The organism is Sphingopyxis sp. JAI128 (assembly GCF_014207235.1).
Lineage (GTDB): Bacteria > Pseudomonadota > Alphaproteobacteria > Sphingomonadales > Sphingomonadaceae > Sphingopyxis.
This window is the reverse complement of the sequence record NZ_JACHDA010000003.1, coordinates 394520-449275: the sequence shown is the minus strand read 5'-3', so window position 1 is coordinate 449275 and position 54756 is coordinate 394520. Positions and strand designations below refer to the sequence as shown.

The 54756-nt window shown below is 65.6% G+C and carries 56 protein-coding genes and 3 tRNA genes (2 of these 59 only partly in view); 25 read left to right on the top strand and 34 right to left on the bottom strand.

From position 1 onward, the window contains the following. On the top strand, nucleotides 1–177 hold the end of the coding sequence (locus HDC35_RS09580) for a YybH family protein (protein WP_409437940.1). 309 nt of this gene lie to the left of the window's left edge; the window shows 177 of its 486 coding nt (coding positions 310–486); the start codon falls outside the window, past its left edge; it ends in the stop codon at nucleotides 175–177. Nucleotides 178–183: 6 nt separating this feature from the next. Here the strand turns inward: HDC35_RS09580 and HDC35_RS09575 are convergent, their stop codons facing one another. The 7 genes from HDC35_RS09575 to HDC35_RS09550 all read right to left on the bottom strand — a co-directional run bounded on the left by HDC35_RS09575 (nucleotide 184) and on the right by HDC35_RS09550 (nucleotide 7663). Further along, nucleotides 184–1281 carry an alpha/beta fold hydrolase gene (locus HDC35_RS09575; protein ID WP_184646058.1) on the bottom strand — a complete coding sequence of 366 codons (1098 nt, stop codon included), beginning with the start codon at nucleotides 1279–1281 and terminating at the stop codon, nucleotides 184–186. Between the two features lie 128 nt (nucleotides 1282–1409). Beyond that, nucleotides 1410–1484, bottom strand: a tRNA-Glu gene (locus HDC35_RS09570). Nucleotides 1485–1534: 50 nt separating this feature from the next. After that, nucleotides 1535–1610 (bottom strand) — tRNA-Glu (locus HDC35_RS09565). 114 nt (nucleotides 1611–1724) lie between these two features. Next, on the bottom strand, nucleotides 1725–3491 hold the full coding sequence (recJ, locus tag HDC35_RS09560) for a single-stranded-DNA-specific exonuclease RecJ (protein WP_184646056.1): 1767 nt from the start codon (nucleotides 3489–3491) through the stop codon (nucleotides 1725–1727). After that, nucleotides 3488–5011, bottom strand: a complete 1524-nt coding sequence (locus HDC35_RS09555; RefSeq protein WP_260397639.1) for a PH domain-containing protein — start codon at nucleotides 5009–5011, stop codon at nucleotides 3488–3490. The genes recJ and HDC35_RS09555 overlap by 4 nt, the downstream gene beginning before the upstream one ends. After that, a complete protein-coding gene (locus HDC35_RS19650) occupies nucleotides 5008–5541 on the bottom strand; it encodes a PH domain-containing protein (protein WP_260397638.1) in 534 nt (177 codons plus the stop codon). The genes HDC35_RS09555 and HDC35_RS19650 overlap by 4 nt, the downstream gene beginning before the upstream one ends. Nucleotides 5542–5683: 142 nt before the next feature. After that, nucleotides 5684–7663: an alkyl/aryl-sulfatase gene (locus HDC35_RS09550; RefSeq protein ID WP_260397637.1), complete on the bottom strand. Its 1980-nt coding sequence runs from the start codon at nucleotides 7661–7663 to the stop codon at nucleotides 5684–5686. A 97-nt stretch (nucleotides 7664–7760) separates the two neighbouring features. On the opposite strand from HDC35_RS09550, the gene HDC35_RS09545 reads away from it, so the two are divergent. Next, nucleotides 7761–8249: a flavodoxin family protein gene (locus tag HDC35_RS09545; protein ID WP_184646055.1), complete on the top strand. Its 489-nt coding sequence runs from the start codon at nucleotides 7761–7763 to the stop codon at nucleotides 8247–8249. A 311-nt stretch (nucleotides 8250–8560) separates the two neighbouring features. Here HDC35_RS09545 and glpX read toward each other — a convergent pair whose 3' ends face one another. After that, complete coding sequence (gene glpX, locus HDC35_RS09540; protein ID WP_184646052.1) at nucleotides 8561–9529, bottom strand: class II fructose-bisphosphatase; 969 nt, start codon at nucleotides 9527–9529, stop codon at nucleotides 8561–8563. Nucleotides 9530–9664: 135 nt separating this feature from the next. On the opposite strand from glpX, the gene HDC35_RS09535 reads away from it, so the two are divergent. Continuing rightward, a complete protein-coding gene (locus tag HDC35_RS09535; RefSeq protein WP_311770745.1) occupies nucleotides 9665–10057 on the top strand; it encodes a hypothetical protein in 393 nt (130 codons plus the stop codon). Here HDC35_RS09535 and HDC35_RS09530 read toward each other — a convergent pair. The 3 genes from HDC35_RS09530 to HDC35_RS09520 form a co-directional block, all read right to left on the bottom strand. Next, nucleotides 10054–10434, bottom strand: coding sequence for a hypothetical protein (locus HDC35_RS09530; protein ID WP_184646048.1), 381 nt, complete (start codon nucleotides 10432–10434; stop codon nucleotides 10054–10056). The genes HDC35_RS09535 and HDC35_RS09530 overlap by 4 nt on opposite strands. A gap of 131 nt (nucleotides 10435–10565) precedes the next feature. Beyond that, the gene (locus tag HDC35_RS09525; protein WP_184646046.1) at nucleotides 10566–11897 is read right to left on the bottom strand and encodes a homoserine dehydrogenase; all 1332 of its coding nucleotides are present in this window, start codon (nucleotides 11895–11897) and stop codon (nucleotides 10566–10568) included. A gap of 151 nt (nucleotides 11898–12048) precedes the next feature. Further along, a complete protein-coding gene (locus tag HDC35_RS09520) occupies nucleotides 12049–12855 on the bottom strand; it encodes a hypothetical protein (protein ID WP_260397636.1) in 807 nt (268 codons plus the stop codon). Nucleotides 12856–13197: 342 nt separating this feature from the next. Between HDC35_RS09520 and HDC35_RS09515 the strand changes: the two genes are divergently transcribed. From HDC35_RS09515 to HDC35_RS09500, 4 genes are all read left to right on the top strand, one after another. Continuing rightward, on the top strand, nucleotides 13198–13854 hold the full coding sequence (locus HDC35_RS09515; RefSeq protein ID WP_184646042.1) for an energy transducer TonB: 657 nt from the start codon (nucleotides 13198–13200) through the stop codon (nucleotides 13852–13854). A 58-nt stretch (nucleotides 13855–13912) separates the two neighbouring features. Further along, nucleotides 13913–14728, top strand: a complete 816-nt coding sequence (locus HDC35_RS09510; RefSeq protein WP_409437939.1) for a MotA/TolQ/ExbB proton channel family protein — start codon at nucleotides 13913–13915, stop codon at nucleotides 14726–14728. Between the two features lie 125 nt (nucleotides 14729–14853). Beyond that, on the top strand, nucleotides 14854–15375 hold the full coding sequence (locus HDC35_RS09505; protein ID WP_184646040.1) for a biopolymer transporter ExbD: 522 nt from the start codon (nucleotides 14854–14856) through the stop codon (nucleotides 15373–15375). Nucleotides 15376–15407: 32 nt separating this feature from the next. Then, nucleotides 15408–15833: a biopolymer transporter ExbD gene (locus HDC35_RS09500; protein ID WP_058805108.1), complete on the top strand. Its 426-nt coding sequence runs from the start codon at nucleotides 15408–15410 to the stop codon at nucleotides 15831–15833. Nucleotides 15834–15973: 140 nt separating this feature from the next. Here the strand turns inward: HDC35_RS09500 and HDC35_RS09495 are convergent, their stop codons facing one another. After that, nucleotides 15974–16621 (bottom strand): 2-hydroxychromene-2-carboxylate isomerase, encoded by a 648-nt coding sequence (locus HDC35_RS09495; RefSeq protein WP_184646038.1) that lies wholly within the window; start codon nucleotides 16619–16621, stop codon nucleotides 15974–15976. A gap of 126 nt (nucleotides 16622–16747) precedes the next feature. Here HDC35_RS09495 and HDC35_RS09490 point away from each other — a divergent pair, with 126 nt between their 5' ends. From HDC35_RS09490 to HDC35_RS09480, 3 genes are read left to right on the top strand one after another with little or no spacing between them, the layout of a single operon-like run. After that, nucleotides 16748–17188: a MarR family winged helix-turn-helix transcriptional regulator gene (locus HDC35_RS09490; RefSeq protein WP_184646036.1), complete on the top strand. Its 441-nt coding sequence runs from the start codon at nucleotides 16748–16750 to the stop codon at nucleotides 17186–17188. After that, nucleotides 17188–18288 carry an HlyD family secretion protein gene (locus HDC35_RS09485; RefSeq protein ID WP_184646034.1) on the top strand — a complete coding sequence of 367 codons (1101 nt, stop codon included), beginning with the start codon at nucleotides 17188–17190 and terminating at the stop codon, nucleotides 18286–18288. The genes HDC35_RS09490 and HDC35_RS09485 overlap by 1 nt, the downstream gene beginning before the upstream one ends. A gap of 7 nt (nucleotides 18289–18295) precedes the next feature. Next, nucleotides 18296–19885 (top strand): MDR family MFS transporter, encoded by a 1590-nt coding sequence (locus HDC35_RS09480; RefSeq protein WP_184646032.1) that lies wholly within the window; start codon nucleotides 18296–18298, stop codon nucleotides 19883–19885. Between the two features lie 33 nt (nucleotides 19886–19918). Here the strand turns inward: HDC35_RS09480 and HDC35_RS09475 are convergent, their stop codons facing one another. Then, on the bottom strand, nucleotides 19919–20242 hold the full coding sequence (locus HDC35_RS09475; protein ID WP_184646030.1) for a helix-turn-helix transcriptional regulator: 324 nt from the start codon (nucleotides 20240–20242) through the stop codon (nucleotides 19919–19921). A gap of 47 nt (nucleotides 20243–20289) precedes the next feature. Between HDC35_RS09475 and HDC35_RS09470 the strand changes: the two genes are divergently transcribed. Beyond that, nucleotides 20290–20772 (top strand): SRPBCC family protein, encoded by a 483-nt coding sequence (locus HDC35_RS09470; RefSeq protein WP_184646028.1) that lies wholly within the window; start codon nucleotides 20290–20292, stop codon nucleotides 20770–20772. Nucleotides 20773–20778: 6 nt separating this feature from the next. Here HDC35_RS09470 and HDC35_RS09465 read toward each other — a convergent pair whose 3' ends face one another. Further along, nucleotides 20779–21216, bottom strand: coding sequence for a helix-turn-helix domain-containing protein (locus tag HDC35_RS09465; RefSeq protein WP_221438190.1), 438 nt, complete (start codon nucleotides 21214–21216; stop codon nucleotides 20779–20781). 73 nt (nucleotides 21217–21289) lie between these two features. On the opposite strand from HDC35_RS09465, the gene HDC35_RS09460 reads away from it, so the two are divergent. After that, nucleotides 21290–22093, top strand: coding sequence for an SDR family oxidoreductase (locus tag HDC35_RS09460; RefSeq protein WP_184646026.1), 804 nt, complete (start codon nucleotides 21290–21292; stop codon nucleotides 22091–22093). Between the two features lie 48 nt (nucleotides 22094–22141). Here the strand turns inward: HDC35_RS09460 and HDC35_RS09455 are convergent, their stop codons facing one another. The 4 genes from HDC35_RS09455 to HDC35_RS09440 all read right to left on the bottom strand — a co-directional run bounded on the left by HDC35_RS09455 (nucleotide 22142) and on the right by HDC35_RS09440 (nucleotide 25804). Continuing rightward, nucleotides 22142–22903 (bottom strand): SDR family NAD(P)-dependent oxidoreductase, encoded by a 762-nt coding sequence (locus HDC35_RS09455; RefSeq protein ID WP_184646024.1) that lies wholly within the window; start codon nucleotides 22901–22903, stop codon nucleotides 22142–22144. Continuing rightward, a complete protein-coding gene (locus HDC35_RS09450; protein ID WP_184646022.1) occupies nucleotides 22900–24387 on the bottom strand; it encodes an AMP nucleosidase in 1488 nt (495 codons plus the stop codon). The genes HDC35_RS09455 and HDC35_RS09450 overlap by 4 nt, the downstream gene beginning before the upstream one ends. 107 nt (nucleotides 24388–24494) lie before the next feature. Then, on the bottom strand, nucleotides 24495–24977 hold the full coding sequence (locus HDC35_RS09445; protein ID WP_184646020.1) for a peroxiredoxin: 483 nt from the start codon (nucleotides 24975–24977) through the stop codon (nucleotides 24495–24497). Nucleotides 24978–25168: 191 nt separating this feature from the next. After that, entirely contained in the window at nucleotides 25169–25804 is a 636-nt protein-coding gene (locus tag HDC35_RS09440; RefSeq protein WP_184646018.1) for a glutathione S-transferase family protein, read from the bottom strand. A 103-nt stretch (nucleotides 25805–25907) separates the two neighbouring features. On the opposite strand from HDC35_RS09440, the gene HDC35_RS09435 reads away from it, so the two are divergent. Further along, nucleotides 25908–26669, top strand: a complete 762-nt coding sequence (locus HDC35_RS09435; RefSeq protein WP_184646016.1) for a molybdopterin-binding protein — start codon at nucleotides 25908–25910, stop codon at nucleotides 26667–26669. On the opposite strand, the gene HDC35_RS09430 is transcribed toward HDC35_RS09435, so the two are convergent. After that, the gene (locus HDC35_RS09430; RefSeq protein ID WP_184646014.1) at nucleotides 26642–27877 is read right to left on the bottom strand and encodes an MFS transporter; all 1236 of its coding nucleotides are present in this window, start codon (nucleotides 27875–27877) and stop codon (nucleotides 26642–26644) included. The two genes, HDC35_RS09435 and HDC35_RS09430, sit on opposite strands and share 28 nt — an antisense overlap. Before the next feature lie 60 nt (nucleotides 27878–27937). On the opposite strand from HDC35_RS09430, the gene HDC35_RS09425 reads away from it, so the two are divergent. Then, nucleotides 27938–28723 (top strand): transglutaminase family protein, encoded by a 786-nt coding sequence (locus HDC35_RS09425; RefSeq protein WP_184646012.1) that lies wholly within the window; start codon nucleotides 27938–27940, stop codon nucleotides 28721–28723. Between the two features lie 61 nt (nucleotides 28724–28784). Here the strand turns inward: HDC35_RS09425 and HDC35_RS09420 are convergent. Next, nucleotides 28785–28859: transfer RNA gene (locus HDC35_RS09420), tRNA-Gly, on the bottom strand. Between the two features lie 192 nt (nucleotides 28860–29051). On the opposite strand from HDC35_RS09420, the gene HDC35_RS09415 reads away from it, so the two are divergent. After that, a complete protein-coding gene (locus HDC35_RS09415; RefSeq protein WP_184646010.1) occupies nucleotides 29052–29963 on the top strand; it encodes a tetratricopeptide repeat protein in 912 nt (303 codons plus the stop codon). Continuing rightward, nucleotides 29963–30613, top strand: a complete 651-nt coding sequence (locus tag HDC35_RS09410; RefSeq protein ID WP_184646008.1) for an LON peptidase substrate-binding domain-containing protein — start codon at nucleotides 29963–29965, stop codon at nucleotides 30611–30613. The genes HDC35_RS09415 and HDC35_RS09410 overlap by 1 nt, the downstream gene beginning before the upstream one ends. Nucleotides 30614–30617: 4 nt before the next feature. Here the strand turns inward: HDC35_RS09410 and HDC35_RS09405 are convergent, their stop codons facing one another. Both HDC35_RS09405 and HDC35_RS09400 read right to left on the bottom strand, forming a co-directional pair. After that, nucleotides 30618–31316, bottom strand: a complete 699-nt coding sequence (locus HDC35_RS09405; RefSeq protein ID WP_184646006.1) for a sigma factor — start codon at nucleotides 31314–31316, stop codon at nucleotides 30618–30620. Nucleotides 31317–31410: 94 nt separating this feature from the next. Then, complete coding sequence (locus HDC35_RS09400) at nucleotides 31411–32652, bottom strand: FAD-dependent monooxygenase (RefSeq protein ID WP_184646004.1); 1242 nt, start codon at nucleotides 32650–32652, stop codon at nucleotides 31411–31413. A gap of 124 nt (nucleotides 32653–32776) precedes the next feature. Here HDC35_RS09400 and HDC35_RS09395 point away from each other — a divergent pair, with 124 nt between their 5' ends. The 4 genes from HDC35_RS09395 to ribA all read left to right on the top strand — a co-directional run bounded on the left by HDC35_RS09395 (nucleotide 32777) and on the right by ribA (nucleotide 38077). Further along, nucleotides 32777–35092, top strand: a complete 2316-nt coding sequence (locus tag HDC35_RS09395; protein WP_184646002.1) for a DNA translocase FtsK 4TM domain-containing protein — start codon at nucleotides 32777–32779, stop codon at nucleotides 35090–35092. 112 nt (nucleotides 35093–35204) lie between these two features. Then, entirely contained in the window at nucleotides 35205–35858 is a 654-nt protein-coding gene (locus HDC35_RS09390) for an outer membrane lipoprotein carrier protein LolA (protein ID WP_184646000.1), read from the top strand. Between the two features lie 372 nt (nucleotides 35859–36230). Then, nucleotides 36231–37025, top strand: coding sequence for an exodeoxyribonuclease III (locus tag HDC35_RS09385; protein ID WP_184645998.1), 795 nt, complete (start codon nucleotides 36231–36233; stop codon nucleotides 37023–37025). Next, the gene (ribA, locus tag HDC35_RS09380) at nucleotides 37022–38077 is read left to right on the top strand and encodes a GTP cyclohydrolase II (RefSeq protein WP_184645996.1); all 1056 of its coding nucleotides are present in this window, start codon (nucleotides 37022–37024) and stop codon (nucleotides 38075–38077) included. The genes HDC35_RS09385 and ribA overlap by 4 nt, the downstream gene beginning before the upstream one ends. A 138-nt stretch (nucleotides 38078–38215) precedes the next feature. Here the strand turns inward: ribA and HDC35_RS09375 are convergent, their stop codons facing one another. Genes HDC35_RS09375 through HDC35_RS09365 form a run of 3 tightly spaced genes read right to left on the bottom strand, consistent with a single transcriptional unit; the run spans nucleotide 38216 to nucleotide 40720 of the window. Next, complete coding sequence (locus HDC35_RS09375) at nucleotides 38216–39022, bottom strand: LytTR family DNA-binding domain-containing protein (RefSeq protein WP_184645994.1); 807 nt, start codon at nucleotides 39020–39022, stop codon at nucleotides 38216–38218. Then, complete coding sequence (locus HDC35_RS09370) at nucleotides 39019–40143, bottom strand: sensor histidine kinase (RefSeq protein WP_184645992.1); 1125 nt, start codon at nucleotides 40141–40143, stop codon at nucleotides 39019–39021. The genes HDC35_RS09375 and HDC35_RS09370 overlap by 4 nt, the downstream gene beginning before the upstream one ends. A gap of 55 nt (nucleotides 40144–40198) precedes the next feature. Then, on the bottom strand, nucleotides 40199–40720 hold the full coding sequence (locus HDC35_RS09365; protein WP_184645990.1) for a helix-turn-helix domain-containing protein: 522 nt from the start codon (nucleotides 40718–40720) through the stop codon (nucleotides 40199–40201). A 125-nt stretch (nucleotides 40721–40845) separates the two neighbouring features. Here HDC35_RS09365 and HDC35_RS09360 point away from each other — a divergent pair, with 125 nt between their 5' ends. Further along, nucleotides 40846–41184, top strand: coding sequence for a CC_3452 family protein (locus HDC35_RS09360; RefSeq protein ID WP_184645988.1), 339 nt, complete (start codon nucleotides 40846–40848; stop codon nucleotides 41182–41184). A gap of 81 nt (nucleotides 41185–41265) precedes the next feature. Here HDC35_RS09360 and HDC35_RS09355 read toward each other — a convergent pair whose 3' ends face one another. Continuing rightward, complete coding sequence (locus tag HDC35_RS09355) at nucleotides 41266–42150, bottom strand: glycosyltransferase (RefSeq protein ID WP_184645985.1); 885 nt, start codon at nucleotides 42148–42150, stop codon at nucleotides 41266–41268. 127 nt (nucleotides 42151–42277) lie between these two features. On the opposite strand from HDC35_RS09355, the gene HDC35_RS09350 reads away from it, so the two are divergent. Next, nucleotides 42278–44371 carry a bifunctional (p)ppGpp synthetase/guanosine-3',5'-bis(diphosphate) 3'-pyrophosphohydrolase gene (locus tag HDC35_RS09350; protein ID WP_184646527.1) on the top strand — a complete coding sequence of 698 codons (2094 nt, stop codon included), beginning with the start codon at nucleotides 42278–42280 and terminating at the stop codon, nucleotides 44369–44371. Nucleotides 44372–44471: 100 nt separating this feature from the next. Here HDC35_RS09350 and HDC35_RS09345 read toward each other — a convergent pair whose 3' ends face one another. The 4 genes from HDC35_RS09345 to HDC35_RS09330 are packed head-to-tail and all read right to left on the bottom strand — an operon-like array spanning nucleotide 44472 to nucleotide 46391. Beyond that, a complete protein-coding gene (locus HDC35_RS09345) occupies nucleotides 44472–44930 on the bottom strand; it encodes a DMT family transporter (RefSeq protein ID WP_184645983.1) in 459 nt (152 codons plus the stop codon). Further along, complete coding sequence (locus HDC35_RS09340) at nucleotides 44927–45157, bottom strand: 4-oxalocrotonate tautomerase family protein (protein ID WP_311770742.1); 231 nt, start codon at nucleotides 45155–45157, stop codon at nucleotides 44927–44929. Before HDC35_RS09340 ends, HDC35_RS09345 begins: the two co-directional genes overlap by 4 nt. Continuing rightward, nucleotides 45154–45762, bottom strand: a complete 609-nt coding sequence (locus tag HDC35_RS09335; RefSeq protein WP_184645981.1) for a glutathione S-transferase family protein — start codon at nucleotides 45760–45762, stop codon at nucleotides 45154–45156. The genes HDC35_RS09340 and HDC35_RS09335 overlap by 4 nt, the downstream gene beginning before the upstream one ends. Before the next feature lie 2 nt (nucleotides 45763–45764). Then, nucleotides 45765–46391 carry a pyridoxamine 5'-phosphate oxidase family protein gene (locus HDC35_RS09330; protein WP_184645978.1) on the bottom strand — a complete coding sequence of 209 codons (627 nt, stop codon included), beginning with the start codon at nucleotides 46389–46391 and terminating at the stop codon, nucleotides 45765–45767. Nucleotides 46392–46537: 146 nt separating this feature from the next. Between HDC35_RS09330 and HDC35_RS09325 the strand changes: the two genes are divergently transcribed. Then, nucleotides 46538–47428: a LysR family transcriptional regulator gene (locus HDC35_RS09325; RefSeq protein WP_184645975.1), complete on the top strand. Its 891-nt coding sequence runs from the start codon at nucleotides 46538–46540 to the stop codon at nucleotides 47426–47428. A 145-nt stretch (nucleotides 47429–47573) separates the two neighbouring features. On the opposite strand, the gene HDC35_RS09320 is transcribed toward HDC35_RS09325, so the two are convergent. Continuing rightward, entirely contained in the window at nucleotides 47574–48602 is a 1029-nt protein-coding gene (locus HDC35_RS09320; RefSeq protein ID WP_184645973.1) for a MipA/OmpV family protein, read from the bottom strand. 238 nt (nucleotides 48603–48840) lie between these two features. On the opposite strand from HDC35_RS09320, the gene HDC35_RS09315 reads away from it, so the two are divergent. Together HDC35_RS09315 and dxs are read left to right on the top strand one after the other, a co-directional pair. Beyond that, nucleotides 48841–49083: a hypothetical protein gene (locus HDC35_RS09315; protein WP_184645971.1), complete on the top strand. Its 243-nt coding sequence runs from the start codon at nucleotides 48841–48843 to the stop codon at nucleotides 49081–49083. 45 nt (nucleotides 49084–49128) lie between these two features. Next, nucleotides 49129–51057, top strand: a complete 1929-nt coding sequence (gene dxs / locus HDC35_RS09310) for a 1-deoxy-D-xylulose-5-phosphate synthase (protein WP_184645969.1) — start codon at nucleotides 49129–49131, stop codon at nucleotides 51055–51057. A gap of 71 nt (nucleotides 51058–51128) precedes the next feature. Here dxs and HDC35_RS09305 read toward each other — a convergent pair whose 3' ends face one another. The 3 genes in view from HDC35_RS09305 to ileS are tightly spaced (at most 27 nt apart) and all read right to left on the bottom strand, a layout consistent with a single transcriptional unit that may run on beyond the window. Beyond that, a complete protein-coding gene (locus tag HDC35_RS09305) occupies nucleotides 51129–51548 on the bottom strand; it encodes a DUF3035 domain-containing protein (RefSeq protein WP_409437938.1) in 420 nt (139 codons plus the stop codon). A 27-nt stretch (nucleotides 51549–51575) separates the two neighbouring features. Beyond that, on the bottom strand, nucleotides 51576–52097 hold the full coding sequence (lspA, locus tag HDC35_RS09300) for a signal peptidase II (RefSeq protein ID WP_184645965.1): 522 nt from the start codon (nucleotides 52095–52097) through the stop codon (nucleotides 51576–51578). Next, nucleotides 52094–54756 carry the 3' portion of an isoleucine--tRNA ligase gene (gene ileS, locus HDC35_RS09295; protein ID WP_184645963.1) on the bottom strand. It continues 304 nt past the right edge of the window, so only the last 2663 of its 2967 coding nucleotides appear in the window; its start codon lies beyond the right edge, outside the window; it ends in the stop codon at nucleotides 52094–52096. The genes lspA and ileS overlap by 4 nt, the downstream gene beginning before the upstream one ends.

Genomic DNA, 54756 nt, shown 5'->3' with positions numbered 1-54756 from the left:
GTCGATGTGCTGGCACCCGACGCCGCGCTGCTCATCAGCCATTATCGCCTCACGCGTTCCGAGCGCGCGCAACAGGGCATCAACACCCGCCTGTTCCGCAAGGTCGACGGCCGCTGGGTCATCGCGATGAACCATGTCTCGTCCTACGACCCGGCGGCGGCGCCCGCCGTGAAGTGACTCGCCTCAGCCGCCGCTCCGTGCAAGCAGGTCGACCAGGTCGGCCTTCCAATGGACCGCCCAGGTGTGCGTCCCGTGGCCGCGCGTCTCGTCGCTTTCGGCGATCAGGCGAAAACGCGCATTGGGCATGCGCTTCAGCGCCTCGGCGGGATAAGGCAGGTTGCGGGGATTGATGAAGTCGTCGGCCGAATTGATCCAGGTCATCGGCGCGGTGATTTTTTCCAGCCCCGGCCACGGATTGTACGTTCGCGACGATTCGAACTGATAGATCATGTCGTTGGCGTCGCGGCTCGCGATGTCGCGCTCGATCCTTTCGCGCGCATAGCTGGCTGCGGCCTCGCGGGTCGGGTAATTTTTCTGAAGGTTGAGCGGCGCGCCGCCCGCGATTACCGACAACGACGCCGCGGTGCGCAGGCCCAGCTTCGGCTGGCTTTTATACTCGCCGCCCATCCACGCCGGGTCGGACTTGATCCCGTCGATCAGCATCTGGCGCCACATGCGGTTCAGGCCCGCAATCTCGACCGGCTGGCACGCCAACGGCATCAGCGCCTGCGCGAAATCGGGATAGGTTTCGCCCCAGATGAAGCCGTGCATGCACCCCATCGACGTGCCCATGATCAGGCGCAGCTTCCGGATGCCCAGCCCCTGGGTCAGCATCCGGTACTGGAGTTCGACCATGTCGACATAATCATATCGCGGAAATTTCATCCGAAGCCCGTCGGACGGCTTCGACGATCCGCCGTGGCCGACATTGTCGGGCAGGATGATATAATAGCGGTCGATGTCGAGCGGCTGGCCGGGGCCATAGAGCTCTTCGGCGAATTGCGGCTGCAGAAATTGTTTGCCGCTGCCGCCGGTGCCGTGGAGCACCATCACCGCATTGTCGATCTCGCCCTTCGCATTGCGGCGCGGCGTGCCGAGTGTCGTATAATGGATTCGCACTGTCGGCATCACCTCGCCCGACCCGAAACGGAAATCGCGGATCGCGACATCGCCCTCTTCGGTCCGCCATTTGGGCGGGGTCGTCGTGAGGGCGGGTGCCGGCGGAGCGGCGCTTCCCGCCGCCGGTTGCATCGCCAGCAGCGCCAGGGTCAGAAACGTCATGGTCTTTCCTTCGGATGTCGCGCGATCCGCCTGCCGGCGACCGGCATTTCGGGGCGGACGGCGCCGCATATCGTATACTAAATGCATGGGCGGGCGCGTCAATCGGCGATGCGACAAATATGCGAAGTTGGTGACCCCTACGGGAATCGAACCCGTGTTTCAGCCGTGAGAGGGCCGCGTCCTGACCGCTAGACGAAGGGGCCTTGGGGTCGGTGATTTTGCGGAAGGGGGAGCCGACCGCTCCCTTGACCGATGGTGACCCCTACGGGACTCGAACCCGTGTTTTCGCCGTGAAAGGGCGACGTCCTAGACCGCTAGACGAAGGGGCCGTCTGATCGGTGAGCGGGCGCCTTAGACGGGCGTTCGGGTGCGGTCAAGCGCGGCGGCGCGGTCGTGCGCAAAAATGTTGCGTCTCCCCGTGCCGACCGGCCGACGATGCGCTGCTAATCGGCCCAGGCGGCATCCTCCAGATGCAGTTCGGCGGCGGGCCGGCTGCCCCAATCGTCGCGTTTTGCGCGGCCCGCGAGCCACAGCTTGCGCCCGCGGGCGTTGAGCAATGTCTGCCCCAGCTCGCTCTCGGCGCTGCGAAAGGCGACCGCCTTGAAGCGCGCGCCGTCGTCGCCCGACACGATCAGCCGGACATGGTCGGTCCCGACGATCCCCGATTCGACGATTCGCACCGGCCCGGTCGCGACGCGCGGCGCGGGCCAGCCGGCGCCGTAGGGGCCGGCGCTTTCGATCGCATCGCACCACAGGGGATTAATGCCCCTCGGCGCGAGCACCGCGTCGATCAGCAGCGACTTGTCGCCGCTCGCGCGCTCGACGTCGGCGGCGAGCCGTTCGTTCAGGAAGGCGCCAAGCGCGTCGACCTTATCGGCGGCGACGGTCAGCCCCGCCGCCATCGCATGCCCGCCGCCCGCGACGAGCAGGCCGCTCTCTTTCGCAGCAAGAATCGCGGCGCCGAGGTCGACGCCGCCAATCGAGCGTCCCGACCCCTTGCCCACGCCATCCTCGTCGAGCGCGATCACGATCGCGGGGCGGTGCAGCCTTTCCTTCAGCCGCCCGGCGACGATGCCGATCACGCCGGGGTGCCAGCCCTGACCCGCGACGATCGCGACGGGGGCGTTGCCGCACGCCGCGCTCGCGTCGATCGCCTGTTCGAGTACCGCGGCTTCGATCGCGCGCCGCTCTTCGTTCAGCCGGTTGAGCTCCTGCGCGATTTCGGCCGCTTCCTGCGGGTCCGAAGTCGTCAGCAGCCGCACGCCAAGGTCGGACTTGCCGACGCGCCCGCCGGCGTTGATCCGCGGGCCCAGCGCAAAACCCATGTCGCTCGCGCCCGGCGGTCTGGTCAGCCGCGCGGCATCCATCAGCGCCGCAAGGCCGATATTGCCGCGCCGCGCCATCACCTTGAGCCCCTGCGTCACGAGCGCGCGGTTGAACCCCGTCAGTCGCGCGACGTCGGCGACGGTGCCCAGCGCAACGAGGTCGAGCAGGTCGATCAGCGCGGGTTCGTAGCGGTTCGCGAAAAAGCCGCGCGTGCGCAACGTCCGGAGCAGCGCGGCGCCGAGCAGGAAGGCAACCCCGACCGCCGCCAGATTGCCGTGGATCGCCGCACCCGGTTCCTCGTCGAGCCGGTTGGGGTTCACCAGCGCGAGCGCGGCGGGCAGGATGGTCGCGCATTGGTGATGGTCGACGACGATCACCTCGACCCCGGCGGCATTGGCCTCGGCGATCGCGTCGAACGCCTGCGCGCCGCAATCGACGGTGACGATCAGCTTCGATCCTGCCTCGCCGATCCTGACCAGCGCGGCGCCCGACGGACCATAGCCTTCCATCAGCCGGTCGGGGATATAAGCGCCCGCCGGCAGCCCGAGCGCGCGCAGCAACCGCACAAGCAAAGCCGCCGACGTCGCGCCGTCGACGTCATAGTCGCCGAAGATGGTGACCGCTTCGCCTTTCTCGACCGCGTCGGCGAGCCGCGCGGCGGCGGTGTCCATATCGCGGAACAGCGACGGGTCGGGCATGAAACCGCGCAGCGTCGGCGTCCGCTGCCGGTCGAGGTCGTCGCGCGGCACTCCGCGCGCGAGCAGCAGTTGCGTAACGAGGTCGTCGGGCGCCAGATTCTCGGTCCCGGTGTCGGCGCTCATCCGCCGCCAGCGCCACGGCTGGCCGAGGATCGAGCGGGTGATGCCCAGCGCCGCGTCGGTCATCGCCGGCCCCTCGCCGCAAGGATGCGGTCGCGCAGGCCGCGGGCGGTTTCGATCGGGATCGCGGGAATTTCGTGGCTCGCCAGCGAGCTGCCGCCGGGAACGCCGAAGACGAGCGTTGCGAGGCCGAGCGGGCGGAGGATGAAATCGGTCTTGAGGTCGATGCTCTGCACCGATGCGTGCGGCAGCAGGGTCATCTTGGGTTTCCACAGCCCGCGGCGGATCGCGACCTGATCGTCCATGGCGGTCCAGCGATGGAAGCGCGCGCCGATCAGCGATCCCGCGCCGATCAACACTCCGCCAAGCGGGCCGAACCAGCCGAGCGGCTGTCCCAGTGAGACGGCGACTAGTCCGCCGGCAATCGCGGCGAGCGCGCCGACCAGTCCGCCGAGCGCGATGATGCGGTGGCTGTGCTGCCACGGTGCGTCGGCATCGGGCCGCGCGATCGCAACCTCGGCCAGCACCGGGTCGACCTCCTCCAGCTTGCCAAAGGGGACGACCTGATGGTCACGTTCCTTCTCGCCGTCGCTGGCAAGGCTTTGCAGGCGTAGTTCGTGCCAGCCGAAGCGCTGGCGAAACCACCCGGTGACCAGGATCGCCGCCTGCACGCGCTTCACCGGCACCGCGACGTCGGTGCGCGTTGTGAGGCCCCGCGTGCGGCGGAGCGCGCGCGGCTCGCGCGTCAGCCGGAACGCCCAGTTGGCGAAGACCATCGTTACGATTCCGCTCGCGAAACCGATCAGCAGCAGCGAGACGATGCCGCCCACCGCCGCGATCCAGCGGTGCGCGAGCAGCCATTGGTCGAGCCCGTAATCCTCGGCGATGTCGATCCAGTCCATCGGGTTGAAGATGTTGAAATCGAACGGCAGCAGGTTGTCGAAAAACTGCATGCCCGCGCCGACCACCGCCAGCGCGGCGAGCGAGAAATTGAACAGGCCGGCGATCAGCAGCCGCCCCGGCCCCATCGCGAAGAGCAGGCGGTCGTCGGCTGGCCCCGCCGCCTTGGGCGACTCGGAGGCATCGTCGGTGGCGGGCGCCGCGACCACGCCGCTGCGATGTGCGCGGATCGTCGTGCGCAGCGCCTGCGCGGCACCCAGCGCGATGGCGTCGAGGCTCGCGTCATTCTCCTTGCCCCCTGCGCCCGTTTCGAATCCGACCTTGGCGATGCCGAGCGCGCGCGAGACCAGCCCCTGTTCGATGCTGACGTCCTGGATGCGGTCGAACGGGATGGTGCGGTGCTGGCGCGAAAAGACGCCGCTTTCGATCACCACTTCGTCGTCGCCGACGAGGAAGCGGAAGCGCAGCCACTGGAACCAGGCCGCGGCGAGCGAGATGAGGAGAAAGGCGCCGATCGCAGGCACGATCCAGACCCAGTTGCCGGTAAAACCCAAAGCGGCGACGGCGGGCAGGAATTGCAGCGAGCGCGGCCCCAGCTCGACGACCGCGAGCGCCAGCGTCGCGGGGTGCAACCGCTGCCAGTCCGGCTCGGCTTCGACGGTCGGTATCGCGGCGGCTTCGCTCATGCGAAGTCGGTCTGGATATGGCGGCGGATCGTCTCGCGCATCGCGGCGGCGAGGTCGCTGCGCAGGCCGGGCAGCGTCACCGTGCTGTTGTGCGTCCCCGACGTGTGGACGATAAGGTGCGACAGCCCGAAGAGGCGCTCGACCGGCCCCTGCCCGACGTCGATATGCTGGACGCGCACAAAGGGCACGATTGTGTCGGTGCGGAACAGCCAGCCGCGCGCGACGCGGAGCTGTCCCTCGCCGATCTTGTACCCCCAGCGCTGCATGCGCCGCGACGGAAAGCTGACGATCATGATGATCGCGGTCAGCCAGGCGAGCGCGGTGATCAGCCCATAGGGCCCGTCGATATGGCGGATCAGCAGATAGTCGAAGATGCTCGCCGCGATCGCGAGCGGGATCAGGTTGAGCGCGGTCGTGATGCGGAGCACCTGCGCATAGGCAGGATCGACGTGGTCGAGCCCTTCGGCGGCGTTGATCGCCTCTGCGTCGAACGGGTCGGTCGGGTGCGCGGCGGCGGCGGTATCGGTCATCAGCCTGTCTTTAAAGATATCGCCGGCGACTGACACCTAGAATTCCGTTCGTGTCGAGCGAAGTCGAGACACCACAAGGGCGTGTGCCGACGACGGGCATCTCGACTTCGCTCGATGCGAGCGGATTGGACAGCTGGCTGCTCTAGGGGACAACTACATTGAAGCGCGCATCGGCGGGCGGGTGCAGCGCGAACCATGACAGGAACGCCGCGCGGTCGCCGTCGATGCGGATCGCGCCCGACTGCATCAGCGCCGGAAATTGTGCCTGTCCCAACATCACATCGTCTAGAGTCGCGCGGTTGACCATGATCGTCGCAGTCGCGGCTGGATCGGTCACGCCATAGCGTGGGAACTCGGTCCCGTCGGCGACGACCACCGCGACGGTTTCCTTGCTGTCGGGCAGCACGAACTGAAAGGTGCCGTTGATCGCGGCGCCCTTTTCGGCCTCGAATCGCGTCGCCAGCGCGTCGAAATAGACCGAGGTCGGTATTGCGCGGACGAAGCTGCTGCTGCGGCCCGAACTGACCTGGCGTTCGATCGTGCTGCCGCGCAGCGTCGCGGCGGCGGCCAGATAATAGTTGCGCCAGGCGCCCGATTCGGCCTGATAGCCGAGCTGGTCGTAGGCAGAGGCCAGCGCGGCGCGCGCGGGGCCATTGTCGGGCTGGGCAAAGACCAGCTTGTTCAGCATTTCGGCCGCCCAGCGATATTCGCCCTTCGCCATGGCCGCGTTGCCGGCGGCGAGCATCTTTTCGGCGCCCCCGGCAAGCGCGACATATTTGGCCGCGCTTTGCTCGGGCGGGAGCGGATTGAAATTGGCGGGGTTGCCGTCCCACCAGCCGAAATAGCGCTGGTAGGTCGCCTTCATATTATGATTGACCGTGCCATAATAATCGCGGGTCGAAAAATCGTGGCGCTGCACTGGGGCTTCGCTCGTCTGATCGGCCAGTTCGTGCAGCGTCGCGCCGCTGTTCGCCAGGAACAAGGTGCGGTCGTGGACGAAACGATAAAGAATGCGCTGATTGGTCAGGAAGCGCCGCGCTTCGGTCGAGCCCCAAGTCGGCCATTGGTGCGACGCCGCGACGATGTCGGTCTTGTCGCCCCAGCGTTGCAGCGCCGCATCGGCGATCTTGGCCCAGGCCAGGCCGTCGCGCACCTGCGCCCCGCGTAGGGTCAGCAGGTTGTGCATCGAATGGAAAAAGACGTCGGCGGTGTGCAGCAGGCGAAATTCGGGGACGTGAAAAATGAACTCGGACGGTGCTTCGGTCCCCCCCGCATCCATGAAATCAATCTCGATGCCATCGACCGACAGGGTTCCGCCTTCCTGCGCGACCGTTTCGGTGGGCTCCATATACCCGATGGTCCCCGCCGATAGCCCCGGCCCCAGGCCGGTATCGACCAGGCCTTGCGGGCCGGGGGGGATGATCGAACCGAACATATAGCTGGCCCGGCGGCTCATCGCGGTTCCCGCAAGCACATTTTCCGACGTCGCCTCGTCCGAAAAACCATGCGGCGCGATGATCCGGATCTTTTCGCGCGCGACCTGCTCTGCGGTGACGATGCCGCCCACCCCGCCGAAATGATCGCTGTGGCTGTGCGTAAACAGGACCGCGCGGATCGGGCGCTTCGCATCCTTCTTTTCGACCGTGTCGGTGAACAGGCGCCAGGCAGCCGCGGCGGTCTCTTCCGACAACAGCGGGTCGATGACGATCCACCCGGTCTTGCCGCGAATGATCGTCATCACCGACAGATCATAACCGCGCAATTGCCACACATGCCCCGGAACCAGCTCGAACAGCCCATGGATGGTGTTGAGCCGCGCTTGTCGCCATAGCGAAGGGTTGACCGTGTCGGGCGCCGTCTCCTGGTTCAGAAAGGCATAGGGCCGCAAATCCCAGACGATGCGGCCGTCAGCGGCGCGGATCAGGCCGCCCGGGATCTCGGCGAGCTTGCCGCGCGTGGCGTTATGCCAGCTTTGCGCACCATCCTGCGGCAACCGGGCCGCCAGTTCGGCATTCTTGCCCCGCGTGGCGGCGCTCGCCGCGTCCTGCGCATTCGCTATCGGCGTGCACAGCAGCAGCGCCATTCCCGTCCCTACGCCCATCCGGGCCCACGTCTGTCGCATCGCTCATCCCCATTTTCATTATGTACCGGGGTTGCGCCTTGCCTTCCCCCTTGGCAAGTCCCGACGCCGTTCACCCTGTCCGATGTTGCCCCATTTTATGCCCACAGATTGTAAACTGCTTATCATTTGGCACAGCCGTACCGGCGGCAGCGAAGCACTAGGGCGCGCCGCTGGCGAGGGCGCGGGGACGGGCGCACAGCTTGTCGCGGCGGCCGATGTCACGCCCGACGCGCTGCTCGCGGCGGCGGGCTACCTCTTCGTCGGCCCCGAAAATCTTGCCGCGCTGTCGGGCGCGATGAAGGAGATGTTCGATCGCTGCTATTATCCGTGTCTGGGGAAACTCGAGGGGCGCCCCTATGCCACGATCATCTGCGCGGGGTCCGACGGCGAGAACGCCCAGCGCCAGATCGACCGCATCGCGACCGGCTGGCGGCTGAAGCGTGTCGCGGACCCGCTGATCGTGAATACCGCCGCCCAGACCCCCGAAGCGATCCTCGCGCCCAAGACGATCGCCGAAGACAGACTCGCCGAAGCGCGCGACCTTGGCGCCGCGCTGGCCCAGGGCATCGCGGCGGGCATTTTCTGAATGGTGCGCGGGCCGGTTAAGCGGTCACCGGCGGCTTGGGGCTGTTAGCCGTCACAGTCAGCCCCCCTCGTCACCCCGGACTTGATCCGGGGTCCATGACTTCGACGCCGCGATGGATCCCGGATCAAGTCCGGGATGACGAGGCGTGGAATATCCTCCCTGTGGCGCAGCCATGGGGAGGTGGCAGCGCGAAACGCTGACGGAGGGGCCAATGGCACACCGTCGCAGCCCCTCCACCACCGCTTCGCGGCGGTCCCCCTCCCCACGGCTTTGCAACAGGGGGGTTTATGGCAACTACCGGTCGAAAGCCGTCAATGCGACCGATGCTCCCCGCGTACCCAGCGCACCGTGCCCGACGAGGCGCGCATCACGACCGTCTCGGTCGTCATCACACCGTCGCGGCGCCGCTTGACGCCGCGCAGCAGCGACCCGTCGGTGACGCCGGTCGCGGCGAAGATCACATCGCCCTTGGCCAGATCTTCGAGGTCGTATACGCGGTCGAGATCCTCGATACCCCATTTTTTCGCGCGCAGCCGCTCGTCGTCGTTGCGGAACAACAGGCGGCCCTTGAACTGGCCGCCGACGCAGCGCAGCGCCGCCGCGGCGAGCACGCCTTCGGGCGCGCCGCCGCTGCCCATATAGATGTCGATATTGGTTTCGGGGTTGGTCGTTGCGATCACCCCGGCGACATCGCCGTCGGGGATCAGCGCGACGCCGCAGCCCAGCTCACGCAGTTCGGCGATGATCGCCTCGTGGCGCGGGCGGTCGAGCACGCAGACGATGACCTGTTCGGGCTTGCAGCCCTTTTCGCGCGCCACCGCTTCGACATTCTCGCGTACGCTCTTGTCGAAATTGACCACGCCCGGCGAATATCCGGCGCCGACCGCCAACTTGTCCATATAGACGTCGGGGGCGTTGAGCAGGCAGCCTTCCTCCGCAATCGCGAGCACTGCAAGCGCATTGGGCCCGGCCTTGGCAGTGATCGTCGTGCCTTCCAGCGGGTCGACCGCAATATCGATCTTGGGGCCCTTGCCGGGGGCATTGCCGACCTTCTCGCCGATATAGAGCATCGGCGCCTCGTCGCGCTCGCCTTCGCCGATCACGATCGTGCCGTCCATATAAAGTGTGTTGAATGCCGTGCGCATCGCTTCGACCGCGGCCGCGTCGGCGGCTTTCTCATCGCCGCGGCCGATCAGCTTGGCGGCGGCGATTGCCGCGGCTTCGGTGACGCGCACCATCTCGAGCACGAGCACCCGGTCGAGGTTGCTGCTATTCGTCATGTCCGCACTCTCCGTCTTTGATCTTGCCTTGTCGCCCCGGTCGGGCATGGTGCGCGCCATATGGTCGCCCGCGCCGCTTGTCGAGAATACTTCGCCCGATTCGGGGTCGCTGTCGTCCTGTCGAGCGTCTTGGCCGTGACGGCCGGCGCACAGGTTCAGGGGCCCCCCGCGCCGAAACCGGCGCGCGACGCGGAAACCGCCGTCGCCAACGCCAAGGAACTGGTCGACCCGATCCGGCGCTGCCGCCCCGCCGACGACGGGTCGATTACTGTGTGCGGCACCGATACCGAACGCCATCGCTTGTCGCCCGAACTGCGCGCGATCGCGGGCGTGGGGCGGTCCACAAAGACCGCGATTCCCGACGCGCCGAAACTCAATCCCACGCCGCTCGACAAATTGCCGCACAACTGGATGTCACTCGGTGGGCGCTATGCGCCGGGTCCCGAATATAATGCGCTCTACGAAATGGCGAAGGAGCGCACCGATCCTGAAACGGGCAATCCGCCGCCGGCCGCCGACGAGCCCTAGGCGAACACCTCGGCCGGCGCGGCGGCGGGCCGCGCGGCGCGGTACAGCCCCGCGGGGACGAATATCTTTGCGAGGAAATAGGCAGCGAACAGCAGGACCCATGCGAAACTCATCGCGATTTCGAGCGCGGTGCCCGGAGCTTGTGCATTTTCCCAGATGACGGCTCCGTGCACAAGGATCAGCCCGCCGAGCGCGAGGCCGAAGACGACGCCGATCGTCAGCAGGATCGGCAGGCTCACGAGCAGGCCGACGCCCAAATAGATCAGGACAAGGACGATCAGATAGGCCGCGCCCGCGACCATCCCGTACATGATTTCCGTGCGCAGATTGAAGATCGGCTCGCTCGACAGCAACAGATAGGGGAAACAGGTCGCCAAGCGCCGTATAAGCGAGCGCGGTTTGCCGATGCTCGCTCGCCAGCATCCGCGCCTCGGCCAGCCCGCGCCTGATGCCCCCCCCGGTTCCCCTTCACCGGGGGAACAGCGGCGCGCACGATTTCAAGCGGCCGCTACAAGGCGAGGATCGGCATGTGCATCGGCGCGCCGACGACATGGTCCGACGCCGCGAGGGTGGCGAGCGCGGCGTGGATTGCGCGTGCCGGCCCCTCGTGGGTGACGAGCGCGATGACGACGCCGTCTTCGTCGTCGGCGCCGCGCTGGATGAAGCTTTCGATCGACACCCCCGCGTCGCGCATCGCCGCCGCGATCTCGGCGAGCACGCCGATGCGGTCCTCGACGATCAGGCGGACATAATGTTTGCCGACGCGCGCGCCGGCATCGGCGGCGGGGGCGTCGTCGAGCGCTTCGACCGGCATCGCGAAGGCAGGGCCATATTCGTCGCGCGCGATATCGATGATGTCGGCGACGATGGCCGAGGCGGTCGGCCCGGCGCCAGCGCCAGCGCCCTCGAAGAACAGGCGGCCGACGAAATTGCCCTCGGCGACCACCGCGTTCAAGGCACCGGGAACATAGGCGAGCGGATGGTCGGCGGGGACGAGGCACGGCTGGACATGCTGGTAAAGGCCGCCGTCGGCGTCGGCGCCATCGCGTTCAGCCATGCCGATCAGGCGAACGCGGTGGCCCAGGGCTTCGGCCTCGCGAATGTCCGCGGCAATCAGGTTCCGGATGCCGTTCGCATTCACCGCGCCGATGTCGAGTTTCGTCCCGAAGCACAGCGCGGCAAGGATCGACAGCTTGTGCGCGGCGTCGATCCCGTCGACGTCGAAGGTCGGATCGGCCTCGGCATAACCCTCCGCCTGCGCCGCGGCGAGCGCATCGGCGAAGCTCGCGCCGCTGCGCTCCATTTGCGTCAGGATATAATTGCAGGTGCCGTTGAGGATGCCATAGACGCGCGCGATCTGGTTTGCCGACGCGCCTTCGCGGATCGCCTTGATGACGGGAATGCCGCCCGCAACCGCCGCTTCATATTTCAGCGGTGTGTCCTTTTCCTCGGCGATCCGTGCGAGGTCGAGCCCGTGATGCGCAATCATCGCCTTGTTGGCGGTGACGAGCGCCTTACCCGCGGCGAGCGTATGACGCGCCAGCGTCAACGCCGGGCCGTCGGCGCCGCCGATCATCTCGACGACGACATCGACGTCGCCCGCGACGACCAGCGCGTCCATGTCGTCTTCCCAGCGATAGCGCGAAAGGTCGATGCCGCGATCCTTGTGCCGGTCGCGCGCCGACAGCGCGACGATCTCGATCGGGCGCCCCGCGCGCCGCGCGATCAGGTCGCGGTTCGCTTCGAGCAGCCGGACGACGCCGCCGCCGACGACGCCGATCCCCGCAAGCGCGACGCGCAGCGGCGGGCGGGGGGCGGTCGGGGCGATATGGGGCGACATGGCAGGGACTCCGTGTGGGGCAGGGGCGGAGCCGCGCTCCGCCGTCGCGAGCGCCCTATCGGCTTTTGCCGGCGAAACAAGGACGCTTTTCTGTTTTTTCTGCGCGAAAACGTGCGGGCTGGTGCCCCCTCCGGCGTCAGTCGGAGAATAATCAATCGACCGGGGGGTTGCGCGTCCGCGTGCATTCGCCGAGCGCGCCAAGGACGACGGCATAGTCGGCGGCCGCCTTGCGGCGATCCTCGGGCGCGGTGCCCGCCAGCTTGCCCAGCGGCAATTGCCGGGGAAGGCCGCACGCGAGCCGATACCAGGCAAGCGTGTCGCGCGCCGGCACCGACGCGCCATCGACGATCTCGCCAAACGCGGCGGACCAGCGCCGCGATCCGTCGGCGGCGGTCAGCACGGTAATCGATACCGGATCGCCCGTCCGCGTGTTGAGGAATAGCTGCGTCTCGCCTTCGCCGGGCAGCGTTCCGGGAACATGGAATCCGTTGGCGATGCCGGTGATTTCGGCGGGCGCGCCGGGCTTGACCGCTTCGGTCAGCACCGCGCGCAGCTGTGCCTCGGTCGCCGGATCCCACGACAATTGCGCGTCGGGGGCGATCAGCTGGACGCTGCCGGTGCTGCTGCTACCCGCCGCGGCACCCGGGACAGGGCGGGCGAACAGCAGGACGGGCTGTTTCTTCTTCAGCTTCGGCGGTTTGCCTTTGGCGTCGAGTGGCAGGTCGACCAGATAGGAGATTCGCGAGGCGAGCGGGCCCGCGCCGCGAATCAGGCTGACGACGTCGGCCTCGACATAGAATCGGGCAAAGCCCGCCGCGACGCCGGGCGCGCGATCGGGTTTCAGCGCGATCGCCTCATATATGCGGGCGTGCAGCGCGATCGGTGCGGCGGTCGCCAGATCGGCGATGTCGGCATAGCTATAGGGGGTTGCCGCGGAGGGGGGCGTGGCCGGCTGCATCGCCGAAACTTCAGGAATCCCTAGGCTCAGGGCCAGGAGGCCGGCAAGGGGGGCGGGGTGGGGGAGGCGCATGATCGATCCACTTTCCGTCTGTCTATGACACCGTTATCGGCGCCCAAATCCCTATCATGGGACATGGCACATTAACCGCTGATAAAGGGTTTGCGAATGTGCCGCCACCGCGATAGGACGGGCCCGAAGTGTCCGGCAAAAACATAATAAGCCGGATGCAGCGCCGTCGGGTCTCGCACAACGCATCGGAAATCATCCGGGCATTTGGCAACCGAACCCGTCGGCAGGGAATTGGTGTCAGGATGATCTAGCAAGGAGCGTCGTCCCTGAATGGCTTATGGTGATAATGTCGACCCTAAAAACAGGGTAGTGGCGATTGTCTTGGTTGGTCTGCTTACAGCGGTTCTGGGCTATGGCCTGGTCAACGGCTTGAATATCAGTATCGTCAAGAAAATTGCCGAAAAATTGGACGTGGTGGACGTGGAAGAGCCGCCGCCGCCGGAGGAGCCGCCGCCGCCGCCGCCGCCGGATAACAAGTTGCCGCCGCCGCCGCCGGTCGTGACGCCGCCGTCGCCGATTCCGCCGCCGGTCACGACCAATACGGTCCAGTCGGTGCCGAAGGCGCCGCCGACGCCGCCCCCGCCCGTCTATACGCCGCCGGCACCGCCGGCGCCGCCGCCGGCGCCCGATCTCAGCGCATCCGGTTCGCCGCGGGGCAACCCGGGGCGCTGGGCGACGAACGACGACTATCCGGCGCGCGCCATGCGCGAAGAGCGCGAAGGGACGACCGGTTTCCGCGTCACCTATGGTGCCGACGGCCGGATCACCAATTGTGATATCACGTCGTCGAGCGGCCATGCCGACCTCGATGCCGAAACGTGCAAGCTCATCACGCGCCGCGGCCGGTTCAATCCGGGCAAGGACCGTGCGGGCAACCCCACGGGCGGCACTTACAGCAATCGCATCCGTTGGACGATCCCGCGCTGATCGGCGCCGGGCACATTGTTCTCGAATTGATCGAATATTTTGAGAGGGAATTTCCTATATGTTTAATCTGATCGCAAATGCCGCCGCTGCGGCGCCGGCCGCCGCTCACGACGCGGGCCTCACCCTGATGCCCGCCGCCATGTGCGTGAAGGAAGAAGGCCAGAACCCCTATGGTCTCGTCCCCGCGCTGTGCGAAGGCGGCATCGTTTCGCAGCTGACCTTCCTCATCCTGCTGATCATGTTCGTCGGCACGCTCTACATCCTGTTCACCAAGCTGTTCGAACAGAATAAGGTGATGAACCAGGGCAAGGCCGTCGACACCAATTTCTGGCGCGCCGCGACGCTCGCCGATGGCGCTTCGAAGCTCGAAAAGAACAGCGCCTACCGCCAGGTCGTCGAAGACGGCCTGCGCGCCAACGAAGAACATAACAAGCTGACCGACCCCGTCGAAGCCCATGACTGGATGCACGGCACGCTCGAGCGTTCGCAGAACCACATCAACTCGAAGCTCAACGGCGGCCTCGCCTTCCTCGCGACCGTCGGTTCGACCGCACCGTTCATCGGTCTGTTCGGTACCGTTATCGGTATTCTCCGCGCACTCGTGAAGATCGGTGCGTCGGGTCAGGCGTCGATCGACACCGTCGCCGGTCCGGTCGGTGAAGCGCTCATCATGACCGCCATCGGTCTGATCGTCGCCGTTCCCGCGGTGCTCGCGTTCAACTGGCTGCAGAGCCGCAACAAGGCGATCGCCCGCCGTCTGTCGATCTTCTCGAACGACGTTCTCGGCTCGATCATGTCGAACGGCCAAGTCAAGCCGGCTTCGACCACCGTCGTCAAGACTGCCGCCCCGGCTGCGGCTCCGAAGAAGGCCTGATTTGGCTCCTGGATCCCCGCTTTTCGCTCGATGGTGAAGGGCGGGGTCCGCTGGACAGGGAAAGGCAAGCAAAGCGTGCCGATCCGACGTCCGTGACAGAAATTTTGTGACAGGATGCTAATCCTATGGCGATGAGTGTAGGCGACAAGGGCGGCGAAGACGCCCCGATGTCCGAAATCAACACGACCCCGCTCGTGGACATCATGCTTGTGTTGCTCATCATCTTCCTCATCACGGTTCCCGTGGTGTTGGAAACGGTGAACCTCAAGCTGCCCGACGTGGTCTTCGAACCGACGACGACGAAGCCCGAAAACGTGCTTCTGTCGATCCGTTCGGCCGACACCGACGGTGATGGCGAGCCCAATGCCGACAGCAGCGCTTGCGAAGTCTATTGGGGCCAGACCCCGGTCGATTCGCGCCAGTTGCTCGAACGCGGGCAAAAGAAGCTGGAACAACTGCTCGAAGATATCGGCGGTCCTCAGAACATCACCGAAGAAAACTTCCCCGAAGTACACATCCGCGGCGACGTCAATACGCCGTACCAGTGCATCGGCGGTGTGATCTACACGATGCAATATGCCGGCTTCCAGAAGATCGGGTTCATTTCCGAACCGGCTCCTGGCTCGGGCACGGTGGGCCGCCTCTAAGGCGGTCCGCGCAGTTATAAAGGAATAATCCTATGTCCATGGCCGTTGGAGATCGGGACGACAATGAACCGATGATGGACATGAACACGACGCCGCTTATCGACGTCATGCTCGTGCTCCTCATCATGTTCATCATCACCATCCCGGTCCAGACCCACGCGGTAAAGATCGACTTGCCGGTACCGAACAACAATCCCAGCAACGTCGATCCCGAAAAGAACAAGGTGATGATCGATGCCGCCGGCACGATCACCTGGAACGGGACACCGGTCGATCTGGCTCAGTTGGCGCAATATCTGGAACAGACCAAGGCGATGCCGGTCGAGCCCGAATTGCAGGTCCAGCCCGACCCCTATGCGCGGTATATCGTCGTCGACAATGTCATGGCGGTGATCAAGCGCAGCGGCGTCGGCAAGCTCGGCTTCGTCGGCAACGAACAATATGCCCGCGTCTTCTGATCTCTGATCGGGGCCGTCAGGCAAGAATGAGGGGCCGCGAACCGATTCGCGGCCCCTTTTTTGCGTCTGGAGGCGAGCAAAGTAAGTCGCCGCCTAGGCGTTAGCGCGTCAAGATCAGGACGAGCGACGACGCGCGCACCCTACCGCGGGCGCAGCCCCTTTTGCTCCATCCGCCACTTCGCCATTTCGATGCGATCCTGACCGAAAAAGGGTTCGCCCTCGAACACCAGGGTCGGCACGCCCCAATGGCCGGCGATTTCGAGCGCGACCTGATTGGCCGCGATCTCGGTGTCGAGCGCCGCTGCGTCGCCCTCCGCCTCGGCGTCGAGTTCGGCAAGGTCGAGCCCCGCGCGTTTCGCGGCATCCGCCAGATGCCCGCCCAGATGCCAGTCCTGCGCGCCGCCCCAGATCATCTGGCCGACCTCGTGGGCGAAGGGGACGCCCTTGCCGCGCCGCGCCGCCGCCTGTCCCATTCGCGTCAGCCGGTAGATATAGGGCTGCTCGGCCGCTATTTCGCGCGTTGCGATATTCTGCACGATTGGGTCTGGCCGGGGCGGGCCGAAGGGGATGCCGTGAAACTGGGCGACGCGGATCATGTCGCGCATTGTATAGCTCAGCCAATTGGGGTGATTGCGTTCGAAAAAGTCCGGCTGGCGCACTGCAAGCGGATAGACCGGACGCAGGTTGATCGCGACGTCATGGCTGGCCGCGAGCGCGCGGTAGCGCCCGACCGCCAGATAGCTGTACGGTGAACGAAAGGACCAGAAAAGGTCGGCGGTCAAAGTCATCCCCACATCCTGCCCAAAAACATGCCCCACGCAAGCAGTGTAAAGAAAATTTACACCATATTCGAGGCTGTTGGCAATCCCGCGCGGCGATTGAATATAATAGCAATAGCTATTATATCCTAGCATATGACCGAAACCATCGGATTCTTGCTGAATGACACCGCGCGCCTGTTCCGACGCGCGTTTAACGCGCGCGCGAAGGAAAGCGGGATCACCGCATTGCAATGGCGGCTCATCACATACCTCAAGCGCCACGAGGGAATCCGCCAAGGACCGCTCGCCGAACTGATCGAGGTCGAACCGATCACGCTGTCGCGGATGGTCGACCGCCTGGTCGAAGCCGGGCTGGTGGAGCGCCGCGCGGATCCCGCCGATCGCCGCGCCTGGCAGCTCTATCTGACGCCGCGCGCGGGCAAACTGCTTGGCGGTATCCGTCCCGCCGCCGAAGCGCTGACCGCCGAGGCGCTCGAAGGGCTGAACGCCGCCGAGGCCGAGCAGCTGATCGATCTCGTCGAGCGCGTTCGCGCCAATCTCTCCCGCCGCATATGCCAAAAAGAAGCCGCCTGATGGACCAGCTTTCGCCCTCGCGCCCAAATGCCGATAATGCAGCGGTGCCCAAAGCCGCGCCCAAGGCCGACCCACTGCCCACCCCTGCGCCTGCGGCCGAAGCCGCTTCAAGGGCGAGCTGGCGCACCCGCATCCTGATGTTCGGGCTGCCCGCGTTGCTTTTGGCGGGCGGCGTCGGCTGGTGGCTGACGAGCGGCGGCTCGGTGTCGACCGACAACGCCTATGTCCAGATGGACAAGGTATCGGTCGCCGCCGAGGTCGGTGGGCGGATTACCGAGGTCGCAGTGCGCGACGGGCAACAGGTCGCGAAGGGACAACTTCTCTTTCGAATCGACGGCGAGCCCTATGCGCTCGACGTCGCACAGGCGACCGCCGCGATCGACGCGGCCAGCGTCGAGGTCGGCAATTTGGCGGCGAGTGCGAACACTTCGAGCGTCGATATCGCCGCGGCGCGCGAGGACGTGAAGTTCGCGCAAGTCACCTTCGACCGGCAGGCGGCGCTGATGGAAAAGGGCTTCACGACCAAAGCCGCCTATGATGCCTCACGTCACGCGCTTGCCCAAGCGCGTGAGAGCGTCCGTCAGGCCGAAGCCGCAGCCGCCGAGGCGCGCGCCAAACTCGCCGCCGGGCCGTCGAGCGGCATCAACCCGCAGATCGAGGCGGCGCGCGTCCAGCGCTCGCAGGCAGAGGTGAACCTCGGTCGCACTACCGTCCGCGCGCCGAGCGCGGGCCGCGTCGCGCAGTCGGACCGGTTGCAGATCGGCCAGATGATGGTCGCCGGGCTGCCCGCGGTTACGCTCGTCGATACCGCGCACCCTTGGGTCGAAGCCAATTTCAAGGAAACCGACCTTGCCGACATGCGCGTCGGCCAGCGCGCGGAGATCAGCTTCGATGCCTATCCTGGAGTCAAGGTTCGCGGCCATGTGCTGACCATCGGCGCGGGTACGGGGAGCGAATTTTCGGTCCTGCCCGCGCAAAACGCGACCGGCAACTGGGTCAAGGTGACGCAGCGCGTCCCCGTTCGCATCGCCTTCGACGAAAAGCCCGCGCGCGCCATGATCGCGGGGCTGTCGGCCGACGTCAAAGTCTTCACGCGGTAAAACGAGCGTGGCGGGCAACGTCCTACCCCGTGGGCCATCGGCCGCGGCGCTGCCCGACGACGACAGCATCCCGCTGCACGAGGGCGTCCGTTATCGCGGCCTGCTGACCGTCGCCGTCATGGGCGCGTCGATCATGCAGATCCTCGACACGACGATTGCCAACGTCGCCATCCCGCACATGCAATCGGCGCTCGGCGCGACGAGCGAGACGGTGACCTGGGTGCTGACCAGTTATATCCTCGCCTCGGCAATCGCGATGCCGATCACCGGCTGGCTTGCCGACCGGATCGGGCGGCGCGAGCTGTTTCTCGGCGCTGTCGCGGGCTTCATCGTGGCATCGATGGCGTGCGGAGCCGCGCAGTCGCTCGAACAGATGGTTGCCTTCCGCTTTGTTCAGGGGATCAGCGCCGCCTTCATCGGCCCCCTCTCGCAATCGGTGATGCTCGACATCAACCCGCCCGAACGCCACGCGCGCGCGATGTCGATCTGGGGCATGGGGATCATGATCGGACCGATCCTTGGCCCCGTGCTCGGCGGCTGGCTGACCGAAAGCGTCAACTGGCGCTGGGTCTTCTACGTCAACCTGCCCGTCGGTCTTGTCACTTTCGCGATGATGTGGGCGCTGCTTCCCTCGACGCGTCGGACCGATCGCCGGTTCGACCTGTTCGGCTTCTCGATGCTCGCGCTGGGGCTCGCAGCATTGCAATTGATGCTCGATCGCGGCGCTCACCTCGACTGGTTCGATAGCATCGAGATCTGGATCGAGCTCGGGGTTGCGGTCGCGTGCCTCTGGATGTTCCTCGTCCATATGCTCACCGTGCGCGCACCTCTGTTCAACCGTTCGATGCTCGCCGACCGCAATCTCGTCACCGCGATGGGCTTCATGGTCGTGATCGGCGTCGTTATGTTCGCGTCGATGGCGCTGCTGCCGCCGATGCTCCAGAATCTGTTCGGCTGGCCGGTGATCGATACCGGCATCGTCCTCGCGCTGCGGGGAATCGGCATTTTGATGAGCATGTGGGTCGCGGGGCAATTGCTGGGCAGGATCGACGCGCGCTGGCTGGTCGGCACGGGCCTCCTGATCGCAGCCTATTCGCTGTGGCAGATGAGCCACTGGTCGCTCGCGATGGGGATGCAGCCGGTGATCGTCAGCGGGCTGGTGCAGGGGCTCGGCATGGGGCTGATCTTCATTCCGTTGAACACCATGGCGTTCGCGACGATCGCGCCGCAGCACCGCACCGACGGTTCGAGCCTGCTGAACCTGCTCCGCAGCATCGGCGCCTCGGTGGGCATTTCGGTCGTCACCACCTTGCTTGGCGCCAATATCCAGACGAGCCACGAGGATCTGGCCGCGCATGTCACCAACAGTTCGGTCGGCCTGCTCGACCCCTCTACCGCCGACCGGTTTGGCATCGCGGGCGACGCAGCGATGGTGATGGTCAATGCCGAGATCAACCGGCAGGCGGCGATGGTCGCCTATATCGACGACTTCTGGCTGATGATGTGGGTGACGCTGGCGTCGGTGCCGCTGGTGCTGCTGCTCCGATCGCCGAAGCCGGGCGCGCCGAAAGCCTCGGCGGCAGATATGGGGCATTAGCTCTTTGGCGGTGCGGTCGATGGCCGTCCGCTATTACGCTTCGATCGACTGCTTGAAACGCGCGAGCCGCGCGGTCGCCGCCGCGGCGTGCGGGCCGATCCAGCGGTCGTGGATGTCCTGGATCGGCATCGCGTTGAGATGGTTCCAGCGCTCGCGCCCGCGGCGTTCGGCGATGACGAGGCCGGCATCCTCCAGCACCTTCAGATGCTGCATTACCGTGCAGCGGTCGAGATGCATGAAGTTGCCGCAAAGCGTGCCCGTGGTCAGCGGCTGATCCTTGAGGTCGTCGAGAATCTGGCGGCGAATGTGGGACGACAGCGCCTTGAAAACCTTGTCATATTCTTCGTGGATTGACATGTTATAAATATATAACATAATAGCAAGGAATCAAGTGGAGATTGTCAATGGAACTGAAATTTCGAGTAGCCGCCCGGATCGCGAAGCCGGTGCACGAGGTGTTCGAAGCGGTCGCCGACCCCGCCCAGCTGTCGAACTATTTCACCACGGGCGGCGCGCAGGGCCGACTCGAGACGGGCGCGACGGTGGAGTGGGACTTCCATGACTTTCCCGGCGCCTTCCCCGTCTATGTCATCGAGGTCGTGGAGGATGAGAAGATCGTCCTCGAATGGCAGGCAAGCGAGGGCGAGGCACCGAATGTCGATGGCGGCGAACTGAAGGATGCCGATTACCGCACGCGCGTGACGATGCACTTCAAGGGTCTCGACGACGGCCGCACGCTGGTCGAGATCGCCGAAGAAGGCTGGCGCGAGAATCAGGGCGCGCTCGGCGCCTCCTATGGCAATTGCCAGGGCTGGTCGCAGATGCTCTGCGCGCTCAAGGCGTGGCTTGAACACGGCATCAACCTGCGCGAGGGCATGTACAAATAGCGCGCGTCAGTCGGGATATTCGAGGCGGAGCGGGCGCGAACCGATCGGGGCGCCGGTGTTGGCGTCGACGACGACGGGGCGGACGATTTCGCCCGTCGCGGCGTCGCGATGGCGGCTGAGCGCGCCCACGCCATTATATTTGCGCCCCCATGCGCCGATCGCCATCAGAATCGGCAGGAAGTCGCGCCCCGCCTCGGTGAGCAGATATTCGTCGCGCGGCGGCCGCTCGCTATAGCGGTTTTTCGCAATCAACCCCGCCTCGGCCAGCGCCGAAAGCCGCCGCGACAAAATGTTCGGCGCGATGCCGAGGCTGGTGCGCAATTGCTCGTAGCGCGTCAGCCCGCGCTCGATATCGCGCAGCACCAACATGCTCCAGCGGTCGCCGACGCGCATCAGCCCGCGGTCGACCGGGCAGGTGCCCAGATTATTTTCATCCATACCCATTGAAGTCATATGGGGAAGTAACTATCATTTTGCAAGCGACCCGATAAAGGGCCGCCCGTTAAGGAGAATGACGATGACGATTCCCAATGGAACGGCCCTGATCACGGGCGCCTCGACCGGCCTTGGCGCCGTTTATGCCGACCGCCTCGCGCGGCGCGGCCACGACCTGATTCTCGTTGCGCGCAACGGCGCCCAGATGGAGGAACTCGCGGCGAAGCTGCGCGCCGAATATGGCGTAGCGATCGACGTGATCGCCGCCGACCTCACCAAAGGCGACGATGTGACGCGGATCGAGCAACGCCTGATCGACGACGCGAACATCAGCCTGTTCGTCAATAATGCCGGCATGTCGCTCAACGGCGGTACGCTGGAAAACAGCCCGGCGGAGATCGAGACGATCGTCGCGCTCAACATCACCGCCGCGGCGCGGCTCGCGATCGCCGCGGGCAAGGCGTTCGGTGCACGCGGCACGGGTGCGATCGTCAACATCGCCTCGGTTCTCGCGCTTGCCCCCGAGCAGTTTGAGGGCGTGTACAGCGGATCGAAGGCGTTCCTGCTGAATTTAAGCCACGCGCTTGCCGCGAACGGCCGCGAAAAGGGCTTCCATGTCCAGGCGGTGCTTCCCGGCGCGACGCGCACCGAAATATGGGAACGGTCGGGCAAGGATGTCGACGCCTTACCGGCCGAGATGGTGATGAGCGCCGGCGACCTCGTCGATGCAGCGCTACTGGGGCTGGATCGCCGCGAGGAAGTGACGATCCCGCCGCTCGCCGACGAAGGCCAGTGGAAGGGTTATTACGCCGCACGGCTGGCGATGGGGCCGAACCTGTCGCGGCGCGATGTGGCGGAGCGGTATCGGGTGAACGAAGCGGCTTGAGGTAACTGGAGGGTGGCGATCGAACGCCGCCCCCCACCCCAAAGCCTTCTATGCATTCCGCGCCGTCAGCCCGCCGTCGACCGGAATCACTGCGCCGGTGATATAGCTCGCCGCCGGAAGCACGAGGCCGAGCGTCACATGCGCGACCTCTTCGGGCTCGCCGTAGCGGCGGAGCGCGGTGCGGCGCCGCGCGAAGACGACCTTGTCCTCCTCGGGCACCTTGTCGGTCATGCCGGTGCGGATCGGGCCGGGGCAGATGCAGTTGACCGTGATGCCATCCTTGCCAAGGTCGACTGCGAGGCCGCGCGTCAGGCCAGTGACGCCGGTCTTGGCGGCGACATAAGGCGTGTCGCCGGGGGTCGCGCCGAGGCCCTCGGTCGAGGCGATGTTGACGATGCGCGCGGCGTCGCTTTGGCGCAGCCAGGGCAGCGCGGCGCGGACCATGCGCTGGTGGGCGGTCAGCATTACCGCGAGCGCGCGGTGCCAGATCGCGTCATAGTCGTCCCCGGCGTCGAGCGGGGCGAAGCTCGAGACGCCGGCGTTGTTTATGAGGATGTCGATGCCGCCGAAATGCGCGGCGATCTCTGCGACGACGCGCTTGATCGCCTCGCCATCGGCGACGTCGAGCGCGACGGCCTTGGCGTTCGGCCCCGCCTCGGCGGCGACGGCTTCACAGGCGGCGAGGTCGAGGTCGGTGACCGCCACCTTCGCGCCTTCGCTGGCGAGCAGCAGCGCGGTGGCGCGGCCCATGCCGCTCGCGGCGCCGGTGACGATCGCGACGCGGCCCGCGACGGAGCGCGACAGCGTCAACGGAAGGGCGGCTCGTTGAACGCGCGCAATTTGCGGCTGTGGAGCTTGGCGCCCTCGTCGCGCATCGTCTCGCACGCGCGGATGCCGATCTGAAGATGTGCGGCGATCGCCTCTTCGTAGAAGCGGTTCGCCTGTCCGGGCAGCTTGAGTTCGCCGTGAAGCGGCTTGTCGCTGACGCAGAGCAAGGTGCCGTAGGGAACGCGGAAGCGATAGCCCTGCGCGGCGATGGTCGCGCTCTCCATGTCGATGCCGATCGCGCGCGATTGCGAGAAGCGCAGCGCGCTGTCGGTATAGCGCAACTCCCAGTTGCGGTCGTCGGTGGTGACGACGGTGCCGGTGCGCATGCGCTTCTTGAGGTCGGCGCCGCTGGTGCCGGAGACGGACTCGGCGGCGGTCGCGAGCGCGACCTGCACTTCGGCGATCGGCGGGATCGGGATTTCGGGCGGCAGCACGCTGTCGAGGATATGGTCGTCGCGCAGATAGGCGTGCGCGAGCACATAGTCGCCGATGCGCTGGCTGGGTCGCAGGCCGCCGCAGTGGCCGATCATCAGCCAGGCTTCGGGCCGTAGCACCGCGAGATGATCGCAGATCGTCTTGGCGTTCGACGGGCCGACGCCGATGTTGACGAGCGTGATGCCGCCGCCGTCGGGCGCGACCAAATGATAGGCGGGCATCTGGTGCCGCCGCCACGCGCTGTCGGCGACGAGCGCGCTGGCATTGACGCCGGGCTGGTCGACATAGAGGCCCGCCGCGCCAGCGAGCGCGGTATATTTGCCTTGGCCGACCTGCGATCCGGCCCAGGCGACGAATTCGTCGACGTAACGATGATAGTTGGTGAACAGGATATAGCGCTGGAAATGCTCGGGTGCGGTGCCGGTGTAATGGCGGAGGCGCGCGAGGCTGAAGTCGGTGCGCAGCGCGTCGAACAGCGCGAGCGGCTGCTGTTCGGTCGGGTCGGCGCCGAACAGGCCGTCGGCCAGCTCGTCGCCGATGTCGGCGAGCTCGGTCGTCGGAAAATGGCGCGCGAGTTCGAGCGGGGTGACACCCCCCATGTCCGACCCGTCGCTCGCGTCGAGCACATAGGGGAAGGGGATCTGCTGCCCGGTGCGCGTTACCTCGAGACTGATGTCGTAGTGGCGTGCGAGGAGCATCAACTGGTCGCGAAGATAGTCGGCGAACAGGTCGGGGCGCGTGACCGTGGTGACGAAGGTGCCCGCGCGCTCGAAGCGGCCGAAGGAGAGATTATGCCCTTTCTGCCCCTCGCGCTGTTCGCCCGTCGTTGTCAGGCGGATCGCCGGATAGTCGAACAGGCCTTTTGCCGCGGCGTCGGCCGGCGGCAGCGTGCGATCGCGGACATAGGCGGCGATCGCGGATTTGAGGTTGGTGACCGAAGTGCGAAAGCGATCCTGCAGCTCGGTAATGATGGCTTCGACGAGCGCGGAAGGATCGGCGGTGTTTTCGTCGGTCGATGATCTGGATGTCATCGCGTCGCTGTTGCACGAAATTATGACAAAAGAAAAGGGGGCGGCCCTTTGCGACGCCTCTCGATAAAAGGGAAGGCAGCGCGACAGCGCGCCGCCTTCCCTTCTGATCAGAGCTGCTCGAGCATATGGTCGGCGCTCGACACCTTGAATTCGCCGGGCGCTTCGACGTTGAGCTGTTCGACGACGCCGTCGTTGACGATCATCGAGAAGCGCTGGCCGCGCTTGCCCATGCCGAACGCCGTGCCGTCCATCGTCAGGCCGACGGCTTCGGCAAAGGCGCCATTGCCGTCGGCGAGCATGGTGACGCTGTCACCCGCACTGGCGCTCTTGCCCCATGCGCCCATGACGAAGGCGTCGTTAACCGCGGTGCAGACGATCTCGTCGACGCCCTTGGCTTTCAGTTCGTCGGCCTTGTCGACAAAGCCGGGCAGATGCTTGGCCGAACAGGTCGGGGTGAAAGCGCCGGGGACCGAGAAGAGCGCGACCTTGCGGCCCTTGAAATAATCGGCGGCGGTAACCTGTTCCGGCCCGTTTTCGGTGACCTTCACGAAGGTCGCGTCGGGCAGCTTGTCTCCGGTCTGGATCGTCATCGTCGGCATCCTTGTCTTGATGGGATTTGGGTCGCGCCGACATCGGGTGGCCCGACGCGGGAGTCAAGCGGCGACGGGGCGCACCGGGCATTTTGGTCGATGCCACATCCGGGTTTTGCAGTTTCCTCGTCTTTTCCCTTCCTCCGCAGGGGTGGGGAGGGCAGCTTGGCCTCCCGGCGCCAAGCCGCGTATCAACCGGGATTCGCTGCCTGCATCCCGGCGATCAGCGCATTGTCGATCTCCTTCGCGCGCTTGTATGCCGCGCGCTCGCGCAGGGCTGCGGCATAGGCTTCGAACGCCGGGCGCGAGGGGATGGTGCCGAACTGCAGCCCCCAATCGATCTGGCTGCCGACATAGACGTCGGCGGCGCTGAAGCGGTCGCCCGCGACAAAGGATTTACCCGCGACCGCACCCTCCAGCGCGTCGAGCGCCGTCGCAAGCGAGCCGAAGCCCGCCATGCGCTGCTGGTCGGTATCGGGTTCGATCCCGAAATGCTTTGCGGTGATCGCCTGCTCGACGGGCCCCGCGGTGAAGAAGAGCCAGCGATAATAATCGGCGCGGTCGGCGGGGTCGGGGGCCAGCGCGGCCTCGGGAAAAGCGTCGGCCAGATACGCGCAGATCGCGGCGCATTCGGTGACGGCCTTGCCGTTGTGCACGATCGCCGGAACCTTGCCCATCGGGTTTACGCTGAGATAGGCAGCGTCTTTCATCGTCGTGCCATAATCGAGAATGCGCGGTTCATAGGGCGCCCCGACCTCTTCGAGCATCCAGCGGACGATCTGGCCGCGCGACATCGGGTTGGTATAGAAAATCAGTCCTGCGGCCATCGCGCGTCTCCCACGGGTTTTCGATTCGGATTGGAACGTATCAGGAACATGGTTCGGTTGCCAGTGGGCTTGTTTTGTCGCCGTTCGCAGCTAAGGCAAGGTGATGAGCGACGAACGCATCTGGACCGCCGCCGTGCTGGTGATCGGCGACGAGATTCTCTCGGGCCGCACGCAGGACAAGAATGTATCGCAGATCGCGACCTGGCTCGACGTGCAGGGAATCAGGCTGCGCGAGGTGCGGATCGTCCCCGACGTCGAGGCGGAGATCGTCGATGCGCTGAACGCGATCCGCGCGCGCTACGATTATGTCTTCACCACCGGCGGCATCGGGCCGACGCACGACGACATCACCGTCGACGCGGTGGCGAAGGCGCTCGGCGTCGGTGTGATCGTCCATCCGCAAGCGCGCGCGATCCTCGAGGGCTATTATAGAGCGCGCGGCGGCGAATTGACCGAGGCGCGGCTGCGCATGGCGCGCACCCCCGAGGGCGCCGAGCTGATCCCCAACCGCATGTCGGGCGCGCCCGGCATCCGCATCGGGAACCTCTTCGTCATGGCGGGGGTGCCGCACATCACCGCGGGCATGCTCGACGCGCTGACCGGCGCGCTCGAAGGCGGCAAGCCGCTCGTCGCGCATACGATCGGCGCCTGGGCGCCCGAAAGCGAGATTGCCGACCTGCTACGCCTCGGCGAAAAGGAGCATCCGGGGGTCGCGATCGGCAGCTACCCCTTCTTCCGCGAGGGCAAGGTCGGCGCCAATTTCGTCATCCGCTCGGTCGACGGCGCCGAGGTTGCGGCGTGCGTGGCGAGGCTGGCCGCGGGTCTCGAAGCGCTCGGTTATGCGGTGACCGACGGCGGCATCTGATCGGCGGGCTGCGCGCGCGGCAGGCGGCGCAGCATGGCGATCGCGAGCAAGCCGAAGATCGCCGCGACGATAAAGGCCGCGCCCGGGAAATGCACCGGCGCCCCGTCGGCGGTGAAATACGCCATAGTCCCGGTAAGCAACAAAGGCGCGACGAGCTGGCCGAGCCCCATCGCCATCGCCGAAATCCCCTGGACTTCGCCCTGCGTCTCCGCCGTCGCGCGGCGCGACATCATCGCCATCAGCGACGGCTGCGCCGGTGCCTGCAACGCGACGGGTATCAAAAGCAGGAAGGCGCCGATCGTCGAGGTGGTGAAGGCGTACCCCACAAAGACCGCGACCGCGACGAGGATGCCGAGCGTCGCCGCGTCGCGTTCGCCGAATCGCGCGACCGCGGGCCCGACGACGAAGACCTGCCCCAATGCGATCATCACGCCAACGGCGGCGAGGCTCGCGCCGATCATCACCGGCGTCCAGCCGAGCTGTGCGATACAGTAAAAGCTCCACGTCATCGGATAAACGAGGCTCGCAATCTGCCACAGCACGAGCACCCCTGCGACGCCGTCCATGCCGGGCAACGCGCGCATCGTCTTCCACGCGCCGAGCGGATTGGCGCGGCGCCATTCGAAGGCGCGGCGGCGTTCGGGGGGCAGCGTTTCGGGGAAGATGAAGAGGCCGTAGAGCATGTTCGCCGCGGCAAGGATCGCGGCGGCGACGAACGGCGCGCGCGGGCTGATTTCCCCCAGAAAGCCGCCGATCGCCGGCCCGGCGACGAAGCCGATGCCGAACGCCGCACCGACGAAGCCGAAATTGCGAGCGCGCTCTTCGGGCGCGGTGATGTCGGCGATCGCCGCCTGCGCCGCGGCATAGCTGCCGCCGAAAATGCCCGACAGCGCGCGCGCGACGAACAGCCAGGGCAGAGTCTCGACGATCGTCAGCAGCGCGTAATCGATCGCGAGCCCGCCCAATGCGAGGAGCAGCACGCGCCGCCTCCCGAACCGGTCGGAAAGATTGCCGAGCACGGGCGAGGCAAGGAAGGTCGCGACCGCCATGACGAGCCCGATCCACGCGCCGACCTCGATCGCGTGGGGCAGGTCGATCTCGCCGACCTCCATCACAAGCTGCGGCAAGACCGGCATGATGATGCCGAATCCCACCGCGTCCATGAAGATTGTCGCGACGATGAAGGGGATGGTGCGCCGCGCTGTCACTTGTTCTTTCTCCCAACTGCCATTAGCGGCACCGATCCCCAAGCTATGCGTTGCCGATAGATGAAACTCGAAATCTCCGCCTCCCTAAATTACCGGCTGCCCGAGCCCGTCGACCTGATGTTGCAGATCGAGGCGGCGAACGGGCATGGCCAGCGTGTCATCGATGCTTCGCTCGACCTCGGCAAACCCGATTTCGTCGCGCGCGTTCCGGCGGCGGATGGTCTTTGCGAACCGATCTGGTTGCGTGCGTCGGGCAGCCTTCGCGCCGAATATCGCGCGCTGGTCGAAATCGACCGGCCCGACGCCGATTTTCGGGCGCTCGCGGCGGTTCCGCTCCACCGCCTGCCCGCCGAGGCGATCCCCTATCTCAACGAATCGCGTTATTGCCCGTCGAACAAATTCCATGCTTTTGTCGAGCGCCGCTTCGGCGACCATGAAGGCGGCGCGAAGATCGGCCGGATGCGCGACTGGATCGAAAGCCGCTTCACCTATGTCTCGGGGTCGAGCGATGCCGAAACCGGCGCGCTCGACAGCTTCGTCGAACGCCGCGGGGTGTGCCGCGACTATGCGCATGTGATGATCGCGCTGGCCCGCGCCGCGCATATCCCGGCGCGCATGGCGAGCGCCTATGCGCTGCGCGTCTCGCCTCAGGATTTCCATGCCGTCGCCGAAGTCTATCTCGATGGGGATTGGCACCTCGTCGATGCGACCGGCATGGCGCGCGCCTCGGAAACGGCTCGCATCTGCGTCGGCCGCGATGCCGCCGACATTTCTTTCCTCACCGCCTATCGCGATATTGCGTTCGTCGGCCAGTCGGTAAAGGTCGAGCGCCGCGCGAACGCGTGACATCCCGCCGCGCTTCGATCTTATCGCTAAAAGGTAAAGTGCGGCCCGGTGGCTGAAAAACTGGAGCGGGCGAAGGGATTCGAACCCTCGACCCCAACCTTGGCAAGGTTGTGCTCTACCCCTGAGCTACGCCCGCTCTGGCGGCTGGAAACCGGTCGGTTCCAGCGGGTGAGGCGGGCGATTAGCACCGGCTTTTGGACTCGGCAAGCCCTGTTTGCGCATTTTCTCCGAAGGGTTGGCATATCGCCCGAAAATCCCACATAAGCGGGACAAGGTGCCGTCCCGCCTTTGCGGGAGCGGCGGGAAATCAAGAACAGGAGCATCGTTCGTGGCCACTCTAGGTCTGAATCCGCAGGAAAAGGAAGCCGTCGAAGCGTTCCGCCGCGACGTCGTAGAACCGTCGATGAGCAGCCTCGTCATTCTCGATTTCTGGGCCGAATGGTGCGGTCCGTGCAAACAGCTCGGCCCCGTGCTCGAAAAGGTCGCCGCGGATTATGCCGACAAAGGCGTTGTGCTGGTGAAGGTCGACGTCGATGCGAATCGCTTCATCGCCGGGCAGTTCCAGGTCCAGTCGATCCCCACCGTCTATGCGATCTTCCAAGGTCAGCCGGTCGCCAATCTGACCAATGCGCGCACCGAAAGCCAGCTCAAGGCGATTCTCGACCAACTGCTCGCGCAGCTACCGATCGAGAGTGCCGCAAAGGATCTGGCGGTCGAGATCGCGCCGCTGGTCGACATGGGCGAAGCGGTGCTCGCCGAAGGCGATGGGGCCCGCGCGGCGAGCATCTTTGTGCAGATCCTCGAAATGGCGCCGGACAATGCCGCGGCGCACGGCGGGCTGGTGCGTGCGCTGGTGCTGGCGGACGATATCGATGGCGCGCAGGCCGCGCTCGCGGCGGTCCCTGCCGAGATTGCCGCAGATCCCGCGATTGCGCAGGCGCGCAGTGCCCTGGCGCTGGCCGCCGACGCGCCGGACGCGGACGAACTGGCCGATTTCGAGGCCGCCGTCGCGGCGAATCCCGACGATCACCAGGCGCGGTACGACCTCGCCAGCGCGCAGATCGGTGCCGGGCGGCGCGATGCCGCGGCCGATAATCTCCTCCATATCGTCGCCACCGACCGCGAATGGAACGAAGGCGCGGCGCGGGCCAAATTGCTGTCGCTGTTCGAGGCCGTCGGGCTCGAGGACCCATGGGTCGCCGCGCAGCGCCGCCGCCTGTCGCTGATTCTTTTCGGCTGATGAATACCGATGCGCCTTTGACCATTCAGCGGATCGCGATCTTTCCGCTGACCGGCGCGGTGCTGTTCCCCGGGCTGCACCTGCCGCTCCACATCTTCGAGCCGCGCTATTCGGCGATGGTTCAGGAGGTGCTGGCGCGCGACCGGCAGATCGGCATGATCCAGCCGCGCCAGCTGCCGGGCGAGGAAGACCGCGAACCGCCCGCGCTTTACGACGTCGGCTGCGTCGGGCGCATCATCGATGTCGAGGCGCTCGACGAAGGGCGATTCAACCTTGTGCTCGAAGGCGTGGCGCGCTTCCGCGTGCGCCGCGAACTCGACGTCACGACGCCGTTTCGGCAGGTCGAGGCCGAAATCGAGGTTGAACGCGACGAACGAGCGGTGCTTGCGAGCATCGAGCGCGCCAGCCTCGAGCGCGAGGCAAAGCGTTTCGCTGCGCGGCAGGGCTATGTCGTCGACTGGGATTCGGTCGGCCAGCTCGACGATGCGACGCTCGTCAACGGCATCGCACAGGTCGCGCCGTTCGACGCCGCCGCAAAGCAGGCCCTGCTCGAAGCGTCGCCGGTCGACGTTCGCGCCGAACTGGTCGTTCAGATGATGCAATTTTTCGGCCGTTTCGACAGCGATGACGGGCGCGCCACGCTGCAATAGCCGATCAGCCCGGCATCGCCGTTCCGGCGTGACGGACGATGTCGGCGATCGCGCGGCGGACGACATGGCGGTCGCTTTCGCGCAGCCGCTCGGCCGCGTCGGTCGCCATCAGCTGGCCCCGCACCAGCGCCTTTTCCGCTGCGACACGTTTTTCGACGCGGCTGTCGTCGTGCGACGCGCGCGCCAGCCCGGCGCGCCGCCGCGCCGCCCAGTCTTCCACCAGCCGATCGGCAGCGAGCTCTGCAAGCCCGTCGGCCGCCCCCCGTTCGGTGGATGCCTCGGCAGCCGGATCGACCAGCCACGCGTCGTCGCCGTCGTCGTGCAGGGCGTCGAGCGACACGATTGCGGTCACCTGCCGGCGCCCGGCGCAACGCTGGTCGCCGTGGAGCCGGTGGCGCAACGCCTGCAATTCGGCGCGGAGCTGCCAGTTGACATAGGTGGTGAAGCGTGCGCGCGCCGGATCATATCGCTCGGCCGCCCGGTGCAGGGCAATCGCGCACGCTTGCGCCGCATCCTCGGCAACGTCGGCGAGGCCGTAGGCGCGGGTGAAATAACGGATACGTGGGGCCGCCAGCGTGGCAACCCGCGCGAACATGCGGTCGGCGAGCGCGCTGGCGCGTGCGCCGGGGGCATTGTCGAGCGCGGTCCGCGCCTGGATATAATCGGTTACCGCCCGCTCGAGGGCATCGCTTTTTGCCGACATGGTCCAGTCCCATCCTGCCACGGCTCGTTGCCGCGAAGACAGGGATAGGCGGACATGCTTAGCGCGGCACTGCCGCAACCCTAGGTAGTAATACCTAGATTTCGGCGCCGGCGAGCAGGCGCGGCAGGTCGCCGGCCTCGCCGCGTGCCTCGTCCATGAAAAAGCGTTTAAGCATCGGCATGCGTTGCACCGCGCCAAGCCCGGTCCGCCGGACGGCGGCGGCGGTGCGCCCGGGAATGCCGAATAGCCGGGTGAGTCCGTCGGTCGCCAGGCTGACCATCATATTGTCGAGCCCGCGCCAGCGCTGGTAACGCGCGAGCAGCGCCGCATCGCCAAGGTCGAGCCCGAGCCGCGCGCCCTCGACGAGCACTTCGGTCAGCGCCGCGACGTCGCGCAGGCCAAGATTGAGCCCCTGTCCCGCGATCGGATGGATGCCGTGCGCGGCATCGCCGACGAGCGCGATGCGGTTTGCGACGATCGACGCGCTATGGTGGAAACCGAGCGGATAGGTCATGCGCGGCGCGACAAGTTCCATGGCGCCGAGCGCCCCGCCCGCCCGCTTTTCGAGCTCGGCGACAAAGCCGCGTTCTCCGAGCTTGGAAAAACCCGGCCCGTCCTTTTCGGATACCGTCCAGACGAAGGCCGAGCGGTGCCGGCCCTGCGGATCGTCGACCAGCGGCAACAGGGCAAACGGGCCCGACGGATAGAAGATTTCATGCGCGACATGGCCGTGCGGCTTTTCATGGGCGACCGCGCCGATCATCGCATGATGGTGATACGACCAGTTGGCGATGCTGAAACCCGCCGCGTCACGGGTCGGCGACCGACGGCCTTCGGCGACGATCAGCAGCGGGGCTGCCAGCTCGGTCCCGTCGGCAAGCGCCAGCGTTACGCCATGCGTATCGATATCGCGCGACACGACGGTCGCCGGCATCGTCAGGCGTATCAGTGGCGTTTCGGCGAGCGCGGCGGCGAGCGCAAGGCGCAGCTGCCGGTTTTCGACCATCGTACCAAGCGGTGGGTCGCCGTCGGCGGTCATGAAATCGAGTTCGCCGCCGCGCCCGCTGTCGGGCGCGCCGTCGCCCACCTTGATGGCGCGGATCGGGCAACCATGGTCGGCCAGGCGATCGGCGATGCCCAGCACCTCGAACATTTGCCACGTCGCGCTCGCGATCGCCGAGGCGCGGCCGTCGAAGCCGGACGCGATCGTCGCGACGGGATCGGCGGGGTCGACGACCTGCACCGACAGGCCGTGCCGGGCGAGGGCGAGGGCGAGGGTCTGGCCGACGAGGCCGCCACCCGAAATCAGGACATCGCTGCGCAGCGTTTCGCTCATGCCGATGCCCTAGCGTGAGGCAAGACGGTTGGAAAGGCCGCGGTCGCGCGCCGGGCCATGCTTGACGGCGACTCCGCCCCATGCGCATATCGCCGTGGTTAACTGACAGGGACCCGAAAAGAGCATGGCAAGCCGCAAGGCCGCACCCGCAAAGGCGGATTGGCGCACCGTTTTCCGCCAGAGCATCGCCCGATCGCTTGTGATCGCGGCGGCGGCTTTGCTCGGCCTGTTCACGCTGTTCCTCGCTCTCGCATTTCTGACCTATGACGCCACCGATTCGGCGTTTAATACCGCGGCGGGCGGTACGCCGACCAATTTGATGGGCACTGCCGGGGCGCGGTTTGCCGACATGGGGCTGTTCATCGGCGGCGCGCCGATCATATTGCTGGTCCCGCTGCTGGGCATCTTTGCCTGGCGGCTGTGGGCGTCGGTGCCGCAGCCTTATTGGCTGCGCCAGCTGATCTACGCCTTTGTCGGTATCCTGCTTGTCGGTCTCGGCGCGCAGTTGCTGATGCAGGACAGCAATGCCCAGCTGCCCGCCGGGTGGGGCGGAATCATCGCGTTGATCCTCGGCGGTGTTATCGACCCGCCGCTGACACGGGTCGGTGACCCGGCGGCTGCGCTGATCCGCATCGCCGCGATCCTGCTGCTGGTTGGAATCGGCCTCTGGCTCGCCTATCGCGCGTTACGGCTCGAAAAAGGCTGGGCCGCGCGGTTCAAACTGCCATCGGCCGAAGGCTCGCGGCGCGTTGTCGAACCCGCGCGGCCGGCAAGTGAAGAGGCCAGGGCGCCGAACCTGATGGAGCGTGTCGTACGGCCCCGCGCTGTCGCCGAACCGAGCGGGCGCGCGCCCCCCGAAATCGCCGACCCCGCCGAGCGTACGGCGCCATCGAAGCCCAAACCCAAGCCGCAGACCGAGCTGTTCACCAATTATCAGCTGCCGTCGATCGACCTTCTCGCCCCGCCGCCGCCGGGCCCCACGGGACAGATCGACAAGGCGGGGCTGGAACGCAACGCCCGCCTGCTCGAATCGGTGCTCGAAGATTTCCAGGTCAAGGGCGTCGTCACCGCGGTCCGTCCGGGCCCCGTCGTCACCATGTACGAACTCGAGCCCGCGCCGGGCACCAAGGCGAGCCGCGTCTCGAACCTGGCCGACGATATCGCGCGCAACATGTCGGCGCTGTCGGCGCGCATCGCGCCGATCCCCGGCCGGACGGTGATCGGCATCGAACTGCCCAACGCGCACCGCGAATCGGTCGTGCTGCACGAAATTATCGGCAGCGCGCTGTTCCAGGACCAGACCGGCGCGCTGCCGATCATCCTCGGCAAGAATATCAGCGGCGACGCGATGATCGCCGACCTTGCGCCGATGCCGCACCTGCTGATCGCGGGTACGACGGGTTCGGGCAAGTCGGTGGGTTTGAACGCGATGATCCTGTCGTTGCTCTATCGCCTCGGTCCCGACCAGGTGAAGATGATCATGATCGATCCGAAGATGCTCGAACTCAGCGTCTATGACGACATCCCGCACCTGCTCGCGCCCGTCGTTACCGAACCCAAGAAGGCGATCCGGGCGCTGAAATGGGCGGTCGAGCAGATGGAGGACCGGTACCGGATGATGTCCTCGCTGTCGGTACGCAACCTTGCCTCCTACAACGACAAGGTCCGCGGCGCGCTCGCGAAGGGCAAGTCGCTCGGCCGGCGGGTCCAGACGGGCTACGATCCCGACACCGGCCAGCCGGTCTATGAGGAAGAGACGCTCGATTACCAGCCACTGCCGCAGATCGTCGTCGTCGCCGACGAACTCGCCGATTTGATGATGACCGCGGGCAAGGAGGTCGAATTCCTGATCCAGCGGCTCGCGCAAAAGGCGCGCGCGGCGGGCATCCACCTGATCCTCGCGACGCAGCGCCCGTCGGTCGACGTCATCACCGGCGTCATCAAGGCGAACCTGCCGACACGCATCAGCTTCAACGTCACGTCGAAGATCGATAGCCGCACGATTCTCGGCGAAGCGGGCGCCGAACAGCTGCTTGGCAAGGGCGATATGCTCTATGTGCCCGGCGGCAAGCAGATCACGCGCATTCACGGCCCCTTCGTGTCCGACGACGAGGTGCGTGCGGTCGCCGATCACTGGAAGTCGCAGGGGCGTCCCGACTATATAGAAAGCGTCACCGAGGACCCCGAGGATGGCGGCTTCGCGATGGAGGGTGCGCCCGCGGGCGGCGACAGCGCCGAGGACCGGATGTATGCAAAGGCTTGCCAGATCGTCGTCGAAAGCCAGAAGGCATCGACGAGCTGGCTCCAACGGCAATTGCGGATCGGCTACAACAGCGCGGCGCGCCTGATCGAGCGGATGGAGGACGAAGGCTTGGTCAGTCCGCCCAACCATGTCGGTCGCCGCGACGTGCTGACCGACCAATATGGCCAGCAGCGCTGAGGCGGAACCTTTCCCGTCCCTGCGGCTTGAACAGCATCTAACCGCCGGGTTCAGCGCGGGTTCAATGCCTGCCTGCCATGGACGGGGCCGATCAATCAAGAATGAGAGCCAGATGAACCTGAACATCCCCCTTACGCGCCTCGCCGCTTTTGCGCTCGCTCCGGTCGCCGTCGCAGGCCTTGCGGTCGGCGCGCCCGCGATCGCCCAGTCGTCGTCGAGTGCGCTCGCATCGGTGCAGTCGCACCTGAAGTCGACCAATTCGATGACGGCGAATTTCGTCCAGACCGACCGCAACGGACAAAGGCTGAGCGGCCAGCTGACGCTCAAGCGTCCCGGCAAGATCCGCTTCCAATATCAAAAGGGCGTGCCGCTGCTGATCGTCGGCGACGGCAGTTCGCTGACGATGATCGATTATGAAGTGAAACAGGTGCAGCGCTGGCCGGTGAAAAATTCGCCTCTCGGCGCGCTGCTCGATCCCGACCGCGACCTGTCGAAATATGCCAGGATCCTGCCGACCGGCAATGACGACGTGCTGAGCGTCGAGGTCAAGGATCCGAAGCGCCCCGAATATGGGACGATCACGATGGTGTTCGTCCGCGACCGCGCGGCGCCTGGCGGGTTGCGCCTGCGCGGCTGGGTCGCGCTCGATTCGCAGAACAACCGTACGCGCATCGACCTCAGCAACCAGAAGTTCAATGTCGCCGTGGCCGATTCGGCCTTCAAATGGACGGACCCGCGTCCGAAACAACGCGGCCGCGTCGGCTGACAACGCCGCCCGACCGCCGCCCGAACAGCGCGCCGGACCCGAAAGCGGTTCGGCGCGTTTTTTCCAGACCAACGGACGCCCCGCATCGACGAACTGCCAGAACGGCGCCGTACCGGGCCTTTCGTTCAGCTTGGCGACAGGGAAGAGCGTCTATTTCAACTCTCGAAGGCGCCGACACGGCCCCGGGATTTGGGTTTCCCCCTGTTGCCCCATCCGGATCGCCAGGCACCTTCATTCAAGAGCGTGACGAACGCTGACCTTGAACCCCCGTTCCACCGCCCCTGGGACGGGGGTTTAATTTGTCCGGCGCTGTTTTGCTGCGGCCGCGGCAAGCGCATTGCGAACAACGTCACGCGCCGATAGAGCCACGCCATGACTCGCACCAGCATCGCATCGTGGAACATCAACAGCGTCCGCGCCCGCATCGGTATCGTCGAAAAATTCCTGCGCGAAGAAGCTCCCGACATCCTGTGCCTTCAGGAAACCAAGGTCGAATGCGGCCTGTTTCCGCCCGAAATGTTCCGGCGGCTGGGATATGAGCATATCGTCACCCACGGCCAGCGCATGCACCATGGCGTCGCGATCGTGAGCAAGGTGCCGTTGACCGAAGTGCGCAAATATGACTGGCAGGCAAATGGCGAAGCGCGTCACGTCGGGGTGACGCTGCCGTCGGGGGTCCGGCTCGACAATGTCTATATTCCGGCGGGCGGCGACGTTCCCGACCGCGAATTAAACCCCAAGTTCGGGCAGAAACTCGATTTTTTCGGCCGTATGACCGAATGGTCGGGGGCACTCAATGGCACCCCGACGGTGCTGACGGGCGACTTCAACGTCGCGCCGCTTGAAAGCGACGTCTGGAACCACAAGGCGCTGCTCGACGTCGTCAGCCACACCCCTATCGAGGTCGAAACGCTCGGGCGGCTTCAGGCGGCATCGAACTGGGTCGACCTCGGGCGCCATTTCATCGAGGCGCCGACGCCGCTCTTCACCTGGTGGAGTTACCGCGCAAAGGACTGGGAAGCGTCGAACCGCGGTCGCCGGCTCGACCATATGTGGGTGACGCCCGACCTGGTGCCGAAGGCGGTATCGCATCGCATCGTCCAGCCGGCGCGCAGCTGGGATCGGCCGTCGGATCACATCCCGCTGATTACCGAGTTCGACTTTTGAGCCATTTTGGCGCCCGGCAGGCTGCGCGCGCGATCGACGCGCTCCGCCGCGGCTGGCCGTTCCGCGTGGCGGGCGGCGACGGCGCGCTCGACCTGCTGGCGGTCGAAAGCGCGAGCGACGAGGCCTTGGCCGAATTTGCCGGCCGCGACGTCCTGCTTTCGGGCGAGCGCGCAGTCACGCTCAAGCTCACCAACCAGCGCGCCGCCGCGACGCCCGGCCCCGTGCGGCTCGCGGACGCAGGCAGCACCGTCGCCGCAGCGCTCGCGATCGCCGACCCGGCGCTCGATCTTGCGAACCCGCTCAAAGGTCCCTTCCGCACCCTCGCGACCGGCGGTGACGCGGCGGCGGCGGCGGCGATGACGATGGCCGGCCACGCCGGGCTGCTCCCCGCCTTTTTCGTGCGCGCCGCCGCAGGCGATGCTGAGACCGAATGCAGCGCGGGCGATGTCACCGCGCTGCTGGACCCCGCGCGGCTCGAGATCGCAGCGCGCGCACGCCTGCCCGTCGCTGCAAGCGAAACCGCCGAGATCGTCGCTTTCCGTTCGCCCGAGGAGGCTTCGGACCATGTCGCGCTGGTCATCGGAAAGCGCGACGCGAACCCGCCGGTGGTCCGGCTGCACAGCGAATGCCTGACCGGCGACGTGCTCGGCAGCCTGAAATGCGATTGCGGGCCGCAGCTTCATGCCGCGCTCCATGCGATGGCCGACGCGCCATGGGGCGTGCTCCTCTACCTGAGGCAGGAAGGCCGCGGGATCGGCCTCGTCAACAAGCTTCGCGCCTATGCGCTGCAGGATCAAGGTTATGACACGGTCGACGCAAACCTGCGGCTCGGCTTTCCGGTCGAGGCGCGCGATTTCGCGATTGCGGGCCGGATGCTCGAATTGCTGAACATTCCGCGCATCCGGCTGATGACGAACAATCCCGAAAAGGTCGCGCGGCTCGAAAAGGAGGGCGTCGAGGTCTTCGAGCGCCTGCCGCTCGCGCTGCCGACGAACAAATATAACGAGCAATATCTCGCGACGAAGCGGGATAGGACCGGGCACCAGCTCTAATCTGTCTGTTTCCGCTTGGCGGAAACACAGCGGCCCCGGCCCGCTCCCCCGCGCCGGCCCTCCCATTTCAGGATATGCTGTTGGGAGGCCGGGCGGGGAAGCGGGCCGGGGCCGTCGCTGCCGTCAGGCAGCAAAAAATCAATGCACGAAGCGTGCGACCACGTCGCGATAGCTGCGGCTGACCTTCACCTGCGCGCCCGAACCTAGCACGAGGAAGCATTCGCCGTTGGTGTGCGGCTTGACCTGTTTGACTTGGCTGAGGTTGACGATCGTCGAGCGGTGGACGCGCTGGAAATTGCGGGGGTCGAGCCGCTTTTCCAGATCCTTCATCGTCTCGCGCAGGATCAGGCTGTTGTCGGCGGTATAGATGCACATATAGTCGCCCGCGGCGTCGATGCGTTCGATGCTGTCGACGTCGACGCGGAAAATCTGGCCGCGATCCTTGATGTTGATCATCTTTTCGTAGCGGTCGGCGGCGTGCGCATCGGGCTGCGTCTCGGCGTCATAATCCTCCACCGCCTCGGGCGCGACTTCGGCAAGCACGGTCTTCAGCCGTTCGACTTCGGCCGCGCCGCGCTTTTCGGTAAGGCGCTGGCGGACGCGGTCGAGCGCATCGGCCAGCCGTTCGGGCTCGACCGGCTTGACCAGATAGTCGACCGCCTGCGCCTCGAACGCGCGGATCGCATGATCCGAATAGGCGGTGACGAAAACGACCAGCGGCGGTTCGACCTCCATCAGTCCCTGGATGACCGAAAAACCATCGAACCCGGGCATCTGGATATCCAGAAAGACCAGGTCGGGCTTGTGCGTCTTGATCTTGCGTATGGCCTCGCGACCGTTCTGGGCGGTATCGACGACTTCGACATCGCTGTGCGGTTCCAGCCGCAATTGCAGGCCTTGGGTCGCCAATTTTTCATCATCCACCAGGATGGTTCTGATCGTCATATTCTCTCGGTTCCAATCGTCATTTGCCCGTCGGGCTGGAACGGAAACTCGATAACCACCGTGAAGCCGCTCTCAGCGTCCACCTGGACGTCGAACCGGTGCTGGTCGCCGAAAGCCTGCGCCAACCGGTCTCTGATGTTGGCTAAACCCACGCCGGTCGATTCCGTTGCAACGCCCGTGGTGGGGTCCGTTGGTTCCGCTGACAATCCCGCGCCGGTATCGGACACGGTGATGCGAACATTTTGACCGGCCAGTTGTGCCGAAATCGTGATATCGGCACCATTCTCCTGCGGGGTCACCGCATATTTGATCGCATTTTCGATCAGCGGCTGGAGCAAAAGCGAAGGCAGCCTTGCGCGGGCGACGGCGGGGTCGATCGCAAAATGGGGCCTCAATCGCTCCTCGAAGCGCATTTTTTCGATATCGAGATACAGCTTCAGCGTCTCGACCTCCTGCGCCAGCGTTACCTGCGCGGTCGGCTCGTTGGCGAGTGTGTAGCGCAGGAAGGCGGACAGGCGCGAAAGCATCGCGTTCGCGGGCTCTGACTGTTTCAGCAACACGAGTGTCGAAATGCTGTTGAGCGTATTGAACAGGAAATGGGGATTGAGCTGGTAACGCAGCATCGCGAGCTGCGCCGACGCCGCCTGCGCCTCGAGCCGCAGGACACGGTCATTCTGTTCCTCGAGCTGGAGGAAATAGTTGATCGCGAAATAAAGCGCCGACCAGGCGCCGAGCGAGGTCGCGTCGATATAGAAGCTGCCGAGCAAAAGGCCCGTGAAGCCAAGCTCGCTCGCCGGATTCTGGATCTGCGCGACCCACGCATCGATGAACGCCCACAGCGCCGTCGCCAAGCCGGCCAGCCCGAAACTTACCCCCCACATCAAGATGGGGCGGCGGTTGATCAGCGCGCGATAACAGACCGACAGGATCAGCGTCAGCGAAAAGCCGGTGATCGCCGAAATCAGCATCGGGATCAGAAAGGTCAGCGGCTGACCGTTGGCAAGCCCCGACACCCCGCGCAGCCCAAGCCACGCGGCCCAGCCGAGGATTTGCAGATTCCAGAACGCCCGGACCTTGTTATCGAAAAAGGGCCCGGGCGAAGACAGTCGAAACAGCGGCATGGCGGTCCAGATTATGCGAAGATCGGCGACCGCGGTCGGAAACCGGCGCGGCCGGTCATTCCGCCGCGACCGGTGCCATCGCACCATCGCTGCGTATCCGCGCCTGGCCGAGCGGCTGCAACTCGGCGCGATGCTTCCACAGCAATTCCTTGTAACCGATCACCCGGCCATCGTGTGCGGTCAGGGTGACGGGGCCGATCGGCTGTTCGTCGCGGGCATCCACCAACACCGGGGTCGATGGGACGCCGGCGCCCCATTTTTCACCCCATTGGCGCAGCGCGATCATCGCGGGGAGCAGTTCGATCCCCTTTTCGGTGAGCTGGTAGCGAACCTTGCGCCGGTCCTCCGCCATCACTTCGCGCGCCATGATGCCATGATCGACCAGCCGCGACAGCCGGTTCGACAGGATGTTGCGCGCGATGTTCAGTTCCTGCTGGAATTCCTCGAAATGATGAACGCCGTTAAAGGCCGCGCGCAGGATCATGAACGACCATCGCTCCCCCATCGCTTCCAGCGCCAGCGGCAGGGCGCAATTGCCCCCGTTCATGTCGTTCAAGACTTCGCGTAATTTTCCCATGACCCATGCCCTAACGTAAAATCGTCCTGCGCGCCAAAAAAATATAGGACCTCCGTTGCATTTCGCAACCCAAACGCTAGGCCGCGATGGGCATCCCTCCGGGTGCATGAAAACAGGAGCTCCAGATGGCCGCAATTGAACTTTCTCCCCGCATCCGTTCGCTGTCGTTCGCCGGCGCCCTGACGGTCGGCAGCCTCGCATTCGGGGTGGCCGCCGCGGCGGCGCCGGGCGGCAGCTATTATCGCGCCGAACTCGCCGGTCCGGCTCAGGACGTGCGCTTTGTCGCGCGCGACGTCGTCTGGGCGTGCGAGGGCGCGGAATGCGTCGCCCGGCAGGGTACAAGCCGTCCGCTCGTCATGTGTTCGTCGCTCGCCAAGGCGGCCGGACCGGTCGTGAGCTTCGCCGCGGGCGAAAAGACGCTGGATGCCGATGCCCTTGCGCGCTGCAACGCTGCCGTGAAATAACCGGGCCGGTCGACCCGTCCGGTCAATGACGAACGGCGGCCGCCGCATTTTCGGATGCGGCGGCCCGTCGATGCGGCAGGTTCAGGCGGTGAGGCGATTGCGGAAAACGACCAGCGTCCAGCGGGCGAGCGCGGGCAATTGCGCCGCGACGTAGCGCGCGTCGGCGCGGAGGGCGCGTCGCACGAGATCCACACGCCACCGCCGGCTGCTGCGCAGCGCGAGGCCCAGCAGGATTTCGCTGCGGCTGCGTGCGGGCAGGGTATCGGGCAGGGCACGCTCGACGATTTCGGCGGTCAGCGCCTGGATCTGCTCGGCGCGTTGGCTTGTCAGGCTGCCGCCATGTTTGCGATAGAGGTAAAGATCTTCGTGCAGCGTGACGAATTTGAAACGCTGCGCGGCGCGAAGCCAGAAGTCATAATCCTCGACCCCGAACAATTGCGCGTCATAGCCGCCGAGCGCCTCGGTCACGCTTGCACGGTACAGGAAGCAGGCGCCGATATTATTGCCATAGAGCAGCCGTTCGACGGGTCCGATGCGCGATCGGCCGAGTTCGACGCCTTCGTCGTCGATCAGCGTGAAATCGGCGTGGACGATCTGGGCCTCGGGGTGCGCGTCGAGCGTGGCGACGAGGCGCGTCAACATCGGCGGCCGCAGCAGATTATCGTCCGATGTCCAACTATGCAGGCTACCCCGCGCCGCGGCAAAGCCATGGTTGAGCGCGGCGGGAAGACCGACGTTGGTGGCGAGCCGCAGCAATCGCACCCGCGGGTCGCGCGCTGCCGCCTTTGCCATGATCGCAGGCGACGCATCGCGCGAAGCATCGTCGACAAGGATCAGTTCGAAATCGGTGAAATCCTGCGCCAGGATCGAATCGATGGCGTCGTCCAGCCAGCGCGCGCCATTATGCACGGGCATCACCATCGACACCCGCGGCGGCGCTGTCGAATCGAGAGCTTCGGTCCCCATCGACCGGCAGTCCTAACCGCGGCGACCGATGCTTCCAATCGGCTTTACCAAAGTTGCCAACATATCGGTGTCGGGCGCAATCAAATTTCGCATTGCAATATAGGCAACATGAACGACATTGGGGATGATGTTGCGTCAGTATGAACTTGTCGAGCGCGTGCGCGCTTATGATCCCGACGTCGACGAGGCGCTGCTCAACCGCGCCTATGTCTTTACCGTGCAAAAGCATGGCAGCCAGAAACGCGCGTCGGGCGACCCCTATTTCAGCCATCCGGTCGAGGTCGCGGGAATCCTGACCGATCTCCACCTCGACAGCGAGACGATCGTCACCGCGCTGCTCCACGACACGCTAGAGGATACGCTGACCACTCCCGAAGAGATCGAGCGCCTGTTCGGCAGCGACGTCGGGCGGCTCGTCGACGGCGTGACCAAGCTCAGCAAGATCGAGGCGCAGACCGAGAATGAGCGCGCCGCGGAAAATCTGCGCAAATTCCTGCTCGCCATGTCGGACGACATCCGCGTGCTGCTCGTCAAGCTCGCCGACCGGCTGCACAATATGCGGACGCTGCATTTCATCAAGAATCCCGACAAAAGGCGGCGCATCGCCAAGGAGACGATGGATATCTACGCCCCGCTGGCCGAGCGGATCGGCATGTATGAATATATGCGCGAGATGCAGCTGCTCGCGTTCAGCGAACTCGAACCCGAAGCCTATGCGACGATCACCGGCCGGCTTGCGAAGCTGACCGCGGGCGGCAAGGACCAGGTCACCGCGATCAGCCGCGAATTCAAGGATTTGCTTGGCAAGAACGGGATCGACGCCGAGGTGTCGGGGCGCGAAAAACATCCCTATTCGATCTGGCGCAAGATGCAGGAACGCCACGTCAGCTTCGAGCAGGTGACCGACATCATTGCGTTCCGCATCGTCACGCCGACCGACGCCGATTGCTATGCCGCGCTGGGGCTGATCCATCGCAAATGGAAAATGGTCCCCGGCCGGTTCAAGGATTATATCTCCACCCCCAAGCGCAACGGCTATAAATCGCTGCACACGACGATCATGCATCAACAGAATATGCGGATCGAAATCCAGATCCGCAGCCTTGGCATGCACCAGCAGTCCGAATTCGGACTCGCCGCGCATTGGGCGTACAAGCAGGGCGGCTCGGCGCCCGACGGTCAGGCAGGCTGGATCCGCGACCTCATCGAAATCCTCGAACAGACGCACGATCCCGAGGAGTTTCTCGAGAATACGCGCATCGCAATGTATCAGGACCGCATCTTCGCCTTCACGCCGAAGGGCAGTCTGCACCAGCTGCCAAAGGGCGCGACGCCGGTCGATTTTGCCTATGCCGTCCACACGGGGCTCGGCGACCGGACGGTCGGCGCCAAGGTCAATGGGCGGCTCGTGCCGCTGCGCACCCAGCTGAGCAATGGCGACACGGTCGAAATCCTGTCCTCCGACAAACAGACGCCGCAGCCCGCATGGCTCGGCTTTTCGGTGACCGGCAAGGCGCGCGCGGCGATCCGGCGGCATGTGCGCTCGAAGGAAAAGGTCGAACTCGCCGCGCTCGGCCGCAAGATGTATGACGAAATGGTCGCGCGGCTGCCGAACAAGGTCGGCGACAAAGCGCGCGCCGCGGCGCGCGAACGCCTGAAGCTCGACGACGATACGGCGCTTTACGTCGCGATCGCCAAGCAGCGGCTCAATGACAATGCGGTCCTCGAGGCGCTCGTCCCCGGAATTACCGCCGAAATGAAAACCAAGCCCGGCAAGCTCGTACAGGGTGCGGCGGTGTCCATCGCGGGCCTCACCCCCGGCGTCGCCTACCAGCTTGCCGATTGTTGCCATCCGGTGCCGGGCGACCGCATCGTCGGCCTGTCGCGCCCGGACGAGGGGATCGAGGTGCATGTCATCGACTGTCCCCGGCTCGCCGACGGGATCGACGCCGACTGGATCGACCTGCGCTGGCAGGAGGATAGCGAAGGCGGCAACGCGCGGCTGTGCATCGTGATCCTGAACGAACCCGGCACGCTCGCCGAAATGTCGGGCATCCTCGCGGCGAATTCGGCGAATATCACCAATTTGCGGCTGTCGAACCGCGAAGGGGGGTTTCACACCTATGACGTTGTCGTCGAGGTGCGCGACGTTCAGCATGTGATGCGCATATTATCGGCGCTGCGCGCGTCGGACACGGTGGTGCAGGCCGAACGGCTTTAAGGGGTGTTCCTCCTGCTTCGGGCCGGCAAGCTGCCCTTTCTTCCTTTCCCTTTGTCAGCCCGGCCTTGATCCGCGCTCCACCGCGGCCCCGATTCCGCCCTCAGCCCGTGCGCCGCGCCAGGTAGACGCCGGCGATCATCAGCGCGATCCCGGCGACGCGCTTCAGGTCGATCGCCGAGCGCAGAGCGCCGAACAGCCCGAAATGGTCGATCGTCGCCGCGCTGACCAGCTGGCCGGCGAGGACGAAGAAGATCGCATTGCCGACGCCGAATTTGGGCGCGATGAACGTCACGGCGATGACGTAAAAGGCGACGAACAGCCCGCCGAAATAGAAATGGGCGGGGATGTCGGGGGTAAAGCGAACCTGGCCGACCGATCCGGTGAGCAGCGCGCCGGCCGCCGCGATCAGGAAGGCAAGGCCAAAGAGGATCATCGAGGCGGCCATCGGGGCGCCGAGCCGCGCGCCGAGCCCGCCGTTCAGGGCGGCGAGGATCGGGATCCCGACCCCGGTCAGGAACATGATCGTGGCGAAGGCGGGGGCGGCGTTGTTCGCGGTCATGGCTTTTGCGCTTTCGATTGGGATGTCTGCACCGCGCGATAGTCGAGAACGGGCAGCCCGCCGATCCCCCAATTTTCGAAATCGACCTCGTCGATATTGACCACGGTGGTCGCCGGGTTCTTGTCGAGCACGCGCCGAAGCAGGTCGGTGACGCCGGCGATCAACTCGGCCTTTTGCTCAGGCGTCGCGCCTTCGCGGGTAATGCGGATATTGACGTAAGGCATCATGCACCTCCTTCGGCTGGCCAGCCTGGCATGGCGGGAAAATTGGGCAGCGCGGCGATCCGGCGTGTCCAGGCGCCGATCGCGGGCCATTGCTCGAGATCGATCCCGCCGTCGGGCGCGAGCGCGAGGTAGGGACTTGCGGCGAGGTCGGCGATGGTCGGCCGGTTGCCGACGAGCCAGTCGGCCCCCGCCAGATGCGCCTCGACCACGGGCAGGATGCGGTCCGCGACGGCGGCCGCACGCGCGGTATCGACCGACCAGCCGAACAGGCGTTCGGCGCGGAGCAGCGCGGGGCCGTTGAAAATCTCGTTCGCCGCGTGCGACAGCCAGACCGTGATCGCGCCGCGTTCTTCGGGCGTGTGCCCGTCCCAGTCGCCGGGCCGGTGCCGCGCAGCGAGATAGGCGAGGATGGCCTGGCTGTCGCGCAATGTGAAATCGCCTTCGGCATAGACAGGGATCTGTCCCATCGGGTTGAGCGCGAGGAAGGCGTCGGTGCTGCGCGCGGCGGCATCGGTCGCCTGTTCATCCCATTCGAGGCCGAGGAAGGCGAGCGCCATCCGGACCTTGTGCGCATTGCCCGACATTTCGGATGCGTAGAGGCGAATCATCTTCAATCTCCCTCGGGGTTGGCGCGCAGGGCGGCCAGCTCGGCGCGCAGCTGGTTGAGTTCGGCCGCCATCGGCCTGATCGCGGCGGAAATTTCGGCCTCGGTGAAGCGCGGGGTGATATGCTGCGAGCAATTCCATTCCCAGCCGATCACGTCGATGAAAAAGGCGCGCTCGGGCGTCGCGCGATAGCCTTCGGACATCAGCCCGGTAACCGCGGCGGGATCGTCGGCGAGTTCGACGCTTACCGCATGGCCGACGAGTTTGAGCCGGTCCCTGTTCGGATAATCCATCAGGAAGAGCGAAACGCGGGCGTTTCCCTTGAGGTTCGCGGTGCTGATATATTGCTTGTTGCCGCGATAGTCGGCGAAACCGATGCGATTGCCGGCGATATGGCGCAGGAACCCTGCGGGGCCGCCGCGATGCTGCATATAGGGCCAGCCTTCGCTATTGACGCTCGCCATATAAAAGCTGTCGCGCGCCTCGATGAAGGCGATTTCCTTTTGCGTCAGCACGTCGGGGGTCCCGTCGGCGCCCGCATCCATTTTGACGTAGGAAGCGCGCGATCCGTGGCGCTCCTGCTCGGCCTTCACCGCATCGTCGAACATCGTATGCCGGTAATTTTGCGCCATCGTGCCGGACCTTTTCGTCAAGGAGCGAACGAAGGCGGTGGGAGAGGGGGGCGTGTCCTTCGTTCGCCTTGGGAGAGATAATGTGTTGCTCGCATGGCGATAATGAGGGAAAATCGAACAAGTTAATTCCGGAAAATGGAATAATCGTGGACCGATTGCTCACGCTCGAAATGTTCGTCGCGGTCGCGAACGAAGGCGGCTTTGCCGCGGCGGCGCGCAAGCTCGGCAGTTCGCCGCCCGCGGTGACGCGCGGGATCGCGGCCCTTGAAGCGCGGCTCGGCGCTGCGCTTTTTCATCGCTCGACGCGTGCGGTGGCGCTGACCGACGCGGGGACGGTTTTCCTCGGCCAGGCGCGGCGCATCCTGGCGGACCTGGCGGGCGCCGAGCGCGAGTTGCGCGGGGCGGAGGCCGAACCACGCGGGCAATTGCACCTGACCGCACCGGTCATGTTCGGCCGGCTGCATGTGCTGCCCGTGGTCGGCGAGTTGATCGGCCAGCATCGCGAGCTGATGGTGCGAATGATGCTGATCGACCGCAACGTCCGCATCGTGGAAGAGGGGATCGACGTCGCGGTGCGGATCGGTCCGCTGGCCGCGACAAGCCTGAAGGCGGTACGCATTGGCTGGGTGCGCCAGATGCTCGTCGCAAGCCCCGCCTATCTGGCGCGGCGCGGCGCGCCGGCGTCGGTCGCCGATCTTTCGGGGCACGATCTGATCGCGGCGATGGGGCCGCGCGCAGCGGGCGAATGGCAATTCGCGACGCAGCGCTGGCGCGTCGAGCCGCGCCCGCGGCTGGTGCTCAACACGGTCGACGGCATCCTGGCGGCGGCCGAGGCGGGGCTGGGGATCGCCAATCTGTTAAGCTATCAGCTGAGCGCGGCGATCGACGCCGGGCGCCTGATATCGTTGCTGCCCGACGACCAGCCGCCCGCGTTACCGGTCAATCTGCTCTTCGAACCTTCGCGCGCGGCACTGCCGGCGGTGCGCCTGTTGATCGCCGCGATGAAGGCCCGCATGCGGACGGCGGGGCTGGTTTGAGCGGTGCGGGAGCGACGGTTTTGAAGTGGATTCCAGACATTCGTCATCCCGGACTTGATCCGGAATCCATCGCAGCACCCAAGTCATGGGCCCCGGATCAAGTCCGGGGTGACGAGGATGAAGGACCGCAACCGCTCGCCAGCGGTCAGAACTGATACGCCAGGCCCGCGCCGAGCAGCCACTGGTCGGCGCTGCCCGCGTCCTTCACGATCGGCGAATCGGCGTAGCGATCGCCCATGCGGCCATATTGCGCGCCGCCGAGCAGGACGAAGCCCTTGCGAAGGTCGCCCGACAAGGCATAGGCGCCCGCCATGCCGAGCGTATATTTGCCGATCGTCGCCTTCCGGCCCGCGCCGCTGTAGACGGGCAGGCCGCTCGCCGCGCTGCCCAGCGGGTCGATGTCGAAATAATAGCGGCCGAAACCCTTGCCATAGACGTTGAACGACGCGGAAATGCCGACGAAGGCACGTTTCGAGAGCGGGGTGCCGTAATCGATCGTCGGCGACGCGGTCCAGCTGCCGTGCCGGCCCGAAATATCCTTGAGCGCGACGATGCGCAGGCCGAGCTGGTCGTAGGCGCTGGTGACGACGCCGGTCTTGGTGACGCCAGTGAACACGCCCATTTCGACCGCCATCTTGCGGTCGGGCAACAGGTCGACGCGCGGGTCCTTGACGCTGCCGGTGCGGTCGGCGCGCAGGCTGACGATGGGGCCGAATTTCCAGTCGATCTTTTGCCCGCGGCGATGGCGGATCAGGTCAACCTGGAAATTTGTCCCACGGGTCGAAAAGGAAAAGCCCTCGTACCGGCCGCGCAGGTAAAAGGCAGGCAGGATACGGCGGTCGTCGGAGCCGTTATAATCGGGGGCGCTGAGGATCCCGCCGGCAACCGCGATATAGTTGCGCGACCATTTGCGGCTTTCGTCGTCGTCGTCGTCGGTTCGCGCACCGGGAAGCAGGATATTGTCGTCGATGTCGCCGCTCTGCATATATCCGGCCGCGGGCGCTTCGGGCGCGCCCGGCAATTCCAAGCCGCCCGCTTCGGGCAGGTCATAGGACAAGGCACCGTCTTCGGCCGCCGCCGGTGCTGCCGTGAAGGCGGCCACTGCGATCAGGAAGAACAAGGGAATCGAACGCTTCGGGAGAGTCGGTCGGAAGAGCGGCATCAAATTGGACATATGCATCCTATGGTCTTGCCCCCTGTGCCCGGGGGTGTAGGTGATCGCCCTGATATTGCAAAGGCTTCGTCTTGCCGAACGGCGCTTTTCCTATCATCGTGCCTTTCATGCACCAGCAATCCCATGCCATACCCGGCGCCCTCGCTATTGGTTCCGTGCCGCTGGAACGATGCTGCCCCGTGCGGGCCGTCTTCGGCCTGAACATGGTCCGGGCCGCGACGCCGCAGCGAGCAGCGGCATGAGCCGCGCCCCGCGTTTCGCCGGCTATGCGCTGATGGCGCTCGCGGCTTTGCTGGCGGTGTTGATGCGGCGCGGCGCGATCGGCGATATCGGACCGTTTCCGGCGGCCGTGGTCGCGCTGCTCGTCGGGATGATCGGGGTCATGCTCGTCTTTACCGACCTGATGGTTCGCGGGCTTTATGCCCAGGTCGGCGCGGCGAAAGCGCGCGAGGAAGAGGGGCGGGACGGGAGGGACGGCTGACCCTTTTCGTTCGACACCCCATGCGCTTGGCAGTATGACCGCACGATGACCGACCGTCCGCATACGCCGCTGCTCGACACGGTGGATGTCCCCGCCGACCTCCGCAAGCTGAAGCCCGAAGACCTCCGCCAGTTCGCCGACGAGCTGCGCGCCGAGATGATCTCGGCCGTCGGCACCACGGGCGGGCATCTCGGTTCGGGCCTCGGCGTCGTCGAGCTGACGACCGCGCTTCATTATGTGTTCGACACGCCGCGCGACAAGATCGTGTGGGACGTCGGACACCAATGCTATCCGCACAAGATCATCACCGGGCGCCGCGACCGCATCCGGACGCTGCGCACCGGCGGCGGGCTGTCGGGTTTCACCAAGCGCAGCGAGAGCGAATATGACCCGTTCGGCGCCGCGCACAGCTCGACCTCGATCAGCGCGGCGCTCGGCTTTGCAATCGCCAACAAGCTGAAGGATGAGCCGGGGCGCGCGATCGCGGTGATCGGCGACGGGTCGATGTCGGCGGGCATGGCCTATGAGGCGATGAACAACGCCCAGCAGGCGGGCAACCGGCTGATCGTCATCCTCAACGACAATGACATGTCGATCGCGCCGCCGGTGGGCGGGCTTTCGGCCTATCTGGCGAAGCTCGTGTCGTCGCGGCCGTTCGTCGAACTGCGCGAGATTGCGCGCCGCTTCGCGCGCAAGCTGCCGCAGCCGCTGCACAAGGCGGCGAAAAAGACCGACGAATATGCGCGCGGCATGGCGATGGGCGGCACCTTGTTCGAGGAATTGGGCTTTTATTATGTCGGGCCGATCGACGGGCATAACCTCGAACATCTGATCCCCGTGCTCGAAAATGTCCGCGACAGCGAACATGGCCCGGTACTGATCCATGCGGTGACCAAGAAGGGCAAGGGCTATGCCCCCGCCGAAGCCGCCGCCGACAAATATCATGGCGTCCAGAAATTCGACGTCATCACCGGCGAGCAGGCGAAGGCGCCGCCGGGACCGCCCGCCTACCAGAATGTGTTCGGCGAAACTCTGGCCAAGCTCGCCGACAGCGACCCGCGCATCGTCGCGATCACTGCGGCGATGCCGTCGGGCACCGGCGTCGACAAATTCGCGAAGGCGCATCCGACACGCAGCTTCGACGTCGGCATCGCCGAACAGCATGCGGTCACCTTTGCGGCGGGGCTTGCGGCACAGGGGATGCGGCCATTCGCCGCCATCTATTCGACCTTCCTCCAGCGCGCCTACGACCAGGTCGTGCACGATGTCGCGATCCAGAACCTGCCGGTGCGCTTCGCGATCGACCGCGCGGGGCTGGTCGGCGCCGACGGATCGACGCATGCGGGCTCGTTCGACGTTACTTACTTGGCGACGCTGCCCAACATGGTGGTGATGGCGGCGGCCGACGAGGCCGAGCTCGTCCATATGACCTACACCGCCGCCGAATATGACGATGGCCCGATCGCCTTCCGCTATCCGCGCGGGGGCGGCACCGGCGTGCCGCTGCCCGAGGTTCCGCAGAAGCTGGAGATCGGCAAGGGGCGCGTCGTGCGCCAGGGCAAGACCGTCGCGATCCTGTCGCTCGGCACGCGGCTCGCCGAGGCGCTGAAGGCGGCCGACACGCTGGAAGCGCGCGGGCTTTCGACGAGCGTGATCGACCTGCGCTTCGCCAAACCGCTCGACGAGGACCTGATCCGCAAGACGCTGGCCGCGCACGAGGTGTGCGTGACGATCGAGGAGAATAGCATCGGCGGACTCGGCGCGCATGTGCTGACGCTCGCGAGCGACGAGGGGCTGATCGACGCGGGGCTGAAACTGCGCACGATGCGCCTGCCCGACGTCTTCCAGGACCAGGACAAGCCCGAGTTGCAATATGATGCCGCGGGGCTCAACGCGCCGCAGATCGTCGATTGCGTCCTGAAGGCGCTGCGGCACAACAGCGCGGGCGTCGAGGAGGCGGGCGCGCGGGCTTGAGTGGAAGCGCCGGCAAGAGGACAAGGAAAAGGGCGGCCTCGGCCGCCCTTTTTGTTTCGATCAGCGCAAACTCAGGCGCCCGGGATCGCCGCCGATGCGTCGCGGCCGTCGCCTTCGGGGGCGGCGAGGATGTCGCGGACGACGAGGCCCTTGTCGACAACTTGCGTGCCGGGGCTGCCGACTTCGCTGCGGATGCCCGGGTCGGCGCGTTCGCCGTCTGCGCTGCTGATGATCGCGGTTTCGTTGGCGCTGCGCGGGGCGGGGCCGCCGAACAGCGCGCGCAGCGTCTGTTCCGCGGTCGTTTCGCCGCCGGGGCGGACCGAGCCGGGCGCCGGCGGGGTCAGCGAAAAGTCGGGCGGCACGACGAGCGGCGCCTGGCGCGACACCATCATCTCGTCGGGGCGGTCGCGGCTGAACAGGCTGTTCGACCCGCAGGCCGACAGGGTGGTGGCGACGATCGAGGCTGCCAGGATGGCGGTGGTCCGGTTCACTTTAAACATACTCCCAATGCGCCCCGTTTACTCGGCGGACGGCCTAGCGTCCGCGGCTGGGGCCTTTTCGCCCAAGAGCAGCGCGCGCGCAACCAGCAAAAGCACGCCGAGCGTGATGCACGCATCGGCGACGTTGAAGATCATGAAGGGGCGGAAATCGCCGAAATGCAGGTCGGCAAAGTCGACGACATAGCCGAAGCGCACGCGGTCGACGATATTGCCGAGCGCGCCGCCGAGGATCATCGCGAGCGCGATCACATCGCCTTTCGCCTGTTCGCGCGTCATCCAGAAGGCGACCGCGGCGGCGACGATCCCGGTCACCGCGACGAGCGTCCAGCGCGTCGTGTCGGTGCAACTGGCGAACATCGACAGCGAAATCCCGCAATTCTCCGCCCAGGTCAGGTTGAAGAAGCTGGTGATCTCGATCTGCCCCTTGGGTTCGAGCGACAGCGGGACGGTGACGACCCATTTGGTGATCTGGTCGAGGATAAAGGCGACGGCGGCGAAAATCAGGCCGAAGCGCAGATAGGGGGAACGGGTTCTGCTCATGCCGCGGTCAATACCGTGTCGCAGCGATTGCACAAGCTGCCGTCCTCGGTGACTTCGGGCAGGTGGCGCCAGCAGCGGCCGCATTTGTGGTTTTCGGTGCGGGTGACGGTGAGTTCGTCGCCCGCGCGCGCGACCGAGACGATGAAGATTTCCTCGAGCGCCGCGGGATCGAGCGTCGGATCGGGGATCGCGACTTCGGCCTCAAGGCTCGACCGGATCGTCTTTTCGCGGCGATAAGGCTCGATCGCCTCGGTCACCGCCTCGCGCTGGGTGCGCACGCCAGACCATTTGCTCGCGAGCGCGGCGTCGTTCCATGCGGCGTCGACGCTCGGCCATTCGAGCAGATGCACGCTGCCCGCTTCGGGATAACGCGTGCCCCACACTTCCTCGGCGGTGAACACCAGCACCGGCGCGGCGTAGCGGACGAGCGCGTGGAACAGGGTGTCGAGCACGCTGCGGTACGCGCGGCGCGTATCGGTGCCGAGCGGGGCGGCGGGGCCGAGGTCGCAGTAGAGGACGTCCTTGCGGATATCGAAATAAAAGGCCGACAGATCCTCGTTGCAGAAATCGGCGAGCAGGCGCGAGTAGCTGTTAAAGTCGAAATCGTCGACCGCGCGGGCCATCTTTGCATCAAGGTCGGCGAGCAGGCTCAGCATATAGCGTTCGAGTTCGGGCATCGCCGCGACGTCGGTGATGCGTTCCCCTTCGCTGAACCCGTCGAGCGCGCCGAGCAGGTAGCGGAAGGTGTTCCTCAGCTTGCGATACTGGTCGGCGACGCCCTTCAGGATTTCGTCGCCGATGCGGTGGTCCTCGGTGAAATCGACGCTCAGCGCCCACAGGCGGATGATGTCGGCGCCGTTGGTTTCCATCACCTTGACGGGATCGGTCGTGTTGCCGAGCGACTTCGACTGTTTGAAGCCCTTGCTGTCCATCGTGAAGCCGTGCGTGAGGACGGCCTTATACGGTGCCTGCCCGCGCGTCCCGCAGCTTTCGAGCAAGGATGACTGGAACCAGCCGCGATGCTGGTCGCTGCCTTCGAGATAGAGATCCGCGCTGTGGGTGCCGCCGTCGTGGCGGACGAGCGCGGGCCATTTGCCGCTTTCGAGCACGAAGGCGTGGGTGCAGCCCGAATCGAACCAGACGTCGAGAATGTCAACGATACGTTCGTAGTCGGCGGCGTCATATTGATCGCCGAGATATTCCTGCGCGCGCGCATCGCTCCACGCATCGACGCCGCCCGCCTTCACCGCCGCGACGATGCGGTCGTTGACGGCGGGATCGTTGAGATAGACGCCGGTCTTGCGGTCGACGAAGAGCGTGATCGGCACGCCCCAAGCGCGCTGGCGGCTGAGCACCCAGTCGGGGCGATCCTTGACCATCGACCCGATGCGGTTGCGGCCCTTTTCGGGCACAAAGCGCGTGCGCTCGATCGCGTGCATCGCGGCCTGCCGCAAGGTCGGCGCGTCGCAGAGGCCTTCCTCATGCGGGTTGATCGCGCCGCCTTCGGATTCCCAGCGCTGCTCGCGCGGCGCCTTGGGCTCGATATGCGTCATGATCTTGTCCATCGGCACGAACCATTGCGGGGTGCAGCGATAGATGACCTTGGCCTTCGAACGCCAGCTATGCGGATAGCTGTGCTGGTAATCGGCCGAGGCCGCGAGCAGCGCGCCGGCTTCGCGCAGGTCGGTGCAGATCGGGCCGTCGGGGGCGTTGAATTTGGGGTTGATCACCGAACCTTGACCACCGAGCCAGCCCCAGTCCTCGCGATATTTGCCGTCGCCCTCGACCGCGAACACGGGGTCGATGCCGTTCGCCTTGCACAGGTCGAAATCATCCTCGCCATGGTCGGGCGACATATGGACAAGCCCGGTGCCGCTGTCGGTGGTGACGAAATCGCCCGCAAGGAACGGGCGCGGACGCGCGAAGAAGCCGCCGAGATGGTGCATCGGGTGGCGGGCTACCGCCCCCTCCAACTCGCTGCCAAGAAACAGGCCTTCGTCGCCGCCCGGATATCCTCCGAGCGGTTCGAAGTGCAGCCCATAATTGACGACCTCTCGATCATAACGGAACGCACGCTCCGCCACGTCTTCCCAAAGATCTTCCGCAATCACCCAAGCTCTCGCGACGCCGCCTTCGGCAACGATGCGATATTTTGCGGAGGGGCTGAAGGCGAGCGCCTGGTTTACCGGAATAGTCCAAGGTGTCGTGGTCCATATGACACCGTAAACGCCCCATCCCTTATCGATAAGTTCACTGATATCCGGGCAGTTGGGCGCTTCCGTGATCTCGAACGCCACATCGATCTGGGTCGAGACGATATCCTCATATTCGATCTCGGCCTCGGCGAGCGCGGTCTTTTCGACCGGCGACCACATCACCGGCTTGGCGCCGCGATAGAGCATGTCGTTCGCGGCGAATTTGAGCAGTTCGCGCACGATGGTGGCCTCGGCCTCATAATCCATCGTCAGATACGGATGGTCCCAGTCGCCGCCGATGCCGAGGCGCTTCAGCTGCTCGCGCTGGGTATCGACCCAATGCTGCGCATAGGCGCGGCATTCGGCGCGGAATTCCTCGACCGGAACCTCGTCCTTGTTGAGCTTTTTCTTGCGGTACTGCTCCTCGACCTTCCACTCGATCGGCAGGCCGTGGCAGTCCCAGC

Coding starts and splice junctions, on each gene's coding strand:
- HDC35_RS09350 (WP_184646527.1), top strand. CDS start 42,278: ATGTTGCGTCAGTATGAACTTGTCGAGCGCGTGCGCGCTTATGATCCC.
- HDC35_RS09340 (WP_311770742.1), bottom strand. CDS start 45,157: ATGATGCCTTACGTCAATATCCGCATTACCCGCGAAGGCGCGACGCCT.
- HDC35_RS09345 (WP_184645983.1), bottom strand. CDS start 44,930: ATGACCGCGAACAACGCCGCCCCCGCCTTCGCCACGATCATGTTCCTG.
- HDC35_RS09490 (WP_184646036.1), top strand. CDS start 16,748: ATGACCGAAACCATCGGATTCTTGCTGAATGACACCGCGCGCCTGTTC.
- HDC35_RS09520 (WP_260397636.1), bottom strand. CDS start 12,855: ATGCAGCCGGCCACGCCCCCCTCCGCGGCAACCCCCTATAGCTATGCC.
- HDC35_RS09515 (WP_184646042.1), top strand. CDS start 13,198: ATGGCTTATGGTGATAATGTCGACCCTAAAAACAGGGTAGTGGCGATT.
- dxs (WP_184645969.1), top strand. CDS start 49,129: ATGACCGACCGTCCGCATACGCCGCTGCTCGACACGGTGGATGTCCCC.
- HDC35_RS09465 (WP_221438190.1), bottom strand. CDS start 21,216: ATGGGTATGGATGAAAATAATCTGGGCACCTGCCCGGTCGACCGCGGG.
- HDC35_RS09385 (WP_184645998.1), top strand. CDS start 36,231: ATGACTCGCACCAGCATCGCATCGTGGAACATCAACAGCGTCCGCGCC.
- HDC35_RS09495 (WP_184646038.1), bottom strand. CDS start 16,621: ATGACTTTGACCGCCGACCTTTTCTGGTCCTTTCGTTCACCGTACAGC.
- HDC35_RS09405 (WP_184646006.1), bottom strand. CDS start 31,316: ATGTCGGCAAAAAGCGATGCCCTCGAGCGGGCGGTAACCGATTATATC.
- HDC35_RS09320 (WP_184645973.1), bottom strand. CDS start 48,602: ATGTCCAATTTGATGCCGCTCTTCCGACCGACTCTCCCGAAGCGTTCG.
- HDC35_RS09360 (WP_184645988.1), top strand. CDS start 40,846: ATGGCCGCAATTGAACTTTCTCCCCGCATCCGTTCGCTGTCGTTCGCC.
- HDC35_RS09335 (WP_184645981.1), bottom strand. CDS start 45,762: ATGATTCGCCTCTACGCATCCGAAATGTCGGGCAATGCGCACAAGGTC.
- HDC35_RS09355 (WP_184645985.1), bottom strand. CDS start 42,150: ATGGGGACCGAAGCTCTCGATTCGACAGCGCCGCCGCGGGTGTCGATG.
- HDC35_RS09460 (WP_184646026.1), top strand. CDS start 21,290: ATGACGATTCCCAATGGAACGGCCCTGATCACGGGCGCCTCGACCGGC.
- HDC35_RS09370 (WP_184645992.1), bottom strand. CDS start 40,143: ATGCCGCTGTTTCGACTGTCTTCGCCCGGGCCCTTTTTCGATAACAAG.
- HDC35_RS09375 (WP_184645994.1), bottom strand. CDS start 39,022: ATGACGATCAGAACCATCCTGGTGGATGATGAAAAATTGGCGACCCAA.
- HDC35_RS09550 (WP_260397637.1), bottom strand. CDS start 7,663: ATGCGACAGACGTGGGCCCGGATGGGCGTAGGGACGGGAATGGCGCTG.
- HDC35_RS09445 (WP_184646020.1), bottom strand. CDS start 24,977: ATGACGATCCAGACCGGAGACAAGCTGCCCGACGCGACCTTCGTGAAG.
- HDC35_RS09545 (WP_184646055.1), top strand. CDS start 7,761: ATGCCCACAGATTGTAAACTGCTTATCATTTGGCACAGCCGTACCGGC.
- HDC35_RS09500 (WP_058805108.1), top strand. CDS start 15,408: ATGTCCATGGCCGTTGGAGATCGGGACGACAATGAACCGATGATGGAC.
- recJ (WP_184646056.1), bottom strand. CDS start 3,491: ATGACCGACGCGGCGCTGGGCATCACCCGCTCGATCCTCGGCCAGCCG.
- HDC35_RS09505 (WP_184646040.1), top strand. CDS start 14,854: ATGGCGATGAGTGTAGGCGACAAGGGCGGCGAAGACGCCCCGATGTCC.
- HDC35_RS09555 (WP_260397639.1), bottom strand. CDS start 5,011: ATGAGCGAAGCCGCCGCGATACCGACCGTCGAAGCCGAGCCGGACTGG.
- HDC35_RS09440 (WP_184646018.1), bottom strand. CDS start 25,804: ATGGCCGCAGGACTGATTTTCTATACCAACCCGATGTCGCGCGGCCAG.
- HDC35_RS09435 (WP_184646016.1), top strand. CDS start 25,908: ATGAGCGACGAACGCATCTGGACCGCCGCCGTGCTGGTGATCGGCGAC.
- HDC35_RS09395 (WP_184646002.1), top strand. CDS start 32,777: ATGGCAAGCCGCAAGGCCGCACCCGCAAAGGCGGATTGGCGCACCGTT.
- HDC35_RS09315 (WP_184645971.1), top strand. CDS start 48,841: ATGAGCCGCGCCCCGCGTTTCGCCGGCTATGCGCTGATGGCGCTCGCG.
- lspA (WP_184645965.1), bottom strand. CDS start 52,097: ATGAGCAGAACCCGTTCCCCCTATCTGCGCTTCGGCCTGATTTTCGCC.
- HDC35_RS09450 (WP_184646022.1), bottom strand. CDS start 24,387: ATGACATCCAGATCATCGACCGACGAAAACACCGCCGATCCTTCCGCG.
- HDC35_RS09475 (WP_184646030.1), bottom strand. CDS start 20,242: ATGTCAATCCACGAAGAATATGACAAGGTTTTCAAGGCGCTGTCGTCC.
- HDC35_RS19650 (WP_260397638.1), bottom strand. CDS start 5,541: ATGACCGATACCGCCGCCGCCGCGCACCCGACCGACCCGTTCGACGCA.
- glpX (WP_184646052.1), bottom strand. CDS start 9,529: ATGACGAATAGCAGCAACCTCGACCGGGTGCTCGTGCTCGAGATGGTG.
- HDC35_RS09390 (WP_184646000.1), top strand. CDS start 35,205: ATGAACCTGAACATCCCCCTTACGCGCCTCGCCGCTTTTGCGCTCGCT.
- HDC35_RS09485 (WP_184646034.1), top strand. CDS start 17,188: ATGGACCAGCTTTCGCCCTCGCGCCCAAATGCCGATAATGCAGCGGTG.
- HDC35_RS09425 (WP_184646012.1), top strand. CDS start 27,938: ATGAAACTCGAAATCTCCGCCTCCCTAAATTACCGGCTGCCCGAGCCC.
- HDC35_RS09410 (WP_184646008.1), top strand. CDS start 29,963: ATGAATACCGATGCGCCTTTGACCATTCAGCGGATCGCGATCTTTCCG.
- HDC35_RS09365 (WP_184645990.1), bottom strand. CDS start 40,720: ATGGGAAAATTACGCGAAGTCTTGAACGACATGAACGGGGGCAATTGC.
- HDC35_RS09400 (WP_184646004.1), bottom strand. CDS start 32,652: ATGAGCGAAACGCTGCGCAGCGATGTCCTGATTTCGGGTGGCGGCCTC.
- HDC35_RS09510 (WP_409437939.1), top strand. CDS start 13,913: ATGTTTAATCTGATCGCAAATGCCGCCGCTGCGGCGCCGGCCGCCGCT.
- HDC35_RS09575 (WP_184646058.1), bottom strand. CDS start 1,281: ATGACGTTTCTGACCCTGGCGCTGCTGGCGATGCAACCGGCGGCGGGA.
- HDC35_RS09470 (WP_184646028.1), top strand. CDS start 20,290: ATGGAACTGAAATTTCGAGTAGCCGCCCGGATCGCGAAGCCGGTGCAC.
- HDC35_RS09330 (WP_184645978.1), bottom strand. CDS start 46,391: ATGGCGCAAAATTACCGGCATACGATGTTCGACGATGCGGTGAAGGCC.
- HDC35_RS09525 (WP_184646046.1), bottom strand. CDS start 11,897: ATGTCGCCCCATATCGCCCCGACCGCCCCCCGCCCGCCGCTGCGCGTC.